The following is a 41,019-nucleotide window of genomic DNA, read 5'->3' on the forward strand; positions in this document are numbered from 1 at the left end:
GGTGTCCGCCCGCAGCGGCGGGCGTCCGTCACCCGGTGCCCTCTTGAGCCACAGCACCGCCCGACCGAGGACGGACACCCCCCGCCCCGGCCCCGACCCACAACCCACCCCTAGGCGCTACACCAGCCCCCACCCAACCCGCAGCTGCGCCGCAGGCATCCCCGAGCGGGGGTGGGGATGGCGCTGGCCGCTGTGCCGTGTACTGCTCGCGCTCGAAGCCGCCGGACCGAAAGACGAGACGGGGCTGACCAGCATGTGACCGGCCGGTAAGGTCGAGGGCGTGCCGAAGCCGCTCAGTCTTCCCTTCGATCCCATCGCCCGCGCCGACGAACTCTGGAAGCAGCGCTGGGGGAACGTGCCGTCCATGGCGGCCATCACCTCGATCATGCGCGCGCACCAGATCCTGCTCGCCGAGGTCGACGCGGTGGTCAAGCCGTACGAGCTCACGTTCGCACGGTACGAGGCGCTGGTGCTGCTCACCTTCTCCAAGGAGGGCGAGCTGACGATGTCCAAGATCGGCGAGCGGCTGATGGTCCACCCGACCTCGGTGACCAACACCGTCGACCGCCTGGTGAAGTCGGGCCTGGTGGCCAAGCGCCCCAACCCCAACGACGGCCGCGGCACCCTCGCCTCCATCACCGACAAGGGCCGCGAGGTCGTCGAGGCGGCCACCCGGGACCTGATGGCGATGGACTTCGGCCTCGGGGTCTACGACGCCGAGGAGTGCGGGGAGATCTTCGCGATGCTGCGGCCACTGCGGGTGGCGGCGAGCGACTTCGACGAGGAGTGATCCCGGCCCGGGGCGACCCGGTCCAAGATCTCCCGGAACGGGCGGTTACGCTCGACGCCATGAAGAAGAGCGTGCTGACCCGCTACCGCGTCCTGGCCTATGTCACCGGTGTGCTGCTGGTCCTGCTGTGCCTGAGCATGATCGCCAAGTACGGCCTGGACATCGACGGCGCCGCGGACTTCACCCGCGTCGTCGCCATCGCGCACGGCTGGCTCTACGTGATCTACCTGGTCTTCGCCTTCGACCTGGGCTCCAAGGCGAAGTGGCCGGTCGGCAAGCAGCTCTGGGTCCTGCTCGCGGGGACGATTCCCACGGCCGCCTTCTTCGTCGAGCGCAAGGTCACCCATGAGCTGGAGGCCGCGGTCGCCGAGGACGTACCGGCGGTAGCCAAGGCGTAACCCACCGCCGCACGGCCCCCGTGCGGCGGCCCGTCACACCAGCCGCGGCGCGTCGGGCATCGACATTTACTAGGACGTCCTAGTAAATTTGAGGTATGGACGCTGACGCCATCGAGGAGGGCCGCCGTCGCTGGCAGGCCCGGTACGACAGTGCGCGCAAGCGCGACGCCGACTTCACGACGCTCTCCGGGGATCCCGTTGAGCCGGTGTACGGGCCCCGGGAAGGGGATGCGTACGAGGGGTTCGAGCGGATCGGGTGGCCGGGGGAGTTCCCGTTCACGCGCGGACTGTATCCGACCGGCTATCGGGGGCGGACGTGGACGATCCGGCAGTTCGCCGGGTTCGGGAACGCCGAGCAGACCAACGAGCGGTACAAGATGATCCTCGGCAACGGGGGTGGCGGGCTGTCCGTCGCCTTCGACATGCCGACCCTCATGGGGAGGGACTCCGACGATCCACGGTCGCTCGGTGAGGTCGGGCACTGCGGGGTGGCCATCGACTCCGCCGCCGACATGGAGGTGCTGTTCAAGGACATCCCGCTGGGGGATGTGACGACCTCCATGACCATCAGCGGGCCGGCCGTCCCCGTCTTCTGCATGTATCTCGTCGCCGCCGAGCGGCAGGGGGTCGATCCGGGGGTGCTCAACGGCACGCTCCAGACCGACATCTTCAAGGAGTACATCGCGCAGAAGGAGTGGCTCTTCCAGCCGGAGCCCCATCTGCGGCTGATCGGCGACCTGATGGAGTACTGCGCCGCCGGGATTCCCGCGTACAAGCCGCTGTCCGTCTCCGGGTACCACATCCGTGAGGCGGGGGCCACGGCCGCGCAGGAGCTGGCCTACACGCTGGCCGACGGGTTCGGGTACGTGGAGCTGGGGCTCAGCCGCGGGCTGGACGTGGACGTGTTCGCCCCCGGCCTCTCCTTCTTCTTCGACGCGCACGTCGACTTCTTCGAGGAGATCGCCAAGTTCCGTGCGGCGCGGCGCATTTGGGCGCGGTGGATGCGGGACGTCTACGGGGCCAAGTCCGAGAAGGCGCAGTGGCTGCGCTTCCACACGCAGACCGCCGGAGTCTCGCTGACCGCCCAGCAGCCGTACAACAACGTGGTGCGTACGGCCGTGGAGGCGCTGGCCGCCGTGCTTGGCGGGACCAACTCGCTGCACACCAACGCCCTCGACGAGACCCTGGCCCTGCCCAGCGAGCAGGCCGCGGAGATCGCGCTGCGGACCCAGCAGGTGCTCATGGAGGAGACCGGGGTCGCCAACGTGGCCGATCCGCTGGGGGGTTCGTGGTTCGTGGAGCAGCTGACGGACCGGATCGAGGCGGATGCGGAGAAGATCTTCGAGCAGATCAAGGAGCGGGGGCTGCGGGCACACCCCGACGGACAGCACCCGATCGGACCCATCACCTCCGGCATCCTGCGCGGGATCGAGGACGGCTGGTTCACCGGCGAGATCGCCGAGTCGGCCTTCCAGTACCAACGGGCCCTGGAGAAGGGCGACAAGAGGGTCGTCGGTGTGAACGTCCACCACGGGTCCGTCACCGGTGACCTGGAGATCCTGCGGGTCAGCCACGAGGTCGAGCGGGAGCAGGTACGGGCGCTTGGCACCCGTAAGGCCGGGCGGGACGAGGCCGGTGTCCGGGCCGCCCTGGACGGCATGCTCGGCGCCGCCCGCTCGGGCGCGAACATGATCGGGCCCATGCTGGACGCCGTACGCGCCGAGGCGACCCTGGGCGAGATCTGTGGAGTCCTGCGGGACGAGTGGGGAGTGTACACCGAGCCGGCCGGGTTCTGATGACCGCCGCGGGGGCGTGACGGAAATGTGATCCGCCGTCTTCTCCGCGATCGTTCCCGTGCATACCATCGGCCCGTCGACTCCGCCGATCCTCAGGGGAACTGACGGTGCGTAGGCTTTTCAGACCCAGGGTGGCCCGCGCGGCCGTCGCCGTCGCGGTGGCCCTGCTGCCGTGTGCCGCCCTCGCCCCGGTCGCGGCCGCCCATGGCGGTCCGGCTCCGGTGAACCCGGTCGCCGCGCGGCTCGACGCCTACTGGAGCGCGGCCCGGCTGACGGCCGCGCTGCCCATCGACACGGGCCCGGAGGCGGACTCCGCCGGTGTTGGCCTGGAGACGGACTCGGTCTCCGCCGGCGCCGTCTCCTCGGCCGGCGCCGCCCTTTCCTCCACCGACTCCTCGGCGGTGGACGGTCCCCGGCCGGGCGAGTACATCCCGCCCAGCCACAGCTTCGACGGCATGCCCCAGGCCGGAACCTTCTTCTGGACCGACGTCAGCGGCACCGGGCGCACCTGCAGCGGTTCCGTGGTCCGCAGCCCCGGGCGTGACCTGGTGCTGAGCGCCGGCCACTGTCTGCGGGGCTACTCCGGCGCCTCCCCGCGCCGCAACCTGGCCTTCGTGCCGCAGTACCACGACGGACGGAAGCCGTTCGGTGTCTTCCCGGTCCGCGCGAACGGCGTCTACGTCCCGCAGGAGTACTACGACCTGGGGGAGCACGCGGGTGCCGAGTACGACTACGGCTTCGCCGTCACCGAGCCCAACCAGGACGGAACGCCGCTGGAGGAGGCGACCGGCGGGGTACAGCTGCTCACCGGCACCGGGTACCGGCACGCCCCCGTGCGGATGATCGGCTACCCGGGAGGGGCCGAGAAGCCGCTGGAGTGCTGGAGCCGGACCACCCGTTGGGACAGCGACGACCCCGCCGAGCCGGGCAGCTACCCGCGCATCGCCTGCGACGCGTTCGTGGACGGCACCAGCGGCGGACCGATGCTGGTGCCGTGGCCGGGCGGCTGGGCGGTGATCGGGGTCATCGGCGGGTACCACACCGGCGGTTACACCCCCCAGATCTCCTACAGCGCCTACTTCGGCAGGAGCGTCCGGGTCCTGTACGCCGACGCGGTCATCGGCGTCCCGCCGGCGAGCCCGGCGTCGTAGCACCGGAACGCCGCTACGGCTGCCGGCTGCCGGCTCCGAGACCGCCGAGGAGCAGTGCCGTGAAGTCGCGGACCCAGTCCTCGTCCGCCGGGTGTCCGCTCACCAGGGCACGGTGGACCACCGCGCCCGCGACCACGTCGAAGATCAGGTCGATCGCGCGGGCGGACTCGAACGGGTTCTTCTCCGGGAGCAGTTCGCCGCGTTCCTCGGCGCGGCGACGGCCCTCCAGGACCAGGCGCTTCTGGCGTTCCACGATCGAGGTGCGGATGCGTTCGCGCAGGGCGTCGTCGCGGGTCGACTCCGCCACCACCGCCATCAGACCGCTCGCGGCCTCGGGGCGGGCCAGGATCGCCGCGAACTGGAGGACCACGCCCTCGATGTCGGCGGAGAGGCTGCCGCGGTCGGGGAGGGTCAGTTCGTCGAAGAGTTCGGCGACCGCGTCGACGACCAGTTCGTTCTTGCCGGACCAGCGGCGGTAGAGGGTCGTCTTTGCAACCCCGGCCCGTGCCGCGACGTCTCCCAGGGTGAGTTTGGACCAGCCCAGCTCGACCAGGGCCTCCCGGGTGGCCGCCAGGATCGCGGTGTCCGCCTCGGCGCTGCGGGGGCGTCCGGTGGCGCGTGGGGCGGGGATGCGGCTCTGCATCCCATGACCATAACGGGCGGTTCGTGTGATGCAGTGAGGGAGATCACCGGGGGGTGGTGTCCCGGAGGCACCCAGTGCCATTACGCTACGACTCGTAGCGAAACCGCTGGGGTGGCGTGGGGTGGGGACCCGGCGCCGAACAGTTCGACCGACTTTCACAACGTTTTTCGCGCACGCGCGCTCACGGGGGAGGATAGACGCATGCAGCCACGGAACATGTCCATGAGCGGAGTCGTCGACCTCGCCGCGGTGAAGGCGGCCCAGGAGGCCAAGGCGAAGGCGGAGCAGGCGCGCGCCGAGGCCGCCCGGCAGGGCGGCGGCCCGGGAGCCGTCTCCCCGGCCGATCTGGTGATCGACGTCGACGAGGCCTCCTTCGAGCGCGATGTCCTGCAGCGGTCCACCGAGGTGCCCGTCGTCATCGACTTCTGGGCCGAGTGGTGCGAGCCCTGCAAGCAGTTGAGCCCCGTACTGGAGCGGCTCGCCGTCGAGTACGACGGGCGCTTCCTGCTCGCCAAGGTCGATGTCGACGCGAACCAGATGCTGATGCAGCAGTTCGGGATCCAGGGGATTCCGGCCGTGTTCGCGGTCGTGGCGGGGCAGGCGCTGCCGCTCTTCCAGGGGGCCGCCGGCGAGCAGCAGATCCGGCAGACCCTCGACCAGCTGGTGCAGGTCGCCGAGCAGCGATTCGGCCTGACGGGCCTGACGGTTGACCCGGACGCCGAGCCGGGCGGCGGCCAGGCGGAGGCCGAGTCGGCGCCCGTCGGACCGTACGACGCCCTGCTCGAAGCCGCCGTACGCGCCCTGGACTCCGGGGACTTCGGCGGTGCCGTACAGGCGTACAAGAACGTGCTGAGCGACGACCCGGGCAACCCGGAGGCCAAACTCGGGCTCGCGCAGGCCGAGTTGCTGCAGCGGGTGCAGGGGCTCGACCCGCAGCAGGTGCGCCGGGACGCGGCCGAGAAGCCGGCCGACGTACAGGCGCAGATCGTCGCGGCGGACCTGGATCTGGTCGGCGGTCATGTCGAGGACGCCTTCGGGCGGCTCATCGACACCGTCCAGCGCACGGCGGGTGACGACCGGGACACGGTACGTCTGCGACTGCTGGAGCTTTTCGAGGTCGTTGGGGCGGATGATCCGCGTGTGGCGGCGGCCCGGCGGGCGCTCGCGCGGGCGCTGTTCTGACCAGCCCGTAAACGTCACCGCATGTGATGCCCGAGTGAAAGATTTGCCGACGTAGCTCCACTGCGGCCGCGCTTTACCAAATCTTGGTAATCGCGGCCACTGTTACTGCGAGTAAGTTACGGGCGTTGATCTGTCGGTTTCTGTCCAACGATCAATAGCTTTGTCCACCCCCTGTTCCGCACCCTGCGTCGCCGTCCGAGACCTGTGGGTCGTCCTTCGGTTATCCGGCCGTTACTACCCAGTAACGAAGCCCCTTGTGTCGGCGGCGAGAATGCACCACGATCGGCGACGCTCGGTCCATTCCCGTACCCCGACAGCCGGTCGGGCCGCGGGAGTTCCTGGGTCCCCACCGAGTAGAGACGGCGCCCGTGGTGCCGGCTCTTGGACAGGGGGGTCTTCGCCCACTCGGCGGAGCCTGTCCAGCAAGGTTGTGCGTGATGCGTGTCAGGCGCGACCAGTGGTTGTCGCTCGGGGGTGATCGCCGGTGATCGGTGCGCGGTTTCAGCGCCTCCGAGTGCGGGCGCTCTCCTTTCCGAGGACGTAGCACTTCTCCCATCCCTGCCCGGCTGAGCCGCCGACAGGTTGCAGTCAGGGTCAGGAGATGTACGTCCGAGAAGGAGGAAATATGGAGTCCCAGGTGCGTGGCGGGACCAGATGGAAGCGGTTCGCTGTGGTCATGGTGCCCAGCGTCGCCGCTACGGCCGCGATAGGTGTCGCCCTCGCGCAGGGCGCTCTCGCCGCGTCGTTCAGCGTGTCCGGCCAGCAGTTCAAGGTCACGGCCGACCAGCTGGAAGGCGATGGCTTCTCGCAGTACGGAGCCCTTGACTCGGGGTACACCCTCGACGGCAAGAAGACGGTTCACCCGGTCGCGGTCTCGGCGTTCAAGTCCGCGAGCATCAAGAACCTGTGCCAGTCGGTCGTCACCCCGAACATCCCGATACTCGGGTCCGTCAGCCTGGTGCTGAAGGCGGGCGGCGGTGACACGCCGGTCCAGGCCGACAACCTGTACATCGACCTCGATGACCTGAGCGCCGACGCGACGTTCACGAACATCGACATCGGTGTGGCCGCCAAGGACGCCAGCAAGGGTCCGGGCATCAAGAGCGGTGACACGGCCAACCCGTACGGGTTCGCGCAGCAGGCCGAGCACGCCTCGCTGAGCGACGTGAAGCAGACGGCGTGGGCCACCACCGCCGGAACCTTCAAGCTGAGCGGACTGAAGATGTCCGTGCAGACGGGTACGCACGAGTGCTACTAGGCACTCGGTGAACGGGCGGGGGAGCCGAAGGCGCCCCCGCCCGTCCACCTTCCCGCACCTTCTTCACACGCAGTACAACTCACCACCACAGCACCATCACCACAGCAACGCCGCACCAGGGAGCTGTTTTCCATGAGCGCCGAGACTCCTGCCGTCCCCGTCGGCCAGTTCAGCCGCCGCAGGGCGCAGTTCCGCGCCTGGCGGGGCACACGGCCGTTCTGGGCCGGTCTGTTCGTCATGATCGCCGGACTTCCCATCGCGTACTTCCCCTACGCCCACCTGCAGGTGGGCCACCTGACGCTGGCGATGGCGACGACCGCGGGCGCCGGGTCCCTGATCATCGGCGTACTGCTCGTCGTTCTGGGCTTCAGTCTCTGGTTCCAGAAGCACGTGCGGACCTTCGCCGGTATCGCGGCGATCCTGCTGGGCCTCGTGTCCATCCCGGTGTCCAACCTCGGCGGCTTCCTGATCGGCTTCCTGTTCGCCCTCGTCGGCGGCGCGATGGCCGTGGCATGGGCCCCGGGCGCGCCGCCCGCCGAGGAGCCGGCCCAGCAGGACACCACGGGAACGGGTGACGCCCCCGGAGCCCTGGACCCGGACACCACGATCCTCAAGCCCGTGGTGGGCGAGCCGAACGATCTGTCAGGAACGAGCCCGGCCAACAACGGGGCGAACGGGAGGCACAGTGCCGGCTGACGAGGTGACCCACGGGACTGATGTGGACGAGTCCCGTGTGAGAACCGGGCCGCGCCATGCGGCACCCAAGAAGCCGCTGTTCACCCGGTTCCACATGCCGGCCGGCAAGGCGATAGCCACAGTGGCGATGCCGACGGCGGTCCTCATGGGCATGGGCTTCACGTCCTCGCTCGCGCTCGCCGACAGCGGTGGCTCCTCGTCCGCGAAGAGCCTGACCGCGGACGAGTACAAGGACTGTGTCACCGCCCTGGACTCCTCGGCCTCGCCGTCGGCCTCCGCCTCGGCGTCCGACGACTCGGCCGACACGGCGACGCCCTCGCCCTCGGCGTCCGCGGACACGTCCAAGGACTCCTCGGACACGAGCTCCGACTCCGGCAAGACCGGTTCGTCGGATTCAGGTTCCGACGGCAAGGCGACGCCGTCGCCGTCCGCGTCGGAGAGCACGTCGGGCAGCGACACCGCCACGCCGACCCCCTCTGCGTCCGCGAGCAGCACCAGCGGCGGTCTGCTGGACGACATCGGCAACGCGATCTCCGGCATCTTCACCGGCTCCAGCACGTCGGGTTCCAGCTCCTCGACGAGCGCGAGCCCGACGCCGTCGGCCTCCGCGTCGTCGAGCGACTCCTCCGGCTCGAGCGTGTCCGACACCGTCAAGGACACGACGAAGACGGTCACCGACACGGCGACCAAGGCCGTGAAGGACACGACCGACACGGCGACCAAGGCGGCCGACAGCGCCACCGAGGCCGCCGCGAAGGCCGCGGCCGCCGCCACGTCCTCCGCGAGCCCGTCGGCGAGCTCCAGCACGTCCGCGGCCGACTGCCCGGCCGCCACGGACGACGTCAGCGGCGTCGACAACAAGGTGGCGGTGGCGGACGACCCCTGGTACCTGAGCGCCAGCTCGCTGCTCCTCAAGAGCGCCGACTACCAGGGCATCGTCGAGGTGAAGACGGCCAGCGGCACCACCAAGAAGGTGCTGAAGTACGTCATCTCCGGCGGCACCGACATCGGCGACCTGCACCAGACGGTCAAGGACAAGCAGCAGGGCAAGACGTACCACGTCCAGGCCGCCTCGGGGTCGACGTCCACGATCCGGGGCGGCGACACCACGATGTACACGGAGTCCATCTCCGGGAACCTGTTCGGTCTGATCCCGATCACGTTCAGCCCCGACAACCCGCCGCCGCTGAACATCCCGCTGATCTACTTCACCAACGTCAAGGTCGTCCAGGCCGGCCAGTTCGGCGGCACCCTGCACGTGCCCGGGATGCACGTCTACACGACCGACGGAACCGGCTGAGCACCACCACAGGCCCATCCGGGAGCCGCGCACAAACTGAGGGCGCCCCCTGATCCAGGGGGCGCCCTCAGCGCCGTACAAGAGCCTTTACGGGCCCGTCAGTTGCTGCCGCTGCCGCCGCCGATGTGGTGGACGCGGAGCATGTTGGTGGTGCCGGGGACGCCGGGGGGCGAGCCGGCGGTGATGATGACGATGTCGCCCGGGTTGAAGCGGTTGATCTTGGCGATCTCCTGGTCGACCATGTCGACCATCTCGTCGGTGCTGTTCACGAACGGCACCACGTGCGACTCCACACCCCAGCTGAGCGTCAGCTGGTTGCGGGTGTTCTCGTCCGTGGTGAAGGCGATGATCGGCGGCTGTGCGCGGTAGCGCGAGAGACGGCGGGCCGTGTCGCCGGACTGTGTGAAGGCGACCAGGCCGCGGCCGCCGAGGAAGTCGGCGATCTCGCACGCGGCACGGGCGACCGAACCACCCTGCGTACGCGGCTTCTTGCCGGGGACGAGCGGCTGCAGGCCCTTGCTCAGCAGCTCCTGCTCGGCCGCGGTGACGATCTTCGACATGGTCTTGACCGTCTCGACCGGGTACGCGCCCACACTCGACTCCGCCGACAGCATGACCGCGTCCGCGCCGTCCAGGATCGCGTTGGCGACATCGGACGCCTCGGCGCGCGTGGGGCGGGAGTTGGTGATCATCGACTCCATCATCTGGGTCGCCACGATCACCGGCTTGGCGTTGCGGCGGCACAGCTCGATGAGCCGCTTCTGCACCATGGGGACCTTCTCGAGCGGGTACTCGACGGCCAGGTCGCCACGGGCCACCATGACGGCGTCGAACGCCATCACGACGCCCTCCATGTTGTCCACCGCCTGCGGCTTCTCCACCTTGGCGATGACGGGGACCCGGCGGCCCTCCTCGTCCATCACCTTGTGGACGTCGGCCACGTCCTTGGCGTCCCGCACGAAGGACAGCGCGACCATGTCGCAGCCCATGCGGAGGGCGAAGCGGAGGTCCTCCACGTCCTTCTCGCTCAGCGCCGGCACGTTGACGGCCGCGCCGGGCAGGTTGATGCCCTTGTGGTCGGAGACGACACCGCCCTCGATGACGATCGTCTTCACCCGCGGGCCCTCGACGTCCAGGACCTTCAGCTCGACGTTGCCGTCGTTGATCAGGATCTGGTCGCCGCGGTCGACGTCACCGGGCAGGCCCTTGTAGGTCGTACCGCAGATCTGCTTGTCGCCGGGGACGTCCTCGGTCGTGATGACGAACTCGTCACCCCGCTCGAGCTCGACCGGGCCCTCGGCGAAGGTCTCCAGACGGATCTTCGGGCCCTGCAGGTCGGCGAGGACACCGATGGCCCGGCCGGTCTCCTTGGAGGCGGCACGGACGCGGTCGTACCGCCCCTGGTGCTCGGCGTGCGTGCCATGGCTGAAGTTGAACCGGGCCACGTTCATTCCGGCCTCGATCATCGAGACCAGCATTTCGTGGGAGTCGACCGCGGGGCCGAGAGTACAGACGATTTTCGAACGGCGCATGGAGACGATCCTATCGGTTTGTTTCCCTACGGAATATTCCGTCTGGCGGAAGATACAAATGGGCGGAAGTGCGCTCAGGCGTGTTACTCCGGTGTATTCCTCAGCCTTCGTTTCCGACCAGTGCGTAGGTCTGTGTCGCGATCTCCAGTTCCTCGTCGGTCGGCACCACGGCCACGGCCACGCGCGCGAACGCGGGCGAGATCAGCCGTGGCTCGTCGCCGCGCACGGCGTTCAGCTCGCCGTCCACCACCAGGCCCAGCTCCTCCAGGCCCGCCACCGCAGCCTCCCGCACCGGACTCGCGTTTTCCCCGACTCCCGCTGTGAAGGCGACCGCGTCCACGCGTCCGAGCACGGCGTAATACGCGCCGATGTACTTCTTCAGACGGTGAATGTAGATCTCGAAGGCGAGCTTCGCCGCTTGGTCGCCCTCGTCGACCCGGCGACGTATCTCCCGCATGTCGTTGTCACCGCACAGCCCGATCAGCCCGCTCTTCTTGTTGAGAAGAGTGTCGATCTCGTCCGTGGACATTCCGCCAACACGCATCAAATGGAAGATGACGGCCGGGTCCATGTCCCCGGACCGCGTACCCATCACGAGCCCCTCCAAAGGCGTCAGCCCCATGGAGGTGTCCACGCACTTCCCGCCCCGTACGGCGGAGGCGGACGCCCCGTTGCCGAGGTGCAGCACGATGACGTTGACCTCCTCGGGCGCCTTGCCGAGCAGCTCGGCCGTGGCCCGGGACACGTACGCGTGCGAGGTCCCGTGGAACCCGTACCGTCTGATCCGGTACTCGTCGGCGGTCCGCACGTCGATCGCGTAGCGGGCGGCCGACTCCGGCATCGTGGTGTGGAAGGCGGTGTCGAAGACGGCGACCTGGGGGAGGTCGGGCCGCAGGGCCTGGGCGGTGCGGATGCCGGTGAGGTTGGCGGGGTTGTGCAGCGGGGCGACGGGAATCAGCCGCTCGATCTCGGCGAGGACGGCGTCGTCGATCACGGTCGGCTCGGTGAAGGTCTTCCCGCCGTGCACGACGCGGTGCCCGATCGCGGCCAGCTCCGGAGAGTCGAGGCCGAGCCCGTCCTTCGCCAGCTCCTCCGCCACGGCCTTCAGCGCGGCGTCGTGGTCGCCGATCGGGCCGGTCCACTCACGCGTGGTGCCGCTCTCGACGTGCGTGTGCCTGAGCCGGGAGCTCTGCTCGCCGATCCGCTCGACGAGGCCCACCGCCAGCCGGACCCTGTCACGCATGTCGAGGAGCTGGTACTTCACCGACGACGAGCCGGAGTTGAGGACGAGGACGCGGGACGCGGTCACTGGAGGGGTGCCTTCTCGGTCGGGTGCTGGGCCTGGATCGCCGTGATGGCGACGGTGTTGACGATGTCCGAGACGAGGGCGCCCCGGGAGAGGTCGTTGACCGGCTTGCGCAGCCCCTGCAGCACCGGCCCGACCGCGATCGCGCCCGCCGAACGCTGCACGGCCTTGTAGGTGTTGTTGCCGGTGTTGAGGTCCGGGAAGATCAACACGCTTGCCTGCCCGGCGACTTCGGACCCCGGCAGCTTGGTGGCGGCGACGGACGGCTCGACGGCGGCGTCGTACTGGATCGGCCCCTCCGTCTTCAGGTCCGGGCGCCTTTCGCGGACGAGCTCGGTGGCCTCCCGCACCTTGTCGACGTCGGCGCCCGAGCCGGACGTACCGGTCGAGTACGACAGCATCGCGATCCGCGGCTCCACGCCGAACTGCTCGGCGGTGGCGGCCGACTGGATGGCGATGTCGGCGAGCTGCCGGGCGTTCGGGTCCGGGTTCACGGCGCAGTCGCCGTAGACGAGGACCTTGTCGGCGAGGCACATGAAGAAGACCGACGAGACGATGTCGGTGTCCGGCTTGGTCTTGATGATCTCGAAGGCGGGCCGGATGGTGGCGGCGGTGGAGTGCACGGACCCCGACACCATGCCGTCGGCGAACCCCTCCTGGACCATCAGGGTCCCGAAGTAGTTCACATCGCTGACGACGTCATGGGCCAGCTCGACCGTCACGCCCCTGTGGGCGCGGAAGGCGGCGTACCGCTCGGCGAAGGAGTCGCGCAGTTCGGAGGTCGCCGGGTCGATCAGCTGGGCGTCGCCGAGGTCGATGCCGAGGTCGGCGGCCTTCTTGCGGATCTGGTCGACCGGGCCGAGAAGGGTGAGATCGCAGATGCCACGGCGCAGGAGCACCTCGGCGGCGTGCAGGATGCGCTCCTCCGTGCCCTCGGGGAGGACGACCCGGCGCTTGTCGGAGCGGGCCTGTTCCAGGAGCTTGTGCTCGAACATCATCGGGGTGAGCCGGTCGCTGCTCGGCGCGGAGACGCGCTTGTTGAGATCGGCCGTGTCGACGTACCGCTCGAAGAGGCCGAGGGCGGTCTCCGCCTTCCTCGGGGTGGCCGCGTTCAACTTCCCTTCCAGGGAGAAGAGTTCGGCGGCGGTGGGGAAGCTGTTGCCCGGCACGGAGAGGACGGGGGTGCCCGGGGCGAGGCGGGCGGCGAGGGTGAGGATCTCCTCGCTCGGCACCTCGTTCAGGGTGAGCAGTACACCGGCTATCGGCGGGGTGCCGGCGCTGTGCGCCGCGAACGAGCCGACGACCAGGTCGGCGCGGTCGCCCGGAGTGACGACCAGACAGCCCGGCGTCAGGGCGGCCAGGAAGTTCGGCAGCATGGCCCCGCCGAAGACGAAGTCGAGCGCGTCACGCGCCAGTCCCGATTCGTCGCCGAGGACGACCCGGGCGCCGAGGGCCTGGCCGATCTGGGAGATGGTGGGGGCGGAGAGGGCGGGCTCGTCCGGGACGACGTAGCACGGCACGGGGAGCCGGTTGTCGAGGCCGGCCACGATCTCGTCCCGGTCCTCCGGGGCGACCCGGTTGGTCACCATGGCGAGGACGTCACAGCCGAGGCCGTCGTAGGCGCGATAGGCGTTGCGGGTCTCGGCGAGCACGGACTCACAGGGCTGCTTGCGGCCGCCGACGACCGGGATCACGGAGGCGCCGAACTCGTTGGCGAGACGGGCGTTGAGGGAGAGCTCGTCCGGGAGCTGGGTGTCGGCGAAGTCGGTGCCGAGGACGAGGACGACGTCGTAGTCGCGGGCGACGACATGGAACCGGTCGACCAGCGTGGACACCAGCTCGTCCGCGCCCTGCTCGGCCTGGAGGGCGGACGCCGCGTGGTAGTCCATGCCGTAGACGGTGGCCGGGTCCTGGGAGAGCCGATAGCGGGCGCGCAGCAGCTCGAAGAGGCGGTCGGGCTGGTGGTGGACGAGCGGCCGGAACACCCCCACCCGGTCGACCTGCCGGGTCAGGAGCTCCATGACCCCCAGCTCGACGACCTGGCGGCCGTCGCCGCGGTCGATACCGGTGACGTACACGCTGCGCGTCACGTGTGCTCTCCGTTCCGTTCTCGTCCCTGCACAAAAATCGCCCACCGAGGTGAGCAGAACCCTCTTGACAGTACCCCCGCTCACGGTTAAGGCGCCCATCAGATCGGGAGCGACACCCGTGTACGGGACGTGAAACAATCGCACTGGCTCACCGCCATCAACAGCGAGCAGGAGACACAGCACGATGCGCATCGGAGTTCTCACCGCCGGCGGCGACTGCCCTGGTCTGAACGCAGTGATCCGGTCGGTCGTGCACCGAGCGGTCGACAACTACGACGACGAGGTCATCGGCTTCGAGGACGGCTACGCCGGCCTGCTGAACAGCCGCTACCGCACTCTCGACCTGAACGCCGTGAGCGGCATCCTGGCCCGCGGCGGCACGATCCTCGGCTCCTCCCGCCTGGAGCGGGACCGGCTGCGCGAGGCCTGCGAGCGGGCCGAGGACATGGTCGAGGCCTTCGGCATAGACGCGCTGATCCCGATCGGCGGCGAGGGCACGCTGACGGCGGCGCGGATGCTGTCCGACGCGGGCCTGCCGGTGGTGGGCGTCCCGAAGACGATCGACAACGACATCTCGTCCACGGACCGCACCTTCGGCTTCGACACGGCGGTCGGGGTCGCCACGGAGGCGATGGACCGCCTCAAGACGACCGCCGAGTCGCACCAGCGGGTGATGGTCGTCGAGGTCATGGGCCGGCACGCGGGCTGGATCGCCCTCGAGTCCGGCATGGCGGCGGGCGCGCACGGCATCTGTCTCCCCGAGCGCCCCTTCGACCCGGGCGACCTGGTGAAGATGGTCGAGGAGCGCTTCTCCCGCGGCAAGAAGTTCGCGGTCGTGTGCGTGGCGGAGGGCGCTCACCCCGTCGAGGGCAGCATGGACTACGGCCATGGCGCGATCGACAAGTTCGGCCACGAACGCTTCCAGGGCATCGGCACGGCACTCGCGTACGAACTGGAACGGCGCCTCGGCAAGGAGGCCAAGCCGGTCATTCTCGGCCACGTCCAGCGCGGCGGCGTACCGACCGCGTACGACCGGGTGCTGGCGACGCGCTTCGGATGGCACGCGGTGGAGGCCGCGCACCGGGGGGAGTTCGGCAGGATGACGGCGCTGAGGGGGACGGAGATCGTGATGGTGCCGTTGGCGGAGGCGGTCACGGAGCTGAAGACGGTGCCGAAGGACCGGATGGACGAGGCGGAGTCGGTCTTCTAGGTTTCCCCGGTCGTGCGGCTACTGGGTGTTGTCCTGGAGCGCGGCCCAGAAGTGGTCGACGATCCGGTCCAGGAAGTCCCGCCCGGCCTCGCTGGAGTCGCTCGCCGCGTTGCCGTCGCCCCAGCTCAGTGAGGCGACCATCTGCCCCTGGTAGTCCTGGTGCAGCTCCTGGAGGGTGTCCACCAGGAGCCGCCGGTCCAGGGGCACCATTTTGGCGACCGGACGGACGTAGGCCTGCCACCGCGTGGTCACCGCGCCGCGCAGGGCGTCGGCGAGCTTGGCCTCGCGTCCGGTGACGGTGACGAAGTCGGGCAGCGAGAGGTCGAGCAGGTCGGCGAGGGTCGCCGACTGACGGTCGTTGCCGCGCCAGGTGTTGTGGTCCTCCATGTGGAGATAGGCGAGGAGTTCCAGGCCGACGGTACGGGCGACGTCCTCGGCGGCGAGGCCGCGGGCGATGCGGTGTTCACGCAAGGTGCGGGGCCTGCCGAGGAGTTCGGCGGGGGAGCACCACAACACGCCTGCGAGAGCGGTGAGTTCGGAGTTGGTGGGGTTGAGCTGCCCGCGTTCCCAGGCGATGACGAGGTCGGGCGTGGCGTAGGGGAGCCCGTACGAGGCGCGCAGGCCGAAGGCGACGTGTTCGGGGCCCATGGTGAGCGCGGTGCGGAGGCGGCGGGCGGCGGGGGCGTTGAAGGGCGGGACGGACTGGGAGGAGCGGGGGGACTGGGGGGATCGGACGGGGGGAGTCGGGCGGTCTTGGTTCGGGTGGGGTGACGGATCGCGCACGGGGCACAACGTAGGGCTGTCGGCGTGCACTGACTACGGTCTGTTCGGCCAGGAATACGGATTGTAGGAAGGTACGGGTGAGGGGCCTTTCGTGCATGACCGGAGATCATCTGTCGGCCGGACGTGCACGACGGCGAGGATGGCGCCGAGCCGCCCGTGCGGGTGGCGGGAAAGGTGCGTGATCTTCGTGTACGAGGTGAATGGCAAGGTAGAGGGGCATATTCGCGAGCGCCTTCTGGCGCCGAATTTCTGGCATCTCGCGACGGTCGGGCCGGACGGCGCTCCGCAGGTCTCGCCCATGTGGGCGGACCTCGAAGGTGAGTACGTCATGGTCAACACGTCGATCGGGCGCGTCAAGGAGCAGAACCTGCGGCTCAATCCGAACGTCTCGCTGTCGCATCACGATGCCGAGAACCCCTATGACCGGGTGGAGATACGGGGGCGGGTGGTGCGGTTCGTGGAGGGCGAGGAGGCGGAGCGGGCGATGGACCGGCTCACGCGGAAGTACATCGGGGAGGAGCGGTATCCGTGGTTGCTGGAGGGGGAGCGAAGGGTGATGTTGTTGATCGAACCGGTGCGGGTGAGGCGGGTCGTGGGGGTGGAGCCGTTTCGGAAGGGCGTGTTGCCGGAGTGAGGTGAGAGGCGAACCGGGGCGTCGGTTCAGAGATGAGCGCGTAGCGCCTGGTACTCGAGCGACAGCGCGGTCGGTGCGACAACGGTGGGCGCAGTGGCGGGCACCCGCGCAAGGTACGCCAAGCCGCCTGACCGGAGCGGGTGTTGGACAGGGCCGGAAGTCCACGGCGTACCGGTCGCGCCGCGGAGCTCACCCCTTGACCGCTCCACCCAGCGCGAACCCCCCACCCAACCGCCGAGCGATCAGCACATACAACAACACCACCGGCGTCGAATAGACGATCGAGAACGCGGCCAACTGCCCGTACGCCACCATCCCCCGGTTCCCGAAGAACTCATTGATGCTCACGCTCGCCGGCAACTGATCCGGCGTCAGCAGCAGCATGAACGGGACGAAGAAGTTCCCCCACATCATCACGAACGAGAAGACGGTCACGACCGCCACCCCGGGACCCATCAGCGGCAGCACGATCCGGGCCAGGGACTGCATCGACGACGCCCCGTCCGTCCACGCCGCCTCCTCCAGCTCCTTCGGCACGCCGTCCATGAAGTTCTTCATCAGCCAGATGGCGAAGGGGAGTTGGGACGCGGCGAAGAACAGGATCGTGCCCTGCATCGTGTCGATCAGGTTCACCTGCACGAACAGCGCGTACACCGGGACCATGATCGCCGTGATGGGGAGGCTCGTCGCGAAGAGGATGGTGAGGAGGAAGGGGCGGTTCAGACGGGAGTGGAAGCGGGAGAGGGGGTACGCCGCCAGGGCCGCGCAGACGACGGTCAGCAGCGTCGCGCCGCCGCACAGGATCAGGCTGTTGAGCAGCGGTGTGAAGGTGATGTCCGAGGTCAGGATCGCGTCGAAGTTGGCGAAGGTGAGGCCGTCGGGGGCCTTCACCCTCAGGTCGGCGTGCGGGTCCAGCGAGGACAGGACGACCCAGGCGAGGGGGAGGGCGAAGAGGACGGCGACGGCCAACAGGGCGGTGTCCGCGGCCAGTCGGCGGTTGCGGCGGCGGGAGGCGAGGGTGAGGTTGAGGGCCATGGCGGGTGTCAGACCTCCGTTCGCAGCAGGCGCAGATAGACGACGGAGAAGAGCGAGCCGACCACGAGCAGCAGCAGGGCGACCGCGGTGGCATAGCCGATCATGCTGTTCTGGAAGGCCTGTTCGTACATGTAGAGCGGGAGCGTCTGGCTCTTGTTCCCCGGGCCGCCCCTCGTCATCACCCAGATGAGACCGAACACGGACAGCGTCTGGAGGGTGTTGAGCATCAGGTTCGTGCCGATGGAGCGGCGGATCATCGGGAGGGTGATGTGCCACATACGGCGCCAGCCGCCCGCGCCGTCGACCTCGGCAGCCTCCGTGATCTCCTGGGGGATTTCATTGAGTGCCGCTGAGTAGACCAGCATCGAGAAGGCCGTACCACGCCAGACGTTCGCGAAGGACACGGCGAGGATCGGGAGGGTGAACAGCCAGTTCTGGGACGGGAGATGAAGCAGGTCCAGGACCGCGTTCAGGGTGCCCTCGCGGCGGAAGAAGGCGTAGAGAAGGAAGCCGGCGACGACCTCCGGCAGGACCCACGCCGTGATGACGACCCCGCCGGTGAGCGTGCGGACCGGCTTCGAGGCGCGCTGCATCAGGGCGGCGAGGGCCAGGCCCAGGGTGTTCTGGCCGAGGAGGGACGAGACGACCGTGAAGACGAGGGTCAGCCATACGGCGTTCAGGAACTCGTCGTCGCCGAACGCCTTGCGGAAGTTGGCGAAGCCCACGAAGGAGGAGTGGGCCTGGCCGGTGAGCTGGAGGTTCGTGAAGGCGATGTAGGCGCAGTAGGCGATCGGGCCGGCGAGGAAGAGGAGCAGCAGGGCGACGGAGGGGGTGAGGGGGAGGAGGCGGGTGAGGAGGCGCGGGAGCCTTCGGCGGCCGGGCGCGGGTGAAGTGGGGCGGGGCGAGGGCGACTTGGCCGCCCTCGCGTCGCTCGGTGCGTGCGGTGTCGCGGCGGTCATGGGTGCTGGTCGCCGCCGTTCACTTCTTGATGACCTGGTTGTCGGTGGCGTCCTTGAGCGCGTCGTCGTAGCCGCTCGCCGCCTTGTCGACGGACGTGTCGCCCGTCGTCACGCCCTCCATCGCCTCCTGGATGGCGGTGGAGACCCTGGGGTACGCCGGATACGCCGGCCGGTAGTGGGTGCTGGCGACGAGGTCCGTGAAGAACTTGATGCCGGGCTGTGCGGAGGCGTACGACGGGTCGGCGGCGACGTCCTTCCGGACCGAGATGCCGGAGTTGGAGATGTACCACTTCTCGGCGTTCGCCTTCGTCTGCATGGTCCTGATGAAGTCGAAGGCGAGGTCGGGGTTGCCGGCCTTGGACGGGATCGCCCAGGTCCAGCCGCCGGACATGCTCACCTTGCCGGGTGCCTGTCCGTGCTGGGTCGGCATGTACGCCAGCCCCAACTCGCTCGACCACTGCGGCCATTCGTGCCCGCTGCCCTTCAACCAGGCCTGTGGGAGCCAGGATCCGTCCAGCGCGATGCCCAGCTTGCCCTTCGGGAGCATCTCGCCGGCCACGATGGTCTGGATGTTGGGGTCGAGGGCGGTGGAGACGTCGGGCCCGAGTTTCTCCTGATAGACCGTGTGCACGAAGGACAGCGCGTCCTTGAAGCCCTGGCTGCCGGCGATCCACTTCTTCGACGCCTTGTCGTACAGCGGGTCGGATGTGCCGGAGTTGCCAACGTTGTCAGTGCCGTAGAGCAGCATCTCGAACGTCTGCATGGTGGAGGCTTCGCCGGCGGGTTTGCCGGTGTAGACGTTGATCGGGGTGACGTCGGGGACCTTCTTCTTGATGGCGCGGGCGGCGGAGAGGACGTCGTCCCAGCTCTTGGGCTGCCAAGTGGCCGGCAGACCGGCCTTCTTGAAGATGCCCTTGTCGAACCAGAGGCCCCGGGTGTCGGTGCCGTCCGGGACGCCGTACGTCTTCCCGTCCTCACCCCGGGCCGCGCTCTTGGCCGTGTCGATGAACTGGTTCCAGTCCGGCCACTTGGCGAGGTACGGGTCGAGGGGCTTCAAGTACCCGCTGGTGATGTCCGAGTTGATGAGGAACGTGTCCTCGTAGACCAGGTCCGGGGCGGTCTTCGGTGAGCGCAACATCTGCTGGAGCTTGGTGTAGTACTCCGAGTCCGGGGCCTTGATCGGGACGAGCTCGACCTTCTTGCCGGGGTACTTCTTCTCGAACTGCTTCTTGATGTCCGCGAGGAAGTCGTCCATCACCTTGATGGAGTTGTCCGTGGACTGTTTGAACGAGACCTTGATGGTGTCCGGGTCACTGCCGGAACCGCTGCCGCAGGCGGTGAGGGTGGTTGCGGCGAGGGCGGTGACCAGTAGGGCGGGGAGGAGGGGGAAGGATGCGGTGGGGCGCACGGGCATGACCTCCTGCGGCTGCACTTCGTTGTGGCCGGGATGACTGCCCGGTGAACGTAAGTGGAGTGGTCTAGTCAGGTCAATGACTGTGCGCGGGATTGGGCGTTGACGGCTTCGGCGAGGGCGATGCGGTCGTGGGTGACGGCGAGGGGGTGCCCGCTACACATCGCCTAACGGTGATCTGTTCTCCTGCCGACGACGGGGCCGTAGAAGGTCCCGCCCCGGAAGTCGATGTGGTCCCCGCCGTACGTCGTTCCGGTGCCGTCCTCGCGGCGATCGGGACGCTCCTCGGAGTCGGAGGAACCTTTGCGGGGACCGTGCTTGCGCAGTACCGCCATCGTCACCGCGGCAGCCTGCTTGGCGGCGAGTCGCTGCGAACCCGAGGCGTCGGCCTTGTGTTTGTCGGCGTTGGCGTGGTCGCTGATGCCGCGGATGACGAGGGAGTCCAACCGGCCGTTCAAGTGGGCGGCTTGAGTGGCGCCATAGCCCTCCATCTCGATCGCGGCGGCGTCGTTGTAGTGCCTGCGGATGAAGTGGACGATGTCGGAGTCGGCGTCGGCCAGGACCACGTCGCCCGTGGCGATCGGCGTGAAGTGGGGCCGTACCTCGGGCATGTCCCGTACGGCCGAGCGGGCCGCCTGTTCCAGCGCGTGCGAACCCGGCAGCGCCTTCGGGCGGGCCAGGAAGCCTTCCGGCGTCTGCTTGCCGCCGTGGATCTCGTACACCTGCGTCCCCACGACGACGTCCCCGATCTCGACGTCGTCCTTGAGACTGCCGGCCACGCCCACGAAGAGCACGGCCTCGGGGCGCAGCCAGGTGATGAGCTGGGTCGTGAGGGCGGCGGCCCGGTCGGCGCCGACGCCCAGTTCGGCGAGGGCGACTTGCCATCGGGTGCCGGCGAGTCGGCCCTTCTCCACCCGGGTCCCGTCGCGGTGGACGTCCTCCTGTCGTTCCTCGATGTGCGCGCGTACGGCGGCGTATTCGAGGGGAAGTGCGGACAGGACGAGAGCGGTGGATACGGTCTCCGGCACACTCATAAGGTACTGCCGGGGGAAGGGATTCCAGTGCCGGAACGGGATGTCACGGTGGGGCAGTTGCTGCTCGCCGAGTACCAGACGGTCAAGGACGAGCAGAAGGCGCGGATCGGGTTCCGGGACAATCTGCTCTACGTGACGTTGGGGGTTGTGGCCGCCGTCATCGCCGCCGCGGCTCAGGCCAAGCAGGCGTCGATGTTGCTCGCGCTGCCGCCGGTGTGTGTGGTGCTCGGGTGGACCTACCTCGTCAACGATCAGAAGATCTCGGCGATCGGCGCGTATGTGCGCGACCAACTCGGGCCTCGGCTTGCGGCGTTGGCCGAGCCGGGTGGCGGGTTCGAGGCGTTCGGGTGGGAGACGGCGCATCGTGGGGATGCGCGGCGGAGGTCGCGGAAGGCCGTGCAGACGGGCGTCGACCTGATGGCGTTCTGCGTGGTGCCGCTTGCCGCGTTGGCGGTGTTCTGGGTGGCCGGGGGGAGTGGGTCGCTCGTCGCCGTGTCGGGGGTGGAGGCGCTCGCCGTGGGCGGGCTCGGGTGGCAGGTGGTGTGGTACGCGAGACGGGCGTGAAGTCCCGTTTGCCGCCGCACCTTTGACGTACGGTCACTTGCTGGCTGACGGGGGCGGGCACCGGGTACGGAACGGGCGGGACCAGCGATGAAGGCGGCGTTGCTTGCGGCCCTGGCGGAGGGTGCGGGCGGGGATGGCGGGCGCCGGGCCGTGAAGGCGTTGACGCGGGCCGTGGGGCCGGGTGTGGGGGCGTCCGTCCAGGACATCGCCGAGGCTGCGCGGGATCCGGGGCGGCGGGATGCGGTGCGGGCGTGGGGTGAGTCGGTGGTTGCGCTGCTCGCGGGGGATCCGGAGGGGGTGGCCGGGTCTGTCGCGGGGAGCGGTACGCGGCGGGGAGCGGTACGCGCCGGGGAGTGGTACGCGCCGGGGAGCGCGGCTTCCACCTACCTCCAGTCCGGCGACGCCTTCACCCGCGCCAACGCCCCCACCGAAGCCGCCCACACCCCGCACCGGGGCCGCCGAACTCGACGACACTCCGCCCCCTACCGCCCCTTCCCCACCCCCCGAACCCACCGATACTGCAACTCGGGCCGCCCCACAGTCCCGTACTGCGGACTCCGTTCCGCCCTCCCTGCCTCGACCAGATGCTCCAGGTACCGTCTCGCAGTAATCCGCGAGATCCCCACCGCCTCAGCCACCCCCGCCGCAGTCATCCCCTCCCCGCAATCCCGCAGCGCCACCGTCACCCGCTCAAGCGTCGGCCCGCTCAATCCCTTGGGCAGCGCAGCAGGTCCAGGTGCCCGTAGCGCGGCCAGCGCCCGGTCCACCTCGTCCTGCCCGCTCGCCTCCCCGGCCGCGCCCCGGAACTCCGCGTACCGCACGAGCCGATCCCGCAGTGTCGCGAAAGTGAACGGCTTCAACACGTACTGCACGACCCCCAAGGACACCCCCTCCCGCACCACCGTCAGATCCCGCGCCGACGTCACCGCGATCACATCCGCCTGATGCCCCGCCGCCCGCAACGACCGCGCGAACTGCAGCCCGTGCACATCCGGCAGGTGCAGGTCCAGCAACAGCAGATCCACGGCCGTACGGTCGAGCACCCGCCGAGCCTCCGCCCCGCTGTGCGCCTTTCCGACCGCGACGAACCCCGGCACCCGCCCCACGTACATGACATGCGCGTCGGCGGCCACGGGATCGTCCTCCACGACCAGCACCCGAATGGGCTGCACGCCAGTCACACGCCACCACCCCTCACGACCGGCGCCGACCCATCCGCCGCACCCCGCACCGACCGCTCTTCAGCACCCGGCACTGACCCGTCCTCCGCAGCCGGGGCCGCCCCATGCCCCGCCCCGGACGCCGCCCCGTTGCCCGAGCCCGGCGTCGAGCTCTCCGCGGCAGCCGGCACCGACCGCTCCTCCGCAGCCGGGGCCGAACCGTCCCCCGCGCCGGATGTCGCCGTGGTCCCCGCCCTCGGCGCCGACCGCTGCTCCGCACCCGGCATCAACCCATCCCCCACCCCAGAGGCTGCCCCATCCAACGTTCGCGCCCCCGATCCCCCCGCCACCCGCAAAGGCAACCGCACCTCGAACTCCGCGCCGCCCCCCTCCGCCTCGGCCACCGACAAAGCCCCGCCTTGCCGATGCACCGCCTGCCGCACCAACGCCAACCCCAGCCCCCGCCCGCCCGGACCCGCCGGCTTCGTGGAGAAACCCCGCTGGAACACCTGCTCCGAGTGCGCCGGATCCACCCCCGCCCCCGTGTCCGCCACTCGCAGCACCAGCTCGGAAGCCTCCGCGTACGCGGTGACCGTCACCCGAGCCCGCAGGCTTCCCTGAGCGGCGTCCACGGCGTTGTCGATCAGGTTCCCCAGGATGGTCACCAGGTCCCGCGCGGGAAGCGTGGGCGGCAGCAAGCCGTCGTCGAGGCGGCTGTCCTCCGACACCACCAGCTCCACACCCCGCTCGTTCGCCTGTGCCGTCTTGCCCAGCAGCAGGGCGGCCAAGACCGGTTCGCTGACCGCCGACACGACCTGGTCGGTGAGCGCCTGGGCGAGTTCCAGCTCTGCCGTCGCGAAGTCCACCGCCTCCTCGGCGCGGCCCAGTTCGATGAGGGAGACGACGGTGTGCAGGCGGTTCGCCGCCTCGTGCGCCTGGGAGCGCAGTGCCTGGGTGAAACCTCGCTCCGAGTCCAACTCGCCCATCAGGGACTGGAGTTCGGTCACATCGCGGAGGGTGACCACCGTGCCGCGCCGCTCGCCGCCCGACACCGGCGAGGTGTTCACCACCAGCACCCGGTCCGCCGTCAGATGCACCTCGTCCACCCGAGGCTCGGAAGCCAGCAGCGCGCCCGTGAGGGGTGCGGGCAGCCCCAGGTCGGCGACCGACCTTCCCACCGCGTCCGCTCCCGAGTCCGAGGACAACCCCAGCAACTCCCGCCCCCCGTCATTGATCAACGCCACCCGAAACTGCCCGTCCAGCATCAGCAGCCCCTCCCGCACCGCGTGCAACGCCGCCTCGTGGTAGTCGTGCATTCGGCTGAGCTCGGCCGCGTTCATGCCGTGGGTGTGGCGGCGCAGGCGGGCGTTGATGACGTACGTGCCGATCGCGCCCAGGGCGAGGGCGCCGGCCGCGACGCCGAGGAGGGCCGAGAGCTGGCCCCGTACCCGCTTGCTGATCGCCTTGACCTTGATGCCCGCGCTGACCAGGCCGACGATCCGGTCGTGGGAGTCCCTGATGGGGGTGACCGCGCGGACCGACAGTCCGAGGGTGCCCTTGTAGGTCTCCGTGTAGGTGTCGCCGTGCTGGGCCCGCTCGATGTTGCCGAGGAAGTGCTTGCCGATCTGGTTCTTGTCGGGGTGGGTCCAGCGGATGCCCTTCGGGTTCATGATCGTGACGAAGTCGACGTCGGCGTCCTTCATGACCCGCAGTGCGTACGGCTGGAGCTCGGCGGTGGGGTTCGGGGTGCGGATGGCGTCCCATACGGACGGGGCGTCGGCGATCGAGCGGGTCACCGCCAGGGCCTGCCTGCGGGCCGCGTCCTCGGCCTGGTGCTGGTCGCTGATGTACGTGAACAGTGCGTATCCGGCCACGAGCACTGCTATCAGCACGGCCTGCATGGCGAAGAGCTGGCCGGCCAGGCTGCGGGGTCTCGGGGCGGGGATGCGCATGTCGTCAGTGTGCCTCGCACGTCAATCGTGAACTAAATGAACGGAAGGGTGACCGCCCTCACAGGGCGCGGAATAGTCACCGCAACGAGGAACGAACGGAAGCAGGGCAGTCGGTTCCGGCCAAGTGTCCCGCCAAGGGCTTCACGCCAGGGCTCCCACGCCTCCGGTCCTCGCAGAACCGCACCCCCATCCCCGTAGAACCATCTCCCATCCCCCGGACGTGAGCCGCACGCCGGTGATGCCGACGAAGACGTCAAGGAGGGCAGCCGTGGCCGCCAGTACCCCCGTGGCACCTGCCGCACCCGCGCGCAAGCGGGACCGCACCCATTACCTGTACATCGCCGTGATCGTCGCGGTGGCGCTCGGTATCGCCGTGGGGCTCATCTGGCCGGACGCCGGCGTGGAGCTCAAGCCGCTCGGTACCGGTTTCGTGAACCTGATCAAGATGATGATCTCGCCGATCATCTTCTGCACGATCGTGCTCGGCATCGGTTCCGTACGGAAGGCCGCCAAGGTCGGTGCCGTCGGCGGTATCGCGCTCGGCTACTTCCTGGTGATGTCGCTCGTCGCGCTGGGCATCGGCCTCGTCGTCGGGAACATCCTGCACCCGGGCGACGGGCTGCACATCACCAACGCGATCAAGGCCTCCGGCCACGACCAGGTGTCCAGCGACGCGCTTCCGCCCGTCGACTTCGTCCTGTCGATCATCCCGCTGACCTTCGTCTCCGCCTTCACCGAGGGCCAGGTCCTGCAGACCCTGCTGATCGCGCTGCTCGCCGGCTTCGCGCTGCAGGCCATGGGCTCCGCCGGCCAGCCGGTCCTGCGCGGCATCGAGCACATCCAGCGGCTCGTCTTCCGCATCCTCGCCATGGTCATGTGGGCCGCCCCGATCGGCGCCTTCGGCGCCATCGCCGCGGTCGTCGGTTCCGCCGGTCTCGACGCGCTGAAGAGCCTCGCGGTGCTCATGCTCGGCTTCTATGTGACCTGTGTGCTGTTCGTCTTCGTCGTGCTCGGCATCCTGCTGCGGGTCGTCACGGGGCTGAACATCTTCGTCCTCTTCAAGTACCTGGCCCGCGAGTTCCTGCTCATCCTGTCCACCTCCTCCTCCGAGTCCGCGCTGCCGCGGCTCATCGCGAAGATGGAGCACCTGGGCATCAGCAAGCCCGTCGTCGGCATCACGGTCCCGACCGGCTACTCCTTCAACCTCGACGGCACCATGATCTACATGACCATGGCGTCCCTCTACATCGCCGACGCGCTCGGTACGCCGATGTCCATCGGTGAGCAGATCCCGCTGCTGCTCTTCCTGCTCCTCGCCTCCAAGGGCGCGGCGGGCGTCAGCGGCGCCGGTCTGGCCACGCTGGCCGGTGGCCTCCAGTCGCACAAGCCCGCCCTGGTGGACGGCGTCGGCCTGATCGTCGGCATCGACCGCTTCATGAGCGAGGCCCGGGCCCTGACCAACTTCGCGGGCAACGCCGTCGCCACGGTCCTGATCGGCACCTGGACCAAGGAGATCGACAAGGAGCGCGTCCAGCAGGTCCTCTCGGGCAGCCTCCCCTTCGACGAGACGACCCTCCTCGACGAGGACGCCCAGCCCCACGCCGAGGTGCCCGAGCAGGGCGGCGAGAAGGAACTGGCGAAGGCCTGAACAGCGGTCCAGCAGTTCCGTAGAGCTCCGGGCGACTGAACACTCCCCCGTCGATCAGTCGCCCGGTCACAGACGCCGAGCGGTCGAGTTCTCCCCCCGTGGACTCGGCCGCTCGGTCCTTCTGTGTCTCTGCTCAGCCGTCGGGCTTCCCCACCAGCTCCCCGGCCTCCGCCGCCGGCAGGGGAGAGGCGAGCGCGACCAGCACGCGGTAGCGGTCGGCGACCTCCCCGATCGCGAGGACGGATGGAACCGGGGGGCGCCACGGCGAACTGACGGCCCTGGACCGGCGTCTCTTACGTCGATGCACTACCGTGCCGTGCCGGATCACCGGCGCGGCACGGCCGTATGTAGGAGGAGGCACGGGGGATGAAGATCGACTGGGACCGGCGGACGTGCTCGCGCAAGGGCCATGTCACCTACGCGCCGGACGACCCCCGCCTCCGGGTGCGTCTGCGCGCCGACACCGCGCTGGGCGAGGTCTGGCGCTGTCTGCGCTGCGGCGACTTCGTGCTCGGTGAGCCGCACGGCTCGGGGCCGGCCGCCGAGGCGCCGCTCGTGCCGCGCGGCAAGGTCCTCCGCGACCTGTTCATCCTCCGCTTCCTGGCGATCGAACGGTTCGTGCGGGGCGTGTTCATCGTGCTCGTCGCGGCGGCCGTGTGGAAGTTCAGCAACAGCCAGGACGCGGTGCGCCGGCTCTTCGACGAGTACCTCGACGTCTTCCGCCCCGTCTTCAAGCACTTCCACTACGACCTCGACCACTCACCGGTCGTCGGCACCATCCAGAAGACCTTCGGCTACAAGCACCACACGCTGCTGCTGGTGGCCGTACTGCTCCTCGGGTACGCGCTGATCGAACTCGTCGAGGCGGTCGGCCTCTGGTACGCCAAGCGCTGGGCGGAGTACCTGACGGTGGTCGCCACCGCCGCCTTCCTCCCGCTGGAGGTCTACGAACTCACCGAGCACGTCAGCTGGTTGAAGATCGCCACCCTGGTCCTCAACATCCTCGCCGTGCTCTACATCCTCCTCGCCAAGCGCCTGTTCGGCCTGCGCGGCGGCCGCAGGGCCTTCGACGAGGAACGCCACAGCGCCTCCTTGCTGGAGGTCGAGGAGGCCGCGAAGGTGGGCGTCTAGGCCCAGGGGTCGGTGATCTCCCGCAGGAGCGTCAGTGCCTCGCGCAGCTGCTTCATGCGGCGCTTGCCGAGGTGTTCCTTCCACTCCTTCTCGACCTCGGCGACCACGCCGTCGGCGACCGACTGCGCTTGAAGGGACCCGGGCGGGCACCGGGGATGCGGGGCCGTTGACCGACCAGCGGCCGTAGTCGCAGGACACCGTCACCACCGGCGGCTTCCCGCGGTGTTCACCAGCTGATCCTGGCCGCCACCGGCAGGTGGTCGCTGTCGGTGGCCGGTAGCACCCACGAGCTCTCCGGCTGCACACCGCGAACCATGATCTGGTCGATCCGGGCCACCGGGAACTTCGCCGGCCAGCTGAAGCCGAAGCCGTCCCCGGCCACGTCCTGGACCGAGTGCAGCCGCGAGGTGAGGCCGGCGAACGCGCGGTCGTCCGTGGTGCCGTTGACGTCGCCGAGCAGCACCACCCGCTTGTTCTTCTCGGCGGCGACGGCCGTGCCGAGCGCCTGCGCGTTCCTGTCCCGGCTGACGGTCCAGAAGCCCGTCCGGGGAGTCACCCGTACGGACCCCAGGTGGGCCACGTACACGGCGAGCGGCCCATGAGCCGTGGCCACCGTCGCGCGCAGGGCCCGGTTGTCGGCCATCTTGACGGCGGCCGGCTTGGTGGCCGCCAGCGGCCCGTAGTCCGTCTCGATGTCGACCGGGTGGGTGTCCGACAGCGGCAGCCTGCTCCACAGCCCGACCGTGCCCATCACCGTGTGGTACGGATACGCCTTCGCCAGCGCCTTCTCGTATATGCCCCGGGCCTTCTGGGTGATCTCCTCCAGCGCCAGCAGGTCCGCCTTGGAGGCCGCCAGGGCGCGGGCGGTGCCGACCGGGTCCGGGTTGCCGGCCCTGACGTTGTGGCTGACCACGGTGAGGTCACCGCCCGGGTGGGACTTGTCGCCGAGGAGCCCGCCGAAGAGGCTCAGCCACACCGTGACGGGCAGCAGCAGCGCGACCACCGCGGAGGCGGAGCGGCGCCACAGCGCCCCGGCGAGCAGCACCGGCACGAACAGACCGAACCACGGCAGGAAGGTCTCCACCAGGCTGCCGATGCCCCCGACCCCGTTCGGGATCTTCGCGTGCAGCAGCATGACCAGACCCAGCAGCAGCGCCAGCGCCGCGAGCACCGGGCCACGCTTCCAGGGCCCCGGGCGGGAGGCGACGCGGATCGCCCGGCGGATGCCCGCACGCCAGGTCCCAGGGTCGACCTGGCGGGTCTCCGTCGTCTGCACCGTGTCCACCCGTGCCATCGTCTGTCCTCGCTCACTGCCGTTCACTGCTGCATCCTCGGATCCTGGGTGGGGTCGGCGTACCTGCGAGGGCAGCCACGATCGATCGCGTTCGCGCGCAGTTCGAAGTGCCACGGTTCGTTCTCGTAGATCGGGCACAGCCCGTACCCGGCACCGTGCCGGGACAGCCACGCCGCCGCATCGGAGCGCCCGATGTCGACCGCGTCCCCCGACACATGAGGGGACGTCGCCGCGGTGGCCACCCAGCGCTCGGCCTCGGCTTCGGACCCGTACTTGGCGATCGCCTCGCGAAGAAGCTGGTTCTGGTACGCCGCGGAACGCCAGCCGCTGCTGACGTAGAACGTGATTCCGTCGTCCGCGGCAGCCGTCGCGGCCTCGCGGAGGGCCTTGAGCAGGCCCGGATCGAGCTTCGCCACACCCGGAACCGAGTCGTCGTAGACCGTCACGCCGTCCGGGACGGCACCGTCGGCCTCACCGAGCCCACCATGGCGCCCACTGCGCAGAACATGCAGAGGTGACGCGGCCGAGAAGGACGAGGACTTCGGTAACTCGTAGCAGAGCGCTGCGGTGATCACTGCCAAGACGGCCGTCAGGCCGACGACAAGCAGCCACCGTGGGATTCGAGTCATACCGCCAGTCAAGGCGGCAGAATGTTGCCGGCACGTATGCGGTTTTCGATATGCCGACGATATGCGCCGGCTCGTAGCCTCGATGGCATGCGCGTGCTGATTGTCGAGGACGAGCCCTATCTGGCAGAGGCCATCCGCGATGGCCTGCGCCTGGCCGCGATCGCGGCCGACATCGCGGGTGACGGCGACACCGCGCTGGAACTGCTGGGCATCAACGCCTACGACATCGCCGTCCTCGACCGCGACATCCCCGGACCGTCCGGTGACGAGATCGCCGAGCGCATCGTCTCCTCCGGCAGCGGCATGCCGATCCTCATGCTCACCGCGGCCGACCGTCTCGACGACAAGGCCTCCGGGTTCGAACTCGGCGCCGACGACTACCTCACGAAACCCTTCGAACTCCAGGAACTCGCGCTCAGGCTCCGAGCACTCGACCGCAGGCGCGCCCACAGCAGGCCGCCCGTGCGGGAGATCGCGGGTCTGCGTCTGGATCCGTTCCGCCGCGAGGTCTACCGCGACGGCCGCTATGTCGCGCTGACCAGGAAGCAGTTCGCCGTGCTCGAAGTCCTCGTCGCCGCCGAAGGCGGTGTCGTCAGCGCCGAGGATCTGCTGGAACGGGCGTGGGACGAGAACGCCGACCCGTTCACCAACGCCGTGCGCATCACGGTCTCGGCACTGCGCAAGCGTCTCGGCGAACCCTGGGTCATCGCCACCGTGCCGGGCGTCGGCTACCGCATCGACACACAACCGGAGGCCGGACACGAGGGAGACCAGCGTGGATAGGACACCCGGGCTGAGCGTTCGCCTCAAACTCACCCTGAGCTACGCCGGATTCCTCATGCTCGCCGGCGCCCTGCTGCTCGCCGCGGTGTGGCTGTTCCTCCTGCGCTACGTCCCCGACCGCGCGATGCTCGTGAACGCCGATGACAACATCAAGAACGGTGTTTTCCCCGTCCGGTCCGGTCTCCTGGACGTCTTCGCGCCGAGGGCAGCCGCGGTGTTGGCCTTCCTGCTGGTGTTTGGCCTCGTGGGAGGGTGGATCCTCGCCGGCCGCATGCTCGCCCCGCTGATCCGCATCACCCACGCCACCCGCATGGCCACGGACGGCTCGCTCTCGCACCGGATCCGGCTGCCCGGCCGCAAGGACGAGTTCCGTGAACTCGCCGACGCCTTCGACGCGATGCTCGTACGGCTCGAGGCGCACGTCGCCGAACAGCGGAGGTTCGCGGCCAACGCGTCACACGAGTTGCGCACCCCGCTGGCGGTCTCGAAGGCACTTCTCGACGTGGCCCGCACCGATCCGAACCACGACACCGGCGAACTCATCGACCGCCTGCACGCCGTCAACACCCGGGCGATCGACCTCACCGAGGCGCTGCTGCTGCTCAGCCGCGCCGACCGGATGCCCGTCACCCGAGAACCCGTCGACCTGTCCCTCCTGGCGGAAGACGCCACCGAGACACTCCTGCCCCTCGCGGAAAAGCACGGCGTCACCCTCGAGACCGGTGGCGACATCGCCCCCACGATCGGATCGCCGGCGCTGCTGCTGCAGCTGACCATGAACCTCGTGCACAACGCGATCGTGCACAACCTGCCTGAACAGGGCAGCGTGTGGGTGCATACCGGCGTCCGCCCCAAGACCGTGGTGCTCACCGTCGAGAACACCGGCGAGAAGGTCACCCCGGAGCTGGTCTCGACACTCACCGAACCCTTCCGGCGCGGGACCGAGCGCATCCACACCGACCACGCGGGCGTCGGCCTGGGCCTGGCCATCGTCGAGACCGTCACCCGGACCCACGACGGAACGCTCACCCTCACCCCGCGCTCCGCCGGCGGGATCCGCGTCACCGTGGAACTACCCGCGATGTGAAGTCGTCGTCCCCGCCCAGGACATGGGCCACGCGGACCGCCGTGTACGGGAACTCCGGGTCCGCCGCGAACACCGCCTCCGCCTGCCCCTTGCCCTCTGAGGACTGCTGTTGCCCTGACGTCGGCGTCAACGTCTACGTTCGTACGTATGCGAATCGGCGAGCTGGCCGCACGGGCCGGGACCACGACGCGGACGCTGCGGTACTACGAGTCGCGGGGGCTGCTGCCCGCGCGGCGGGACGAGCTCGGGCACCGGGCGTACGACGAGAGCGATCTGAAGCTGCTGCGGCAGATCCGGACCCTCCAGGACTTCGGGTTCGACCTGGAGGAGACCCGGCCGTTCGTGGAGTGTCTGCGGGCCGGGCACCCGGAGGGCGACTCCTGTCCGGCCTCGCTCGCGGTCTACCGCCGCAAGCTCGACGAACTCGACGCGCTGATCGGCGAGTTGCAGGCCGTGCGGGCGACGATCGCCGTGCGGCTGGCCTCGGCCGACGGGGAATCACCGATGTGCGAACTGGGAGGGCGGGAACGGTGAGCAGGACAGCCGGTGTGGCCGAGGTGACGGACTCGGATTTCGCGGTGGAGGTGATCGGCAGTGAAATTCCCGTGCTGGTGGAATTCACCGCCGACTGGTGTCCACCCTGCCGGCAGATGGTGCCGGTGCTCGCTGCCCTCGCCGAGGAGACCGGCGGTCGGCTGAAGGTGGTTCAGCTGGACGTGGACCACAACCCCGAGACCACGAACGCCTACAAGGTACTGTCGATGCCCACTTTCATGGTGTTCCGGGGCGGTGAGCCGGTGAAAGCGATGGTCGGGGCCCGACCCAAGCGGCGACTTGTCGAAGAACTCGCCGATGTGCTCTGACGCACCTACAAGAAGAAATCCCCCGGGCGATTGCGCCCGGGGGATTTCTCTGCGTATATTGAGTGGTTCGCGACTTCGGGGAATTCGAGTCGCAAAGAAACTCACTGGGCACAGTATATCCGGGCGGGAGTGGAATTGTCAAACACCGGTTTTCCAGACAGTGAAGACATCGAGGTGCGGCGCGAGCAGGAATTCATCGACGTGCTGTACACGCACGTCGACGCACTGCGCGGCGAGACCGAGACCTCCGTCACGGACGCGCTCGCCCAGGGCAACACGCCCATGCAGGCCCGGCTGGAGCGGGACATCCTGGTCGCCGAGCGGTCCGGGCTGCTCGCCGCGCTGAACGCGGTGGACGGGTCGCTGTGCTTCGGCCGGATCGACCTGACCTCGGGGGACAAGCACCACATCGGCCGGATCGGGCTGCGTATCGACGACGCCGAGCGCACGCCGATCCTGATCGACTGGCGCGCCGACGTCGCCCGGCCCTTCTACCTGGCCACCGGCCACACCCCGATGGGCCTGCGCCGGCGCCGCCATCTCACCACCAGCGGCCGCACGGTCACCGCGCTGCACGACGAGATCCTCGACCTCGGCGACCAGGAGCGCACCGGCCACGAGGACCCGACCGGCGACGCCGTCCTGCTCGCCGCGCTGAACTCCGCGCGCACCGGCCGGATGAACGACATCGTGCAGACCATCCAGGCCGAGCAGGACGAGATCATCCGCGCGCCGCACCGGGGCGTGCTGGTCGTCGAGGGCGGTCCGGGGACCGGCAAGACGGCGGTCGCCCTGCACCGGGCCGCGTATCTCCTGTACGAACACCGGGAGTTGCTCGCCAAGCGGGCCGTCCTCATCGTCGGCCCCAACCCCGCCTTCCTCGGCTACATCGGCGAGGTACTGCCCTCCCTCGGCGAGACCGGTGTGCTGCTCGCGACCGTCGGCGAGCTGTTCCCCGGAGTGAAGGCCACGGCCGCCGACAGCCGGGCGGCGGCCGCGGTGAAGGGCCGCGCCGACATGGCGGACGTGCTCGCCGAGGTCGTACGCGACTGGCAGTCGCTGCCCGACCCGGTGATCACCATCGAGCACGACCGCGAGATCCTCATGCTCGACGACGACCTGGTGCGGGTCGCCCGCGAGCGCACCCGGGCCGCGCGGCTGCCGCACAACGTGGCCCGCGAGCACTTCGAGGGGTACATCCTCAACACCCTCACCGAGCTGTACGCCGAGCGCGTCGGCACCGACCCGTACGACGGCGGCAGCCTCCTCGACGCGAGCGACATCACCCAGATCCGCGACGACATCGCCGAGAATCCCGAAGTCTGGGCCGCCATCGACCAGTTGTGGCCCCGCATCACGCCGCAGCGCCTGGTCGCGGACTTCCTCGCCGACCCCGTCGGCCACCTCCCCGACGAGGACGCGGCCGCGATCCGCCGCCCGGTCACGAGGGAGTGGACCGTGGCGGACGTACCGCTCCTCGACGAGGCGGCCGAACTGCTCGGCGTGGACGAGCGGTTGGCGCGGGCGCGGGCCGAGCGCGAGCGGGAGAACCAAATCGCCTACGCGCAGGGCGTGCTGGACGTGTCGTACGCCTCCCGTACCTACGAGTTCGAGGACAAGCAGGAGAGTGATCCCGATGCCTCGGAAGTCCTGTCCGCGCACGACATCATCGACGCCGAGCGGTTCGCCGAGCGGCAGGAGGAGGACGACCACCGCAGCGCCGCCGAGCGCGCGGCGGCCGACCGCACCTGGGCGTTCGGGCACATCATCGTCGACGAGGCGCAGGAGCTGTCGCCGATGGCCTGGCGGCTGCTGATGCGGCGCAGCCCGACCCGCTCGATGACCCTGGTCGGCGACCCCGCGCAGACCGCGGAGGCGGCCGGCGTCGGCTCCTGGCGGAAGATCCTCGCCCCGTATGTCGAGGACCGCTGGGACCACACCCGCCTGGGCGTCAACTACCGCACACCCGCCGAGATCATGGAGCTCGCGGCAGCCGTCGTCCGCGCGGAGAACCCGGACTTCGAGCCGCCGAGTTCGGTGCGTTCGACAGGAGTACGGCCCTGGGTGCGCGCCACCGATGACCTGCCCGGCGCGGTCGCCAAGGCGGTCGAGGAACTGAGGCCGGAGGAAGGGCGGCTGGCGGTCATCGCCCCGCGCCATCTGCACCGCAGGCTCGCCGCGCAGTTGGACGGGGTGACGGCGGGGGCCGAACCGGACCTCACACAGGCCGTCGTACTCCTCGATCCCCGGCAGTCGAAGGGGCTGGAATTCGACTCCGTGCTGGTGGTGGAGCCGGGGCTGTACGGGACGAGCGATCTGTACGTGGCGCTGACCCGGGCCACACAGCGGCTGGGGGTGCTGCACACCGGGCGGGTGCCCAAGGCGCTGGTCACCACCTGAGTCACTGGGATCACCAAGCCGTAACAGTTCACGCCACGGTGACTGCTCGTGCACGGTCCGTGCGGTATGCGTGTGCGTTATGGAAGCCCATCAGTACACGAGCGCGCCGGCCGAGAGTCCCTGGCTCGAGGCGCTGCCGGTCCAGCCGTTGCTCACCTCGGAGTTCGACGCAGACCCCGGGGCGGTGTACCAGCGGCTGCGGCGCATGTACGGGCCGGTCGCGCCCGTCGGGCTGATGGGCGTGCCCGTGTGGCTGGTTCTCGACTATCGCGAGGTGCTCGACGTCCTGAAGAACGAGAACCAGTGGCGGCGGGACATCCGCTACTGGCGGGCGCGGGCCGAGGGGCGGCTGCCGCACGACTGGCCGCTGATCGCCGGGTACGAGGTCCGGCAGACCATGTTCATGGACGACGAGGAGCACCGGGCGGCGCGCGGGACGCTGCACTCGGCGCTCCGGCCCTTCCAGGAGCCGCAGACTCCGCAGGGCTGGGAGCTGCGGGCGACCGTGGCCCGGTACGCGGACGAGCTGGTCGGCGTACTCGCCGCCGAGTCCGGGACGGCCGGGTTCGCGGATCTGGGCGCGCAGTACACACGGCCGTTGCTGCTGATGGTGACGACCAAGCTGTTCGGCTGCCCGGTGGAGCTCGGCGACGAGCTGGTGATGGACATGTGGCGGATGCTCGACGGCGGGCCGGACGCGGGGCCCGCCACGGGGCGGGCGCTGGCGGCACTGACCCGGCTGGTCGCGCACCGAAGAGCCCGCCCCGGCGACGACCTGACGTCGTACATGCTGCTCACCGACCCGGGGCTGAGCGATGAACAGCTGGGCCGGGAGCTGTTCATGAACGCCGTCTATCTGAACGACATCACCGGCAACATGGTGCTCAACACCCTGCTGGAGGTGTTGCGCGGCAACGCCACCGTGCGGCGCAGCCTGTCGGCAGGGCAGCTCGGTGAAACGGTCAACCGGGCCGCGCTGGTGAACCCTCCCGTCGCCAACATGTGCTTCCGGTTCGCGGCGCGGGACACCCGGATGGGGAACTTCTGGGTGCGGGCCGGGGAGATCGTCTCGCCGTCGGCGGCCGCCGCCCACCAGGACCTGCTGGCGATCGGGACCTCGCCGATGGTCGGACCGGCGGTCAGCACCCGGGCGCATCTGGGGTGGGGCGCCGGACCGCACGGCTGCCCCAGCGCCGCGCGCGAGCTGGGCGGAATGATCGTGACGACGGCGGTGGGGCGGGTCTTCGACCACTTCACCAAGGCCGAACTGACCCTCCCGCCGGACCAGTTGCCCTGGCGTTCCGGTCCCGTGGTGCGGGGGCTGCGACTGCTGCCGGTGCGGTACGAGCTGAGCGGGAACCGGCCTCGTACGCCCGTGCCGGCACCGCGCGCGGACCCTCTCGCCTCGGATGCCGACCGCGGTGCCGACACCCAGGCGAGGGGCCTGCTGTCGGCGCTGCGCAGGCTGATGTTCGGCGGGAAGCGGGCCGACTAGGGCCTGCCGGCGCCTGTGGCGGGGCCCACGGCGACGGCCGTCGAGGAACTCCGGAGCCGCTCGCACGGCCGGCTCCGGGCCATTCCTGACCGTCAGGCCGGCCGCAGCCACACCGTCGCCAGCGGCGGCAGCGTCAGCCGGACGCTCGCCGGGCGGCCGTGCCAGCCCTGCGGTTCCGGCTTGATGACGTCCGGGTTGGTGACGTCACTGCCGCCGTACTTGGCGACGTCGGTGTTGAGGGACTCGTGCCAGGCGGGGATGTCGTCCGGGACGCCCAGACGATAGTCGGGGCGGACGACGGGGGAGAGGTTGGAGACGGCCAGCAGCGGGCTGCCGTCGGCGGCGAACCGCAGGAACGCGAAGACGTTGTCCTCGGCCGCGTCGCCCACGATCCACTCGAAGCCGGCCGGGTCGATGTCCTGCTGCCACAGCGCCGGAGTGTGCCGGTAGACGATGTTCAGGTCGCGGACCATGTCCCGCACCCCGCGGTGGTCGGCCTCCGCCCCGTACGCCGGGTCGAGCAGCCACCAGTCCGGGCCGTGCGCCTCCGACCACTCGGCGCCCTGCGCGAACTCCTGGCCCATGAAGAGGAGCTGCTTGCCCGGATGGGCCCACATGAAGGCCAGATAGGCACGGAGGTTGGCGCGCTGCTGCCACCAGTCGCCGGGCATCTTCGACACCAACGAGCGCTTGCCGTGCACCACTTCGTCGTGCGAGATGGGCAGCACGTAGTTCTCGCTGTACGCGTACACCATCGAGAAGGTCATCTCGTTGTGGTGGTACTTGCGGTGCACCGGCTCATGGCTTATGTAGTCCAGCGAGTCGTGCATCCAGCCCATGTTCCACTTCAGCCCGAAGCCCAGACCGCCGAAGCCGCCGGGGCCGCGGTGGTGCGTGGCGCGGGTGACGCCGTCCCAGGCCGTTGACTCCTCCGCGATGGTCACCACGCCCGGCACCCGCCGGTACACGGTCGCGTTCATCTCCTGCAGGAACGCCACCGCGTCCAGGTTCTCCCGCCCACCGTGCTCGTTCGGGGTCCACTGCCCCGGCTCGCGCGAGTAGTCGAGGTAGAGCATGGAGGCCACGGCGTCCACCCGCAGCCCGTCGATGTGGAACTCCTCGCACCAGTAAACGGCGTTCGCCACAAGGAAGTTGCGCACCTCGCGGCGGCCGTAGTCGAACTCCAGCGTGCCCCAGTCGGGGTGCGCGGCCCGCAGCGGGTCCTCGTGCTCGTACAGCGGACGCCCGTCGAACTCGGCCAACGCCCAGTCGTCGCGCGGGAAGTGGGCGGGCACCCAGTCCATCAGGACGCCGATGCCGGCCTGGTGGAGGGCGTCGACCAGGTACTTGAAGTCGTCGGGGGTGCCGAGGCGGGCCGTCGGGGCGTAGAAGCCGGTGACCTGGTAGCCCCAGGAGCCGCCGAAGGGGTGCTCGGCGACCGGCATCAGCTCCACGTGGGTGAAGCCGAGGTCCTTGACGTATGCGGGGAGCTGGTCGGCGAGTTGACGGTATGTCAGCCCCGGGCGCCAGGAGGGGAGATGGACCTCGTAGACGGAGAAGGGAGCTTCGTGCGCGGGCAGGTCCGCCCGCCGCGCCACCCACTCCTCGTCCTGCCACTCGTGGTGCGAGGCCGTGATGATGGAAGAGGTGTGGGGCGGGGCCTCCGTGCGGCGGGCCAGCGGGTCGGCGCGCAGGGTCTTCGAGCCGTCGGCGCGGGTGATCTCGAACTTGTACAGCTCGCCCTCGCCTATGCCGGGCACGAACAGCTCCCAGACGCCGGAGGAGCCCAGCGAGCGCATCGGGTACCCGGTGCCGTCCCAGAAGTTGAAGGTGCCGGCCACGTGGACGCCACGCGCGTTCGGCGCCCACACGGAGAAGCGGGTGCCGGTGACGCCCTGGTGGGTCATCGGGTGGGCGCCGAGCACCGTCCACAGCTGCTCGTGCCGGCCCTCGCCGATCAGATGCAGGTCCAGGTCGCCGAGGGTGGGCAGGAAGCGGTACGCGTCCTCGGCGTCCTGGACCGTCCCCTCGTACGCGACGACGAGCTGGTACGCCGGAGGGACCTCGGACAGCGGCAGCAGCCCGGAGAAGAACCCGTCCCCGTCGTCGTGCAGCTCGGCCCGCAGCTCCCCGGCGGCGACGGTCACGGAGAGCGCGTACGGACGGAAGGCGCGGAAGGCCACGCCGGCGCCGGGCACGGGGTGGGCGCCGAGCACCGTGTGCGGGTCGTGATGGGTACCGGCGAGCAGCCGCTCGCGGTCGCCGACGGGCACCTCGGGTGTGGGAGCCGGGACAGGGGCGGAGGTCTTCCTGGCGGCCGCTTTCTTCACGGGGGCGGTGGCCTTCTGAGCGGCGGCCTTGGCGGTCACCGTCTTCTTGACGGCCGCCTTCTTCGCGGGCGTTTTCTCGGCGGCGGTCTTCGTCGTCACGGTCTTCGTCGGCACGGCCTTCTTGGCCGCCGCTTTCTTGGCTGTCGCCTTCTTGGAGGCCGCCTTCTCGGCCGGGGCCGTCTTCTTCGCGGCCGCCTGCTTCTTCGCCGGTGCCTTGTCGGCGGCAGCCTTCTTCACCGCACCCTTGTCGGCCGTCGTCTTCTTGGCCGTCGGCTTCTTCGGGAGGGCCGGCGTCTCCGTGGCCTTCTTCACCGCCTTCTTCACACTCTTCGCGGCCTTCCTGGCCGTTTCCTCGGCCTTCTTCTTCGGGTCCGAACCGCTGGGCGTGGTGCGGGGGGTCACGGGCGGCGCCTCCTCGGCGAGGGTCAGGTCGGGTCAGAACAGGTCGGTGGTGGCGTAGCGCTCGATCGCCGTCATCGGCACCGAGAGCCAGTCGGGGCGGTGGCGGGCCTCGTAGACGACCTCGTAGATCGCCTTGTCCGTTTCGTAGGCGCGCAGGAGGACCGGGTCGGTGCGCGGATCGCGGCCACTGACCTCCGCGTACCCGGAACAGTAGGCCGCCCGGCACACATCGGCCCAGCCCTCTGCACGAGGCCCCGCCGAGTGCGCGGCGTAGTCGAAGGACCGCAGCATGCCCGCCACGTCCCGCACCGTCGGCTGCGGCATCCGCCGTTCCGCCAGCGGCTTCGACGGCTCGCCCTCGAAGTCGATCAGCCACCACTCACCGCCCGGCGAGCGCAGACACTGCCCGAGATGCAGGTCCCCGTGGATGCGCTGTGCCGTCCAGGTACGGCCCTCCGCCGCCAGGTCGGCCAGCGCGCTGAACGCCGTGTGCAGGGCCGGCGCGTACGGCCGCAGCGCGGGCACCGCCTGTGCGGCGAGGTCGAGGCGCTCGATCATGCCGTCGGCCAGCAGCTGCATCTGGGTGTGACCGAGCGTGACGGTCGGTAGCGCGCGGGCGAGCGCGGTGTGCACCTCGGCGGTGGCCCGCCCCAGCGCCCGCGCCTCGGCACCGAAGTCCTCGCCCTTGGCCAGCTCGCGCAGGGCCAGCTCCCAGCCGTCCGACGCGCCCTGCAGGAAGGGCTGCAGGACACCCAGGACGTACGGCTCCTCGTCCAGCTCCTCCTGCAGCCACGCCGTCGGCGCCGGCACCCGGGGGCAGCCCTGGCGGGCCAGCGCCAGCGGCAGTTCCAGGTCGGGGTTGACGCCGGGCACGACCCGGCGCAACAGCTTCAGGATGAACGTATCTCCAAAGACGACCGAGGAGTTCGACTGCTCGGCCGTCACCATCCGGGGGACCAGCCCCGAGCGGATCTCCTGCCCCGCCTCCCGCTCGAAGCGCAGGGCGCCGATCCGGGTCCCGGTGCGCAGGGCCTCCAGGAGCACCTCGGCGGGCCGGGCGTCGTGCAGGGCCTCGTACACCGTCCGTCCGGCGAGCGGGCCCTCCTCCACATGTCCGATCAGCGCGGGCGCCAGCCGGGGCGGCAGCGCCTCGCGCGCGCCTATGAGGAGCTGGTAGCAGTCGCCGGGGTGCGGCTCGGCGCCGAGCGCGATCGGCTGATGGGCGCGTACGAGCAGGTGGTACAGGCCCAGCTTGCCGTCGGCCGGCAGCAGCTCGGTGGCCTCCACCAGCGTGAACCCGGTGACCGGACGCCCCTTTCCCGCGAACCAGCGCTGCCGAGGCAGCCATTCCCGCAGGAGGGGATCGAGCGACGCCAGCAGGCCAGGACTGGTCGTACCGGAAAGTGTGACAGTTTCCGCCATAATGTCACATTCCTTTCCCCGGGTGGTTCGGGGTGTTACGTATGCGTGCCCCGGGTGGGACAGGGGAAACCGCCCCACCCCGGGTTCTGCGAGGCTCTACACCGGGTCCTTCCGCAGCCGGAACCAGTAGAAGCCGTGGCCGGCCATGGTCAGCAAGTAGGGCAGCTCACCGATGGCCGGAAAGCGCACCCCGCCGAACAGCTCCACCGGATGCCGCCCGTTGAAGATCCGCAGATCCAGCTCGGTCGGCTGCGCGAACCGCGAGAAGTTGTGCACGCACAGCACCAGGTCGTCCTCGTACTCCCGCAGGAAGGCCAGGACCGCGGGGTTGGAGGACTGGAGCTCCGTGTAGGACCCGAGCCCGAAGGCCGGGTTCTGCTTGCGGATCTCGATCATGCGACGGGTCCAGTGCAGCAGCGAGGAGGGCGACGACATCGACGCCTCGACGTTGGTGACCTGGTAGCCGTAGACGGGGTCCATGATGGTCGGCAGGAACAGTCGGCCGGGGTCACTGGACGAAAATCCTGCGTTGCGATCCGGTGTCCACTGCATGGGCGTGCGTACGGCGTCCCGGTCGCCGAGCCAGATGTTGTCGCCCATGCCGATCTCGTCGCCGTAGTAGAGGATCGGCGAGCCGGGCAGCGACAGCAG

General features: G+C 69.6%; 35 protein-coding genes and 1 pseudogene. 19 read left to right on the forward strand and 17 right to left on the reverse strand.

The genetic code is table 11. The annotated features are described in order from the left end of the window. Positions 1–280: 280 nt before the first annotated feature. The 4 genes from ACWC09_RS43865 (at position 281) to ACWC09_RS43880 (ending at position 4,135) form a co-directional block, all read left to right on the forward strand. A complete protein-coding gene (locus tag ACWC09_RS43865; RefSeq protein WP_450856838.1) occupies positions 281–790 on the forward strand; it encodes a MarR family winged helix-turn-helix transcriptional regulator in 510 nt (169 codons plus the stop codon). Between the two features lie 59 nt (positions 791–849). After that, positions 850–1,188 carry a DUF3817 domain-containing protein gene (locus ACWC09_RS43870; protein WP_450856839.1) on the forward strand — a complete coding sequence of 113 codons (339 nt, stop codon included), beginning with the start codon at positions 850–852 and terminating at the stop codon, positions 1,186–1,188. 95 nt (positions 1,189–1,283) lie between these two features. Then, positions 1,284–2,984: an acyl-CoA mutase large subunit family protein gene (locus tag ACWC09_RS43875; protein WP_450856841.1), complete on the forward strand. Its 1,701-nt coding sequence runs from the start codon at positions 1,284–1,286 to the stop codon at positions 2,982–2,984. A gap of 107 nt (positions 2,985–3,091) precedes the next feature. Continuing rightward, the gene (locus tag ACWC09_RS43880; protein WP_450856843.1) at positions 3,092–4,135 is read left to right on the forward strand and encodes a trypsin-like serine peptidase; all 1,044 of its coding nucleotides are present in this window, start codon (positions 3,092–3,094) and stop codon (positions 4,133–4,135) included. Between the two features lie 13 nt (positions 4,136–4,148). On the opposite strand, the gene ACWC09_RS43885 is transcribed toward ACWC09_RS43880, so the two are convergent. Then, positions 4,149–4,778, reverse strand: a complete 630-nt coding sequence (locus ACWC09_RS43885; protein ID WP_450856845.1) for a TetR/AcrR family transcriptional regulator — start codon at positions 4,776–4,778, stop codon at positions 4,149–4,151. A 201-nt stretch (positions 4,779–4,979) separates the two neighbouring features. On the opposite strand from ACWC09_RS43885, the gene ACWC09_RS43890 reads away from it, so the two are divergent. The 4 genes from ACWC09_RS43890 to ACWC09_RS43905 all read left to right on the forward strand — a co-directional run bounded on the left by ACWC09_RS43890 (position 4,980) and on the right by ACWC09_RS43905 (position 9,214). After that, entirely contained in the window at positions 4,980–5,960 is a 981-nt protein-coding gene (locus ACWC09_RS43890) for a tetratricopeptide repeat protein (RefSeq protein ID WP_450856846.1), read from the forward strand. A gap of 625 nt (positions 5,961–6,585) precedes the next feature. Further along, positions 6,586–7,218 carry a DUF6230 family protein gene (locus tag ACWC09_RS43895; RefSeq protein WP_450856848.1) on the forward strand — a complete coding sequence of 211 codons (633 nt, stop codon included), beginning with the start codon at positions 6,586–6,588 and terminating at the stop codon, positions 7,216–7,218. Between the two features lie 132 nt (positions 7,219–7,350). After that, a complete protein-coding gene (locus tag ACWC09_RS43900) occupies positions 7,351–7,914 on the forward strand; it encodes a DUF6114 domain-containing protein (protein ID WP_450856849.1) in 564 nt (187 codons plus the stop codon). Beyond that, entirely contained in the window at positions 7,904–9,214 is a 1,311-nt protein-coding gene (locus ACWC09_RS43905; protein ID WP_450856851.1) for a hypothetical protein, read from the forward strand. The genes ACWC09_RS43900 and ACWC09_RS43905 overlap by 11 nt, the downstream gene beginning before the upstream one ends. A 98-nt stretch (positions 9,215–9,312) precedes the next feature. On the opposite strand, the gene pyk is transcribed toward ACWC09_RS43905, so the two are convergent. From pyk to pta, 3 genes are all read right to left on the reverse strand, one after another. Continuing rightward, positions 9,313–10,746, reverse strand: coding sequence for a pyruvate kinase (gene pyk / locus ACWC09_RS43910; protein WP_450856853.1), 1,434 nt, complete (start codon positions 10,744–10,746; stop codon positions 9,313–9,315). 100 nt (positions 10,747–10,846) lie between these two features. After that, entirely contained in the window at positions 10,847–12,055 is a 1,209-nt protein-coding gene (locus tag ACWC09_RS43915) for an acetate kinase (RefSeq protein WP_450856855.1), read from the reverse strand. Continuing rightward, positions 12,052–14,142, reverse strand: coding sequence for a phosphate acetyltransferase (gene pta, locus ACWC09_RS43920; RefSeq protein ID WP_450856857.1), 2,091 nt, complete (start codon positions 14,140–14,142; stop codon positions 12,052–12,054). Before pta ends, ACWC09_RS43915 begins: the two co-directional genes overlap by 4 nt. 184 nt (positions 14,143–14,326) lie before the next feature. Between pta and ACWC09_RS43925 the strand changes: the two genes are divergently transcribed. Further along, the gene (locus ACWC09_RS43925) at positions 14,327–15,352 is read left to right on the forward strand and encodes an ATP-dependent 6-phosphofructokinase (protein WP_450856858.1); all 1,026 of its coding nucleotides are present in this window, start codon (positions 14,327–14,329) and stop codon (positions 15,350–15,352) included. Between the two features lie 18 nt (positions 15,353–15,370). On the opposite strand, the gene ACWC09_RS43930 is transcribed toward ACWC09_RS43925, so the two are convergent. Then, on the reverse strand, positions 15,371–16,135 hold the full coding sequence (locus ACWC09_RS43930) for an XRE family transcriptional regulator (RefSeq protein ID WP_450856859.1): 765 nt from the start codon (positions 16,133–16,135) through the stop codon (positions 15,371–15,373). 178 nt (positions 16,136–16,313) lie between these two features. On the opposite strand from ACWC09_RS43930, the gene ACWC09_RS43935 reads away from it, so the two are divergent. Next, positions 16,314–16,769, forward strand: coding sequence for a PPOX class F420-dependent oxidoreductase (locus ACWC09_RS43935; protein ID WP_450856860.1), 456 nt, complete (start codon positions 16,314–16,316; stop codon positions 16,767–16,769). Positions 16,770–16,958: 189 nt separating this feature from the next. Here the strand turns inward: ACWC09_RS43935 and ACWC09_RS43940 are convergent, their stop codons facing one another. From ACWC09_RS43940 to ACWC09_RS43955, 4 genes are all read right to left on the reverse strand, one after another. Beyond that, complete coding sequence (locus ACWC09_RS43940) at positions 16,959–17,804, reverse strand: carbohydrate ABC transporter permease (RefSeq protein ID WP_450856861.1); 846 nt, start codon at positions 17,802–17,804, stop codon at positions 16,959–16,961. 8 nt (positions 17,805–17,812) lie between these two features. Further along, positions 17,813–18,763, reverse strand: a complete 951-nt coding sequence (locus ACWC09_RS43945) for a carbohydrate ABC transporter permease (RefSeq protein WP_450856863.1) — start codon at positions 18,761–18,763, stop codon at positions 17,813–17,815. A 19-nt stretch (positions 18,764–18,782) separates the two neighbouring features. After that, entirely contained in the window at positions 18,783–20,177 is a 1,395-nt protein-coding gene (locus ACWC09_RS43950; RefSeq protein WP_450856864.1) for an extracellular solute-binding protein, read from the reverse strand. A gap of 164 nt (positions 20,178–20,341) precedes the next feature. Further along, positions 20,342–21,208, reverse strand: coding sequence for a 5'-methylthioadenosine/S-adenosylhomocysteine nucleosidase family protein (locus ACWC09_RS43955; protein WP_450856865.1), 867 nt, complete (start codon positions 21,206–21,208; stop codon positions 20,342–20,344). A 27-nt stretch (positions 21,209–21,235) separates the two neighbouring features. Between ACWC09_RS43955 and ACWC09_RS43960 the strand changes: the two genes are divergently transcribed. Further along, positions 21,236–21,772, forward strand: coding sequence for a hypothetical protein (locus ACWC09_RS43960; RefSeq protein ID WP_450856867.1), 537 nt, complete (start codon positions 21,236–21,238; stop codon positions 21,770–21,772). A gap of 482 nt (positions 21,773–22,254) precedes the next feature. On the opposite strand, the gene ACWC09_RS43965 is transcribed toward ACWC09_RS43960, so the two are convergent. Both ACWC09_RS43965 and ACWC09_RS43970 read right to left on the reverse strand, forming a co-directional pair. Beyond that, positions 22,255–22,953, reverse strand: coding sequence for a response regulator (locus ACWC09_RS43965; protein ID WP_450856868.1), 699 nt, complete (start codon positions 22,951–22,953; stop codon positions 22,255–22,257). Further along, complete coding sequence (locus tag ACWC09_RS43970; RefSeq protein WP_450856869.1) at positions 22,950–24,884, reverse strand: sensor histidine kinase; 1,935 nt, start codon at positions 24,882–24,884, stop codon at positions 22,950–22,952. The genes ACWC09_RS43965 and ACWC09_RS43970 overlap by 4 nt, the downstream gene beginning before the upstream one ends. 238 nt (positions 24,885–25,122) lie before the next feature. On the opposite strand from ACWC09_RS43970, the gene ACWC09_RS43975 reads away from it, so the two are divergent. Then, complete coding sequence (locus tag ACWC09_RS43975; RefSeq protein ID WP_450856890.1) at positions 25,123–26,532, forward strand: cation:dicarboxylate symporter family transporter; 1,410 nt, start codon at positions 25,123–25,125, stop codon at positions 26,530–26,532. A gap of 366 nt (positions 26,533–26,898) precedes the next feature. Next, positions 26,899–27,663 carry a DUF2127 domain-containing protein gene (locus tag ACWC09_RS43980; RefSeq protein WP_450856870.1) on the forward strand — a complete coding sequence of 255 codons (765 nt, stop codon included), beginning with the start codon at positions 26,899–26,901 and terminating at the stop codon, positions 27,661–27,663. 226 nt (positions 27,664–27,889) lie between these two features. Here the strand turns inward: ACWC09_RS43980 and ACWC09_RS43985 are convergent, their stop codons facing one another. Together ACWC09_RS43985 and ACWC09_RS43990 are read right to left on the reverse strand one after the other, a co-directional pair. Further along, the gene (locus ACWC09_RS43985; protein ID WP_450856872.1) at positions 27,890–28,957 is read right to left on the reverse strand and encodes an endonuclease/exonuclease/phosphatase family protein; all 1,068 of its coding nucleotides are present in this window, start codon (positions 28,955–28,957) and stop codon (positions 27,890–27,892) included. Positions 28,958–28,980: 23 nt separating this feature from the next. Further along, entirely contained in the window at positions 28,981–29,586 is a 606-nt protein-coding gene (locus tag ACWC09_RS43990; RefSeq protein ID WP_450856873.1) for a M15 family metallopeptidase, read from the reverse strand. Between the two features lie 87 nt (positions 29,587–29,673). Here ACWC09_RS43990 and ACWC09_RS43995 point away from each other — a divergent pair, with 87 nt between their 5' ends. Both ACWC09_RS43995 and ACWC09_RS44000 read left to right on the forward strand, forming a co-directional pair. After that, positions 29,674–30,369 (forward strand): response regulator transcription factor, encoded by a 696-nt coding sequence (locus ACWC09_RS43995; RefSeq protein WP_450856875.1) that lies wholly within the window; start codon positions 29,674–29,676, stop codon positions 30,367–30,369. After that, on the forward strand, positions 30,362–31,456 hold the full coding sequence (locus ACWC09_RS44000) for a sensor histidine kinase (RefSeq protein ID WP_450856877.1): 1,095 nt from the start codon (positions 30,362–30,364) through the stop codon (positions 31,454–31,456). The genes ACWC09_RS43995 and ACWC09_RS44000 overlap by 8 nt, the downstream gene beginning before the upstream one ends. On the opposite strand, the pseudogene ACWC09_RS44005 reads toward ACWC09_RS44000, so the two are convergent. Continuing rightward, positions 31,443–31,553 (reverse strand): annotated as a pseudogene (locus tag ACWC09_RS44005) (reductase); the annotation flags it as partial. The gene ACWC09_RS44000 and the pseudogene ACWC09_RS44005 overlap by 14 nt on opposite strands. Positions 31,554–31,603: 50 nt before the next feature. Between ACWC09_RS44005 and ACWC09_RS44010 the strand changes: the two are divergent. The 4 genes from ACWC09_RS44010 (at position 31,604) to ACWC09_RS44025 (ending at position 36,214) form a co-directional block, all read left to right on the forward strand. Continuing rightward, positions 31,604–31,990 (forward strand): MerR family transcriptional regulator, encoded by a 387-nt coding sequence (locus tag ACWC09_RS44010; protein WP_450856879.1) that lies wholly within the window; start codon positions 31,604–31,606, stop codon positions 31,988–31,990. Continuing rightward, the gene (locus ACWC09_RS44015) at positions 31,987–32,319 is read left to right on the forward strand and encodes a thioredoxin family protein (RefSeq protein WP_450856881.1); all 333 of its coding nucleotides are present in this window, start codon (positions 31,987–31,989) and stop codon (positions 32,317–32,319) included. The genes ACWC09_RS44010 and ACWC09_RS44015 overlap by 4 nt, the downstream gene beginning before the upstream one ends. 174 nt (positions 32,320–32,493) lie before the next feature. Next, the gene (locus ACWC09_RS44020) at positions 32,494–34,719 is read left to right on the forward strand and encodes a HelD family protein (RefSeq protein WP_450856891.1); all 2,226 of its coding nucleotides are present in this window, start codon (positions 32,494–32,496) and stop codon (positions 34,717–34,719) included. A gap of 79 nt (positions 34,720–34,798) precedes the next feature. After that, positions 34,799–36,214 carry a cytochrome gene (locus ACWC09_RS44025; RefSeq protein WP_450856882.1) on the forward strand — a complete coding sequence of 472 codons (1,416 nt, stop codon included), beginning with the start codon at positions 34,799–34,801 and terminating at the stop codon, positions 36,212–36,214. Between the two features lie 92 nt (positions 36,215–36,306). Here the strand turns inward: ACWC09_RS44025 and glgB are convergent, their stop codons facing one another. The 3 genes from glgB to ACWC09_RS44040 form a co-directional block, all read right to left on the reverse strand. After that, positions 36,307–38,946 (reverse strand): 1,4-alpha-glucan branching enzyme, encoded by a 2,640-nt coding sequence (gene glgB / locus ACWC09_RS44030; RefSeq protein WP_450856884.1) that lies wholly within the window; start codon positions 38,944–38,946, stop codon positions 36,307–36,309. Positions 38,947–38,979: 33 nt separating this feature from the next. Next, the gene (locus ACWC09_RS44035) at positions 38,980–40,368 is read right to left on the reverse strand and encodes a maltokinase N-terminal cap-like domain-containing protein (protein WP_450856886.1); all 1,389 of its coding nucleotides are present in this window, start codon (positions 40,366–40,368) and stop codon (positions 38,980–38,982) included. Positions 40,369–40,464: 96 nt separating this feature from the next. After that, the coding region (locus ACWC09_RS44040; protein WP_450856888.1) for an alpha-glucosidase C-terminal domain-containing protein at positions 40,465–41,019 on the reverse strand (555 nt) is incomplete at its 5' end.

It is taken from the genome of Streptomyces sp. NPDC001617 (assembly GCF_053596855.1).

Excerpts from the sequence above, each read along its gene's own strand:
- ACWC09_RS44010 (WP_450856879.1), top strand. The coding sequence starts at position 31,604 with ATGCGAATCGGCGAGCTGGCCGCACGGGCCGGGACCACGACGCGGACG.
- ACWC09_RS43875 (WP_450856841.1), top strand. The coding sequence starts at position 1,284 with ATGGACGCTGACGCCATCGAGGAGGGCCGCCGTCGCTGGCAGGCCCGG.
- ACWC09_RS44035 (WP_450856886.1), bottom strand. The coding sequence starts at position 40,368 with ATGGCGGAAACTGTCACACTTTCCGGTACGACCAGTCCTGGCCTGCTG.
- ACWC09_RS43870 (WP_450856839.1), top strand. The coding sequence starts at position 850 with ATGAAGAAGAGCGTGCTGACCCGCTACCGCGTCCTGGCCTATGTCACC.
- pyk (WP_450856853.1), bottom strand. The coding sequence starts at position 10,746 with ATGCGCCGTTCGAAAATCGTCTGTACTCTCGGCCCCGCGGTCGACTCC.
- ACWC09_RS43890 (WP_450856846.1), top strand. The coding sequence starts at position 4,980 with ATGCAGCCACGGAACATGTCCATGAGCGGAGTCGTCGACCTCGCCGCG.
- ACWC09_RS43955 (WP_450856865.1), bottom strand. The coding sequence starts at position 21,208 with ATGAGTGTGCCGGAGACCGTATCCACCGCTCTCGTCCTGTCCGCACTT.
- ACWC09_RS43940 (WP_450856861.1), bottom strand. The coding sequence starts at position 17,804 with ATGGCCCTCAACCTCACCCTCGCCTCCCGCCGCCGCAACCGCCGACTG.
- ACWC09_RS43945 (WP_450856863.1), bottom strand. The coding sequence starts at position 18,763 with ATGACCGCCGCGACACCGCACGCACCGAGCGACGCGAGGGCGGCCAAG.
- ACWC09_RS43995 (WP_450856875.1), top strand. The coding sequence starts at position 29,674 with ATGCGCGTGCTGATTGTCGAGGACGAGCCCTATCTGGCAGAGGCCATC.
- ACWC09_RS43985 (WP_450856872.1), bottom strand. The coding sequence starts at position 28,957 with ATGGCACGGGTGGACACGGTGCAGACGACGGAGACCCGCCAGGTCGAC.
- ACWC09_RS43925 (WP_450856858.1), top strand. The coding sequence starts at position 14,327 with ATGCGCATCGGAGTTCTCACCGCCGGCGGCGACTGCCCTGGTCTGAAC.
- ACWC09_RS43885 (WP_450856845.1), bottom strand. The coding sequence starts at position 4,778 with ATGCAGAGCCGCATCCCCGCCCCACGCGCCACCGGACGCCCCCGCAGC.
- ACWC09_RS44025 (WP_450856882.1), top strand. The coding sequence starts at position 34,799 with ATGGAAGCCCATCAGTACACGAGCGCGCCGGCCGAGAGTCCCTGGCTC.
- ACWC09_RS43990 (WP_450856873.1), bottom strand. The coding sequence starts at position 29,586 with ATGACTCGAATCCCACGGTGGCTGCTTGTCGTCGGCCTGACGGCCGTC.
- ACWC09_RS43975 (WP_450856890.1), top strand. The coding sequence starts at position 25,123 with ATGCCGACGAAGACGTCAAGGAGGGCAGCCGTGGCCGCCAGTACCCCC.
- ACWC09_RS43900 (WP_450856849.1), top strand. The coding sequence starts at position 7,351 with ATGAGCGCCGAGACTCCTGCCGTCCCCGTCGGCCAGTTCAGCCGCCGC.
- ACWC09_RS43895 (WP_450856848.1), top strand. The coding sequence starts at position 6,586 with ATGGAGTCCCAGGTGCGTGGCGGGACCAGATGGAAGCGGTTCGCTGTG.
- ACWC09_RS43980 (WP_450856870.1), top strand. The coding sequence starts at position 26,899 with ATGAAGATCGACTGGGACCGGCGGACGTGCTCGCGCAAGGGCCATGTC.
- ACWC09_RS43970 (WP_450856869.1), bottom strand. The coding sequence starts at position 24,884 with ATGCGCATCCCCGCCCCGAGACCCCGCAGCCTGGCCGGCCAGCTCTTC.
- ACWC09_RS43950 (WP_450856864.1), bottom strand. The coding sequence starts at position 20,177 with ATGCCCGTGCGCCCCACCGCATCCTTCCCCCTCCTCCCCGCCCTACTG.